We start from the raw sequence: 57,671 nt of genomic DNA on the forward strand, positions 1-57,671 counted from the left end.
TTGAGAGGACTCCATAAATGTAATCATTTTTTTACCTTTTTCAAGATAAATATGTGATAAAATGGTTTTAAACTATTTACTTAGGAGGTTTCTATGTTAAAATCATCGAATCCGTTGTTTAAAAACGGTGCATTAAAGAAGGAAACTACTTCTGAACAAGCGATGTCATACGGTAGTACAATTGGAAAGTTAGCAATCATGCTTGTACTATTACTTGCAACAAGCATTTTCTCTTACCAACAATTTATAACAGGAAAAATGACAATGCCCGTAATAATTGGGGCTGCTGTTATCGGCTTTGTCTTGGTACTAATTTCTATGTTTGTTCCAAGAGTCGCACCATTTACAGCTCCAATTTATGCAGCTGTAGAAGGTATATTCCTAGGTTCTATCTCAGCAATGTACGCTTCTTTATATGATGGCATCATTTTACAAGCTGTCTTAATTACAATTAGTATCTTATTCGGAATGTTACTACTATATGGCTTCCGAATCATTCAAGCAACACCAGCGTTAACAAAGTTCTTAATGACAGCAGTAATTGGTATTGTCGTTACATACTTATTAGTGTTCATCTTGAACTTTGGATTCGGAATGAATCTTACATTCCTACATGATAGTAGCCCACTTAGCATTGGAATTAGCATCGCGGTTATTATTATCGCTTCTTTATGCTTCATTATGGACTTCGCTCAAATTGAAGAAGGTGTTCGCTTCGGAGCTCCTAAATACATGGAGTGGGTAGGCGCAATGGGCTTACTTATTACATTAGTATGGTTATACCTAGAGGTTCTTCAATTATTGTACAAATTAAAGGGAGACGATTAATCTCCTCTTATATCGCGCAAAAAGAGTACAGAGATTATTTCTGTACTCTTTTTTTATTACAAAGAAACACGTACATAAATACATATATATTTTCGTACACTATAATTAATTATGATTTTTCTAAATACCTAGTTTACTCATAGGTTTTATTATGTTATAGTTTGTATAACATTTTATAAACGACCAAGGGGGATACATCTATGAATCTTTTTCTAATCATAGTTAACATCGTAGCGATGCTTGTTCTGATGGGCATCTTATACTACATGCAGAAGAAACATGTTTCGTTCTCAAAGCGTGTATTCACAGCATTAGGGTTAGGTGTTTTATTCGGTGCCATCTTACAATTTTTCCATGCACCTAGCTCTGATATCATCAAAACATCAAATGACTGGTTCAGCTTAATTGGCTCAGGTTATGTGAAATTACTACAAATGGTTGTAATGCCACTAATCCTTGTATCAATTATCTCAGCATTTACAAAATTAAAGTTCTCGAACAATTTAGGTAAGATCAGCGGTCTTATTATCGGTATTTTAATTGCAACAACAGCTATCTCAGCTGGTATCGCTATCGCAACAAGTATCGGATTTGATTTAAAAGCAGTAGATATTCAAGCTGGCGAGGTAGAAACAGCTCGAGGTGAAGCTCTTGAAACTCGATTAAAAGATGTAGAAAGCAAGACATTACCGCAACAAGTATTAGAAGTAATACCAACAAATCCATTCCTAGATTTAACTGGTCAACGCCCAACATCAACAATTGCAGTTGTAATCTTCGCAGCCTTCATTGGTGTTGCCTTACTAGGAATCAAGCGCAAGAATCCAGAGCAAGCGGAGTTCTTTATTAAAATGGTCGATGCCTTCTATGCAATTGTAATGCGTATCGTCACATTAGTATTACGCTTAACGCCGTATGGTGTATTAGCATTAATGACAAAGATGGTTTCAAGCAGTAACATTGATTCCATTCTCAAGTTAGGTAACTTTGTATTAGCATCGTATGTTGCCTTAATTGCTGTATTTATCGTACACTTATTAATTATTGCATTAGTTGGATTAAATCCAATTACATTCGTGAAGAAAGCTTTACCAACGTTAACATTTGCCTTTACATCACGTACAAGCGCAGGTTCTATTCCATTAAACATCGATGCCCAAACGAAGAGACTTGGTGTATCAGAAGGAATTGCAAACTTCTCTGCATCATTTGGTGCTTCAATTGGTCAAAATGGTTGTGCAGGTGTATATCCAGCAATGTTAGCAGTAATGATTGCACCAACAGTTGGTATTGATCCACTGTCAGTAGAATTTATCTTTACATTAATTGCAGTTGTTGCAGTTAGCTCATTTGGTGTCGCTGGTGTTGGTGGCGGTGCAACATTTGCTGCACTTATCGTCTTATCAACAATGAACTTACCAGTTGCATTAGCAGGTCTACTTATTACAGTTGAGCCATTAATCGATATGGGTCGTACAGCAGTAAACGTAAGTGGTTCTATGACAGCTGGTGTTGTATCAAGTAAGGTATTAGGTGAGTTAGACACTGAAACATACAACGACAAAAATACAGAAGCAGTTTCTATTTAACAAAAAAAGAACGTTACTCATTAGCGAGTAACGTTCTTTTTTTGTTAAGCTCCTGAAAAGCTTTCATTGTATAAGATTACCTTCCCATATTTCTTTTCATTCTCCATATATTCATATGCCTTATTTGCATCACCAAACGAGAAGGATAGTGGATCAAGCAGTGGCTTCATTCCAGTATTATCTATTACTTCTGCTAACAACTGCAAAATACGCTGTTGCTCCTCTTTTCCTTCATGATGTAATAGTGGAATAATTGAAAAGACGACGTGTAGTGTCAATCCTTTTGCATGCATCATGCTTAAATCGTGTGTTGAACGTGTCGCTATAGACATAACTGTACCATTCACTTTTGCTGCTTGTAATGAATCATCCAGCGTTTGAGTCCCGACTGTATCTAATACAACATCAAATCCTTTTCCATCAGTATACTCCTCAACGTATTCGTCTACATGCTTTTCTCTATAAGAAAAAACATGATCTGCCCCTAATTCATAACCTATCTTTACTTTTTCTTCCGAAGAGGCTGTTGCATATACGATTGCCCCTTTATATTTAGCCAATTGGATAGCAATATGACCTACTCCACCCGTTGCACCGTGAATAAGGACCTTTTGCCCTTGTTGAATGTTAGCACGCTCAATTAGTGCTTTCCATGCTGTAATTGCAACGACAGGAAGGGCAGATGCCTCTTGGAAAGATAATGTCTTTGGCTTATGAGCAATAAGCGTTGCTTCCGCTACCATATAATCCGCTAGTGCTCCTTGTCTTCCCTTCACACCACCAGCATATCCATACACTTCATCTCCAATTGAAAAGCCTGTCACCCCTTCTCCTATGTCCACTACAACACCAGCTACATCACCATGTAAAATTGCAGGTATAGACGGACCAATTGGCACAGCACCGCTACGAATTTTTCCGTCAATAGGATTTATACTTGTTGCTGCTACACGAATTAATACATAACCTGGTAATACAACAGGCTTCTCTATTTCTATTTGCTCAAAATGCGCTCTCTTAGAAAATTCATTCAGTACGTACGCTCTCATCTCGTCCCATCCCCTTTATGTTAACTGTCATCTCATACTATTTCCATCTACCTATATGACTTATTGATACTCCAAACAGTTATCCATTTTCCGACTCCACACAGAAAAAGATTATTATGTAAAGAATTATATTGAACAGAAAGTACCTGGTTGAATATCAACCTCAAAACTCTTATCCATAAGTTATAAGAAATGACTATTCATATAAAACAGACTACTATTTTCCAGTTAATTTTGTTTCGTTCATCACTATCAACAATTCATACTTAAAAATGACTTCCGCTTTCTAGATACATATACGTTAATTGTAAATGATGACTTTTTCATTGTCTAAAATATCGATTTAAAAAAGCATGAAGATAAGTCACTTCCAATTAGGAAAGAAACTTTCTTCATGCTTTCGCTACTTTTAATTATTATCTAAACCACATTATGATCGTAACACGTACATTGCAAGAGCTTTCTGTACATCTGCAATGCTACTATCTTTCTTGAATGTCTTTGTAATTGGCGTAGAAGATCCAGATACCCAAATCTTTAACTCTGCATCTAAATCGAATGTTCCCATAGTCTCCGTACTAAAATGAACGATACTCTTGTACGGAATCGTATGGTACTCAACCTTCTTCCCAGTAATTCCTTGTTTATCAACTAGAATTAAACGCTTGTCTGTGAATACAAGCATATCGCGGATGACACGGTACGCCATATCGACTTCTTCTTTTGGTAACAAAATGTCACGTAACTCTTTCGCTACTTCACTCTTCTCGACTTGCGAAGCATTTCCTAATAACCCGTCTAAAATACCCACTCGAATCCCCCCTGATTAGTAACTTTCTTCTCTTCTATCATACTATACAACCAATTAATACTATGAAAAAAAGTAGTCGACATCCTTATCAACTACTTTTTCTTACACTATTTATTTTTTCGTGCTGCGAAGAAAATACGGTCAGATGTTTCTTCCACATCTTCATCTCCATACTCAGCACGCACACTTACAACCTCAAATCCAGCCTCTTCAAGCCACTGTATATATTGCGCTGGCTCAAATGTACGCTGAACATGAAACTCATCAAAACGATGATAATAATCGTTTTGCTCATCTTTTGTAAAGAATGTTAGTTCATGTTCTACACTGTGCTCATATTCCCCTTCGAAACAATTCCAAATGAGCGAAATCTCTTCTTCGTTCACCGTAAATGTCTCGTTAGCGAATATATCATGTATTTTATAAAGAGAATGAACATCAAATAGGAAATACCCATCTTGCTTCACATGCTCGTATACAGAAGCAAATGTACGCTTTATATCCTCTTCATCTAACACATAATTCAATGAGTCACAGAAGATTGTTACAACATCAAATGTAGCACCGATGTCTAATTGCGACATATCTTGGGCGTATAGCGGGACTTTGTCTCCCACTTTCCCTGCTGCTACGGCTAACATTTCCTCTGATAAGTCAACACCAGTGACATTGTAACCATGCTGCATGAAAAGTTGTGTAATTGTACCCGTTCCACACGCAACATCTAATACAGATGCACCTTTTGCTGGCACATATTGCTTCACATAGGACATCCACTTCTCATAAGGAACATCACTCATTAGCTCATCATACAAGTGTGCAAAACGTCCATAAGCCATTAGTCTAACTCGCTATAAACATCCTCTTGAGGTGCATCTCCCCAAAGGCGCTCTAAGTTGTAGTAGCTACGCTCTTCACGGTGGAAGATATGAACAACAACATCACCGATATCTACTAATACCCAACGAGCTTCGTCGAATCCTTCTAGACGCTTTACTTCTAACCCTACTTCTTGTGCTTTTTCTTTAACTTCGCGTGCAATTGCTTGTACTTGCTTCTCTGATCCACCTTCACAAATCATGAAGTAATCAGCAATTAAAGAAAGTCCTTGCATATTTAATACAACGATATCCTCTGCTCTCTTATCATCTGCTGCTTTTGCTGCTACTAGCATTATTTCACGTACGTTCATTTCATGTCCTCCACTTTCTGTTGTATAAACCTATTATATGTTTGAAATGTTAATGGATAAATGGCTTGATTTCTTTCTAATAAAAAGGAAATGGTATGCTTCAGTGCATACACCATCGCCTTATCTAAGCTTTCTTCCGCTAACGCTCTTGCTTCTTCTACTCCAGGGAAATTACGGCCTGGCTCAATATAGTCTGCTACGTAAATAACTTTGTCTAACATCGTCATCTCTTCATGCCCACTCGTATGATATTTAATTGCTTGAAGAATAGAAGAATCTGTAATCCCCACTTCTTTCTCTACTAAATAAGCACCGACCGGAGCATGCCATAGCTCTTTGTTATAGTGAAACAAATCACGTTCCATGTTCTGCTCCACCATAATTCTCTCCATTTCATCTACCGGCATACATTTTGCATAATCATGAAAAACAGCTGCTAATTCTGCTTTTTTCTCATCTACACCGTACTTTTTGGCTAAATGAATGGCTGTCTCCATCACACCAATCGTATGCGTATAACGCTTTTGATGCAACTTCGCCTCTACTAACTTTAACGCTTCTTCTTTATTCATACAAACCATTCTCCTCTATATAGTGTTGTATGTTTGTCGGTACTAAGTAACGAATACTTTTCCGATTCTTTATACGATCACGGATAAGGGAGGAAGATACGGAAAATTCAGGAATCTCCAATGTTATAATTGAGTAAGGCGACTTTACTGTATAACCTGGGCGTGTTACCCCAACAAATTGAACGAATTGAAGTAATTCATCCACTCTGTACCACTTAGGTAAATATTCTACCATATCTCCACCAATGATAAAGTAAAAGGTATGATGCGGATATTTCTCCCGCAACATCTTCATCGTATCATACGTATACGACACGCCTTCTCTCTCTAATTCATCTATTGCAAGAGCAAAGTCCTTATTACTTGCAATCGCCAACTCAATCATACGCAATCGATTTTCCGTCGATGTAAGCTTCTTCTCTTTCTTATGAGGAGGAACTTTATTTGGCATATACCAAATCTCATCTAAAGATAAAGCTTCCTTTACTTCATTTCCAATGAGTAAATGACCACAGTGAATTGGATCAAATGTACCACCAACTATCCCTATCTTGCCCATTCGTCACTTCCCCCTTAACGAGGTAAATTAATTTGTTTGTGTTCACGAGACTCCTTGTACAAAACAATTGTATGTCCAATTACTTGCACTAACTCTGCTCCTGTACCACGTGCTAAACTATTTGCTACATCATAACGATCTTCTTCACAGTTTTGAAGGATACTTACTTTCATTAGTTCGCGTCGCTCTAATGTATCTTCAATTTGTGTTAGCATATTATCATTTACGCCACCTTTACCTACTTGAAAAATTGGTGATAAATGATGTGCTTTTGCGCGTAAGAAGCGCTTTTGTTTTCCTGTTAACATGTATTCTTTCCTCCAAGTTGTTCTTCCACAATTTTTTTCATGCGTTCTATATTCGGCATAACGCCTGTCCATTTTTCAAAAGCTAATGCACCTTGATAAACGAACATCCCAACACCATTTTGGATAACTGCCCCTTTATCATGTGCTACCTTTAATAACTTCGTCTCTAATGGATTATATATAATATCACTTACGATGCTATCTCGTCTTAATCCATCTAACGAGATAGGTATATCATCAGTATAAGGATGCATTCCAACCGTTGTCGTATTAATTATAATATCATATTTGTCAATTTGTTGCTCTGCTTCTACAATCGTTAAGGCATGTGATAATTGTTGCTCTGCACAATCCGTAATCAAATCTGCTGCTCGTTGCACAGTTCGGTTCGCAATATCTATATGCTTAACACCGAGGGAAGCAAGTGTAAAGAAAATGGCACGACACGCACCACCCGCCCCGACGATGAGTATACGTTTCTTCTTCAAATCCCCACTTATTTCTTGCAAGGCACGGACATACCCAATACCATCCGTATTATAGCCAATTAACTTTCCATCCAGATGAACGATCGTATTAACAGCACCTATTGATTTGGCAATACTATCCACTTCATCAAGATAATCCATCACGTGTACTTTATGTGGGGTTGTAACGTTAAATCCACCTATTTGTAGTGCTTTCATCCCTTTAATAGCATCTTCTAAATCACGTGGATGCACTTGAAACGCCGTATAATATCCATCGATTTCATGGTGAGAAAATGCGTTATTATGCATGACAGGTGACATAGAATGACCAATTGGATACCCGATGACTCCATAGATTTTCTTCATCCTGCTTCTCTCTCCCTATTAAATAAGTGAACGACGAAGTGTAACGTTAACTCCTTTTGGTACATATGCAGCTACTTTCGCACCTGATTCGTTTACCGTTACCCACCCTAAACCAGAGAATACGATATCTGTTTTACTCTCTTTAATCATAAACTCGTGGCGTACAAGCTCTGGGAATTCTTTCAGCTCATCTCCTGATGGTGGTTGCAATAACTCACCCAGATGATTTGCGTATAATTCGTCCGCTTTCTCTAACTTCGTACGATGAATCTTTAAGTTAGAAGAGAAGTGGCAAATTAACGAGCGACGTCCACCGCTAATATAATCTAGACGTGCTAGTCCACCAAAGAATAATGTTTGCTCTTCATTTAATTGATACACCATTGGCTTAACTTCTTTTGTTGGCGTAATAATTTTCAAACTATGCTTATCTACATAGTGTGCCATTTGGTGATGATTAATGATACCTGGTGTATCATAAAGCGAAGATTGTTCATCAAGGGGAATATCAATTAAATCCAATGTTGTACCCGGGAAATGTGACGTTGTAATAATATTTTCTTCAATATCACTAAATTGTTTAATCATTCGATTAATAAATGTAGACTTTCCTACATTCGTACATCCTACAATGTACACATCTTTGCCTTCTCGATGCTTTTCAATACTAGCAGCTAATTCTTCAATCCCAATTCCTTTTGCTGCACTAATTAAATGAATGTCTGTAGCATGTAAACCCCAACGTTTAGCCGTGCCTCGCATCCAATCCGTCAACTTACGCTGTTTCACCGACTTCGGAATTAAGTCTGCTTTGTTTCCAACAAGAAGCACTTTATTCTTCCCAATGAAACGATGGATACCTGGTAACCAGCTACCGCTAAAGTCAAAAATATCAACAATCTTTACTACTAACGCGTCGGTACTACCGATACCATTTAAGATGCGAAGAAAATCATCATCTGTTAATGAAACATCTTGAATTTCATTATAATGCTTTAAACGGAAGCAACGCTGGCATATTACTTGTTCTTTTTCTAATGATGACGCAGGTGCATACCCTAATTCATTATTATCTGTTGTTTGAATAACAACACCGCACCCAATACATTTTACTGCTTCATTCAACTTCTATTCCTCCCAATGTATAAGTCCTCTCGTTTTTAACTTCTTTAAAATACGACGTTCAATTATTCGATTAAACTTCGTCATAAGACCATCTGTTTTTGCTACAGGAACGACTAAAATCGTATGTAAACCTAGACGATTCCCACCAAGCACATCTGTTAGCACTTGATCTCCAATCATGACTACTTCGTCTGCACGTAAATGCATCATGTAAAGAGCACGTTTAAATGCTTTATTCATTGGCTTTCTCGCACTATGGACAAATGGAATATTTAATGGATCTGAGAAATCTTTCACACGCTTTTCATTATTATTCGAAACAACAGTAACGTTAATGCCATATCTCTTCATCTCTGTAAACCACTCGATAAGCTTAGGCGTAGCATTTGGACGGTCCCATTCAATTAACGTATTATCTAAGTCAGTAATAATACCTTTAATTCCTCGTTCCTTTAATTTCGTAGGCGTAATTTCATATATATCTTTCACATATTCATTTGGTAAAAAACGTTTTAGCATCTTAACACCTCAATTAAATTAAACAATAATTGTCAATACTCTTCTATAAGTAACGTTTCTCTTATAAAAATGACAAAAATTTTACGACAAAATCAGCGTTTATCCATTCTGTGGATAAGTTTATACACAATATAACCCTCTTATTCCCAGTCAATCCCAACTGTTCTTTCTTTTTATTCCACAACTTATCCACTGTCTAATGTGGATAGATAGGAGTTTGTATAAATAGAAAAAATTTGGTTAAATAAATTTAAGCTAATCGTAAATATAGGAGGTGCAATGCCATCTAGGCGATACGTATGAATAACATATCTGATGAATTACTTATTGATTCATATTACAAAGCGATTGACTTAGACTTACACCCTGATTTTATTTTTCTTATGGAAAGCGAAATTATCCGCCGTTCTCTTCAAAACAAATTAAACCCTTCAAAATGCACTATTCAAAAAACTACTCTTCAAGTACATCTCGAAACACAACCAGTCTAATCGAATTATTCACACGACAAAAAAGCTAGGAGGGGATCCACTCACCCTCCTACATTTTCTATTTCACTTCAATTTCGATACTAACTTACCGATTTTTTGTCCCATAAATAAATCTTGCTTATAGTGAATCGCTGGATCAATCTCAAATGAACCCTTCTCGAACAGTAAAACAATCGTTGAACCAAATGAGAAGTACCCTACTTCATCCCCTCTCATGAAGGCTTGGCTTTCATTTGTCACATGAATCGTGTTAACAAACATTGCACCTACTTTTACAACCGCTACATGTTGCCCATTATGTACCAACTCTGATACAACTCGGTAATTCTTAGATAATGGTGACTTTCCATATTTTAAGCCTAGTTCATTTACTGGCGCAGATTTCGTTCCTAACTCAAAGCGCTCTACTACTTCTCCATCAATTGGACTGTGAATACGGTGATAGTGGCTTGGGCTTAAATAAAGGACAAAATATTGTCCACCTTCATATTTATGAGTACGTTCCTCTTTCCCTAACATATCAATGATAGAGTAGTGCTTGCCCTTTACTGTAAACTGCTTATCTTCATTAATAATACCGAAGTCTTCCACAACACAGTCTACGGGACTCACTACTGTATCGGATTCTATATCCACTGTACGTACTCCCTCTTTTAAACGACGAGTGAAGAAATCATGTAAGGAATGGTACTCCTTCATATCCTTTTCCATTTCATCTAGACGAATATTATATGTCTTCGCATATGTTGGAATAAGAACTTTACTCATTTTAGACGTCGCAAATTTTCGTAGTAAATAAGAAATAAAACGACGATTTGGTAATTCCAACAACACTTTTAAAAACTTTTCTTTTAACATGTTAACCCTCCTACATATTATACCATACTATACTATATCTTAATGTGCCGTTAAAATACAGAATAAATTACATATAGTCAACATTTTCTTCTTTACGACATTCTTCATAATAGCCAAGCTTCCTTCTAAACATAAAAAAATCAAAAAAATGATTCGTTATCCAAAGGTACCGGCTACATAAATTTCAACTAAAAACTTTTGGTATAAGTCATCCTTCCCATTTCCCATAATAAAACCAAAAAACATCCTTATGTTACGATGATAAACAAAAAATACAAAGAATATCCATCTGGACAAACACACGCATCCAACTTCATTCATACATATAGTAGAAATGGTATTTCTTTGGAGGTGGAGTAATGCCAGGACTAATTACCGCGCTTGGTTTTCTCTTAAAGGAACTGTTTCTTTTCGTTTCTTTTGTCAAAAACAACGCTTTTCCACAACCGCTTGAACCTAGTGAGGAACATAAGTATTTAGAATTAATGGCACAAGGAGATGCTCGGGCTAGGAATCTCTTAATTGAGCATAATTTACGCCTTGTTGCACATATCGTTAAGAAATTCGAGAATACCGGCGAAGATGCAGAAGACTTAATTTCGATTGGCACAATCGGTTTAATTAAAGCTATCGAAAGTTATTCTGTGGAGAAAGGAACAAAATTAGCTACATATGCCGCCCGCTGTATCGAGAATGAAATATTGATGCATTTGCGAGCCCTCAAAAAAACAAAAAAAGATGTTTCCCTTCATGATCCAATTGGTCAAGATAAAGAAGGAAATGAAATTAGCTTAATTGATATTCTAAAGTCTGAGTCAGAAGATGTAATTGAAACAATTCAACTAAGTATGGAACTAGAAAAAATCCGTGAATATATCGGTATCCTTGATGACAGAGAAAAAGAAGTAATTATTAGCCGCTTCGGTCTTGATTTAGAAAAGGAAAAAACACAACGTGAAATCGCCAAAAAGCTTGGTATTTCAAGAAGTTACGTATCACGTATCGAAAAACGAGCATTAATGAAAATGTTCCACGAATTTGTTCGTAATGAGAAAGAAAAGAAAAAGAAATAAGCGGCCTTATGCATGGCCGCTTATTTGCGTCTTAATGACATTGCATAATCATCCATGAATCTTCAAATCGTTGATTCTTTAATGAATCTTTCGGAATACAGAAATATAGCATCCCTACATCTCCCCACATATCCAGGAACTCTTCATCGCTATCGATTTGAAATAATAATTCCCAATCATTCTTACTCACATTATTTTCCGCATAACATTCACTTTCTTCAAACACCGGATTCTGTACTGCTTGTGGATGACCAAACAATTGATGAAGCGGAATATGCTCACCTTGTATCTCTTCTAATACTTTATAGTACTTGTCATAATCACCTTCATCTTCAAAGTAAATATCATTTTCTAAGCATACTACCTTTTCAAATGTTAACAGTGATTCTGGATACGCATATGCTCCTTCTTCTTGAACAATATGTAATTCCTTTACTTCCTCTATATATACCACCCTCCATCCATTACGCTCTTCAAATTCTCCCCAAGGGCTCTCTAAATACTTATCTACGTCTGGTGGTGAACAATAATAAAAGAAATATAACATGCCACTTCGAGGTAAATCCTGATGAATAAATGGAATATCGCTCAAATTCAACTGTGCTAATAACGTCAAAGGTTGTTCTTTATAAACAGGGACACTCATTCCAACTGGTAAATGTGGATATCCTCCAAATTTAGAACTACCGATACTTGGCTGCTCTGAACAGGTCGGCATACAGCGTACACATTCATACAACGATTCTAGAATATTATCTTGTTCATGCTCCAACTCATATTCTTTCATTAGTTGACGTACTTTTTCTTTCATCTCCATATCTTCACTCCCCCTTTATTTCTTATAGAATAGCAAAAAATTAGAACAAAATGGTAATAGAATCTCTGCAAAAAAATAAGATCCTTCTCCTATGAAAAGGATCACAGACTATTTAAGAAAGTGCTTGTTCTAAATCTTCTATCAAATCCCTACTATCTTCTATCCCTACCGAAATACGAATAAGCGTGTCTGTAATACCAAGCTCTTGTCTACGCTCAAACGGAATAGAGGCATGTGTCATCTTCGAAGGGACAGAAATTAAACTTTCCACTGCTCCCAGGCTCTCTGCTAGCACAAAGTAACGGACAGATTGCATTATTTTATCAACTAACGATTCACTTTCTACTTCAAATGAAACCATTCCTCCAAAACCACTCGCTTGTTGCTTTGCTAAATGATGCTGGGGATGAGTTGAAATACCTGGATAATATACTTTCTTTACTTTTGGATGACTTTCCAAAAAGTGCACAATTGCTTTTGTATTCTCCTCATGTGCATTCATTCGCACTCCTAACGTACGAATACCACGTTGTAATAACCAACTATCTTGAGGTCCTAATACTCCCCCTGTACTATTCTGGATGAAATGAAGCTGTTCAGCTAACTCCTTTGACGCAGCGACCACAATCCCCGCCACAACATCACTATGCCCTCCTAAATACTTCGTTGCACTATGTACAACGATATCCGCCCCTAGTAAGAGCGGTTGCTGGAAATACGGCGTTAAAAATGTATTATCTACAATTGTAAGTAGATTATTTTCCTTCGCAAATGCTGTAACTTCTTTTATACCTGTCACTTTCAGCAATGGATTCGTTGGTGTTTCAAGGTAAATAGCCTTTGTCTGATTCGTTACCACTCGTTCAATCTCTCGCAAAGAAGTTGTATCAACAAACGAAGATGCAATATGAAAACGATTCAATACACGTTTCATCACACGATATGTACCTCCGTACACATCATCTGTAAAAATCAAATGGTCACCTGGTTTAAATAACATCATGATTGCTGTAATTGCCGCCATACCAGAAGAAAATGCAAATCCAGCTTCTCCCTCTTCTAACTCCTTCATCAACTCCTCTAACGCAAACCTAGTCGGGTTTTTCGTTCGTGAATATTCATATCCTTTATGCACACCAACCGACTCTTGTTTGTACGTACTTGTTTGATAAATAGGCGTGGACACCGCTCCCGTTAATACATCCCCAACGATACCGCCATGAATAAGCTTCGTCCGTTTTCTCATCAACCGTTCACCCTCTGTAAATATTTTTGCTTAAATATCGTTCGCTTCCATCAGGAAAAATTGTGACAATATACGTTCCTGGCTTCGCATTTTGCGCTTCCATTAAACTAGCATGAAGTACAGCACCAGAAGAACTTCCTACTAGTAACCCTTCTTTTTTCGCTACTTCGCTCACTATACGAAAAGAATCCTTATCTTTTACTGTATGAATGCCATCAAAATAACCTACATCCATGAAAGACGGAAGAAACTCCATCCCAATTCCTTCTACCTCATGCGGATGGATAGTCCCCCCATTCAAAATAGATCCTTCCGGCTCAACAATTACTGTTTTTATGATGGGATTTTGGTGTTTCAAATATTTTGCTGTTCCCATAAACGTTCCACCCGTACCCGCACCAGCGACAAATACATCAATTCTCCCTTCTAACGCTTCCCATAGTTCTGGACCTAACGTTTCATAATATGTCTCTGGATTGCTCTCATTTGCAAATTGTTGCGGGCTATACGAATCAGGAATTTCATAGACTAACTCCTGAGCTTTTTTGATAGCACCTAGTATCCCTTCTTCTGTAGGTGTATTCACAACAATAGCACCTAACGCCTTCATTAGCACTTGCTTTTCTATGCTAAATTTCTCAGGCACAACAAATACCACTTGAATATCATAAGGGATAGCTGCTAGTGCTAGACCTATTCCTGTATTCCCTGCCGTTGGTTCAATAATTGTTCCACCTTCTTTAAGCAATCCTTTCTTGAATGCATCTTCAATTAATTTCTTTCCTAGTCGATCTTTCACACTCCCACCAGGATTGAAATATTCAAGCTTCGCAAATAAGCGAACACCGCTCGGTAACGAAAAGCGCGTAAGCTCAACCAACGGTGTATGACCAATTAACTCATGAACACTTTTGTATACCTTCACGACAATCCTCCTTCACAAGCGTTCCTGTATTTAATGTATGTCGAAGTTATAGGAAAAGAGCCTATTCCATGAAAAAAGGAATAAAGACCATCCTTATTCCTTGTAACATCAACAAAAAACCGTGTAGATTTATCTACACGGTCTGTTATCTTATAATTCATTTAACATTTCTAAAATAAAGTTAGAAGAATGTAACGCTGCCTTGCTTAGGAATTGATCAAAGCTAATGTTCGATTCTTTTCCTGCGATATCTGATAATGCACGGATGATAACGAATGGCACCTCATATTGGTGACATACTTGCGCAACTGCTGCTGCTTCCATTTCTACTGCATAAATATCGCCTAATTGTGAGCGAACATACTCTACACGAGTTGGATCACTCATAAATGAATCACCCGTTGCAATTAATCCTTTTACAACTTGTACAGCTTCTTCTTTTGATGCACACTTCTCTGCAATCGCTACAAGTTCAGCATTTGCTTCAAACGCTGCTGGCATTCCAGGTACTTGACCGTACTCATAGTTGAATGCTGTTACATCTACGTCATGATGACGAACTTCAGATGAAATAACAACGTCACCTACATTTAATGAATGATGGAATCCACCTGCTGAACCAGTATTGATTACACGTTCTGGTTTGTAGCGCTCCATTAAAATTGTTGTAGACATAGCCGCATTTACTTTACCAATGCCTGACTTTAATAGAATAATTTCATGCCCAGCAATTGTTCCTTTTGAAAATTCACAACCCGCTACAACCTCTACTTCACGGTTTTCTAATTTATCACGTAAAATTTCTACTTCTTGTTCCATCGCACCGATAATTGCTATTCTCATACTCATCCCTCTTTCTTCTTCCACATAGTAGCTACTTGTTCATATCCGAACAATAATAACGCTACTAGTAGATAATTCATAATAACTTTCTCTTACACTTCTATCTTTTCAAGCAATGTGCAAGTAATCACCATTTTATCATTTTTGTTCTACAAATAGCTACACAATTTCTCTGTTATGCTTCATCCAGTTCATCTTTTCACATAAAGAAGTAATATGCGCAACGTGATGTTTTCCATGCCAAGCATACAATGCTAATACCATATCTAAATTCAACTTAATTTTCATTTCTGGATTATAAAATGTTTTTGAAAACTCCGTCTGCGGTAATGATTTTAATACTGTTGACCACCTTTCATGAAGCCCTTCAAGTATGCATATTGAACTTTGAATAGAACCTTCCATAGAATCTGACAACAATGCCCATTGCTTTTCATTATACGTTTTAATTGTTGGGTGTTCCTCCGTCAAAGCCAACTTAAAGCGTGTGTATGCATTCATATGACTATCTGCTATATGATGAACAACTTGTCGCACCGTCCATCCCCCATCTCGATAAGGTGTATCTAGCTGCTCATCTGTTAAACTATGCACTGCATTTTTTAATATCGTTGGTAAACTTTCTATTTCTTCTATCCATGTTTCTCTCAGTTCCTCTGTTACATCTTGTGTAAACAAAAACTTCCCTATCGGATAACGCTCATCTTTCATTTCCATTCCCCCATTGTCAAATGTGCATCTATCTATTACCCTAAAGATACATTCTCTCTCTATACATGATTTACCTGCTACCGTTATATAGAAAGGAGCTTTTATGTATGCAGTTCTCATTAGATATTATAGAAGACAAAGTAGAGTTTTTCGAAGCAACTAACTTACAAATAATTGAAAAGATGATTAGTGAAAAAATCGATCAAAACCGAGCTATCTTCCTACAAGTACATCACGTATCTCACCAAATGTATGTAGATCCTGCAACTAACTATAAATGTTACAGTGCAGTCGTACATTTTAAGGCAAAAAAATAAAGGAGCGATTAACCGCTCCTTTTTCATATTAAGAAGAACATAACTATCCATTATTTCAACTGTTCTACTAATGTTGGCATCCAACCTTCATTTGTTACCCATTCTAATTTTACACGGTACATATACTTTCGGTCTTTCGTTCCAATAACCGCATTTACTTTATTTGCTCCACCACCATTACTAATACGCTGAGCAAATATATCCGAAACTGTTAATTCGGTTGCATATGCAGCTACTTGAAGCATTTCTTTCCAATCAGCAGATTTTGAGTCAAACTTCGTCACATGCGGCTCTGATTGTTCTGTACCTACTGGTTTCCAAGATGGATTTGTATATGCTTCCACGACATTCGGATCTGTGATATCTGTTACCATCACTTTACCATTTACTGGTTCAGCTTTCTCCTCTGTCTTTGTTTCTTCTTTCTTCTCTTCCTCTTCTTTCGCGGGCTCTTTCTCTACACTTTCAGATACTTTTGGTTGTTCTGCTGGCTTTGTTGGCTTAGCTGTATCTTTCGATCCTCCTGTCGCAAAGAATACGCTCCATGTGATACAAATAATCAAAACAATTACAACAACAATTAATGTATTTAAAACAGTATTAGCTCTTCGCTTTTTCTCACGCATTTCAAATCGTGGTCCTGTAATTTTGTTTTTCCCCACACTACTTCCCACCTTACTACTTCTATGTTATCTCTTATTTTAACAAAAATATACGCTATCGAAAAGTGCGTTTACTCCCTTACTTGTTGATCGTATTTATATAACTCCTGAACATAATCATGAAAAATACGAATTGGATTATTCCCAGTACTTGCAGAAGATAACTCGACAACGACTAGTGCATAACGTGGGTTCTCATATGGAAAATATCCTGCAATCCATTTATTCACACTTTGATTACTACCATCTTTTACTATCTCAGCTGTTCCGGTTTTCCCAGCTACTTTATACGGTAATTTATTTAATGATTCGGCTGTCCCACCTTTTTCTGTTACTTTCTTCATTAATTGTTGCAATATTTTAACTGTCGATTGTTGTAATCCATCTCCACCTAAATGATGCTCTTCAAAGTGATAAAAGCTCATGCTATTTTTATATAAAATATCACTTACAACTTTTATTTCTTTCCGTTCCCCTCCCCTTGCGATTGTTGCCATCATATTTGCAATTGCCAGGGGAGTATACTGTACATCCTTTTGTCCAATTGCCGTTTGTGCTACTGCCTTTTGGATATGCTTCTCTTTTTCCTCATGCCAAATGACATTCGTGTCCTCTTCTTCTAATGGTCGAAAATCATCATAATGAAATACCCTTCCGTGCCATCCCACTCTCTCTTCCATTCCTAACTTCTTCGCATATTCCTCCATCATATTTTTATCACGTTTAATTAACTCATTCCCTAATGTAGCAAATGTATAATTACAACTTTTTGCAAAACTATCTTCAAATGATAACTCCCCAAGCGCACGGCTCCCTTTCTCCCCATATACATCTAAATCACAATTAAACGTACGCGTAGATGTGTAACGCCCCTTTTCTAAAGCAGCTGCTGCAATAACAGTCTTGAAGACTGAGCCTGGAAACTGCCTTGTTAACATATAATTTGTTATCGTTTCTTTGTAATTATTACGATCGAGCGTTGGTTTACTAGCTAAAGCAAGTACTTCATTCGTCTTCACATCAACTAACACCATCCCGCCTTTTTGAATGTTGTATTTCGTTAATAACGCTTCTCCTATCATCTGTATTTGTTTATGAATTGTTGTCTTAACCATAACAGGATAAAAAGGATTCCCAGGCTCTACATATTTCACCTTTGTTCCAAATAAAGAATCACCTTTTCGATCAACGTGGTAGAGTAGTTTCTTCTCTCCATCACTTAATAAAAATTCATCAAATGAATATTGTAAACCAGAGATTCCTGTTAACGTATTAAAGGAGATATTCCCATTCTGCATTCTCTCTTTATATTTACGTTCTAGAAGATCGCTATTCTTACCAACTAACCCTAACAAATGCTCCGCTGCTACCCCAGATATATCTTTTTTCTTTGAAACTGCAATAACACCAGGAATCCTCAAAGCATTTACTTGTTTCATTCCTTCTTCTGTCAACTCTATACCATCGTCAATAACAACTTCTTTTGTTCGTTCTACATGTTCCGTAAGTGTTTTTGAACTCACTCCTACTATCTTTGCAACCTGCTCTACCGGCCAATCTATCTTTCGTAAAAATGGAAATAAGAGAAGGACCGGCTGATATTCTTCTGATAAATGCTCGTTATGACGATCAACTAATCCACCTCTCCCATCATGAATGGCATATATATGCGCTCGTTGAGAAATACTTCGCTCTAACAAATTAATATTACGACTTGTAAAAGATTCTGTTGAAGCAAGTTGCACTTGCATAAGCCTAATCAACAATATACAAAGTCCTATTCCGATACATGTCGCAACAATAAATACTCGTTTCTTCATCAACATACACCTCACTGTTAGTGTGAGCGTTATACCTTGTTTTTATTTCCAAATTATAATTCTTTATCTTTTTCAGAAAGTACACAGCAAGTTCACACCGAATACACTTTACAAGCGTATTCTATAAACAAGAAAGGGCTCCAAGTGCTGGGAGTACTCACCTTTCCCTTCAATCAAACCTCTCTAATATAAAGAAAGAGTGGTGGGCTAACGCCTACCACTCTTTTTTTCGTCTACAAGAAAATCCACAGAGCATACGAACACCCTGTGGATTTTCTCATTATTATTTTACTGCAGTTATACGAACAAACATATCTCCACCTGGTGTAGAAACTGTTACTTCGTCGCCAATTGTTTTGCCTATTAAGCTACGTGCAATTGGTGAATCATTTGAAATCTTACCTTCGAATGGATCTGCTTCTGCTGAACCTACGATTGTGTAAGTTTCTTCTTCTCCGTCTGGTAACTCTGTAAATGTTACTGATTTACCTAGAGAAACAACCGAAGAATTCTCATTATCTTCTGTAATAATTTGCGCGTTACGAATCATGTTTTCTAATGTTGTAATACGACCTTCCACGAAAGCTTGCTCATCTTTCGCTGCATCGTACTCTGAGTTCTCCGATAAGTCACCGAAGCTACGAGCGATCTTAATACGCTCTACGACTTCTTTACGACGAACCGTTTTTAATTGTTCTAATTCATTCTCTAATTTTTCTTTTCCTTCTTTTGTCATAGGATACTTCTTTTCAGTAGCCATGTTTTTCACTCCTTTTAATATCCACCATTTCTCTTTATGTAGGTAACATTTTTAAGTTTTTTCTTTTTCTATCTTGAATACAAATCATCCTCAAGTAGAAGAAATATATCTCCCTTCTACTTGAGGTCTAAGTTCTCGTTATTTACATTGTATTCCATAATAAAAGAAAAATGTAATTACTATTATTTACTTATCCTATTACAAAATTACCTTTTGTTCAAGGATTGTTTGGATTTTTGTGATGATTAAATCGATTGCTACGTGGTTTTGTCCACCTTCTGGGATAATAATATCTGCATAACGTTTAGAAGGCTCGATGAATTCATTATGCATCGGACGTACGACATTGCAATACTGTTCAATCACAGATTCAATTGTACGGCCGCGCTCGTTAATGTCACGTACCATGCGACGTAAAATACGAATATCTGCATCTGTATCAACAAATAATTTAATATCCATTAAATCGCGTAGTCTCTCATCCTCTAGTACAAGAATCCCCTCTAAGATAATAACATCTTTCGGTTCTACTTTCACCGTTTCCAACGAGCGTGTATGAAGCTTATAATCATAGATTGGCTTCTCAATTTCTTTGTACTCAAGAAGTTGATTAATATGCTCCATTAATAATCCATTATCAAATGCCATCGGATGATCGTAATTTGTATTTAATCTTTCTTCAAATGGCAAATGACTTTGATCTTTGTAATAAAAATCTTGTTGAAGCATTAATACAGAACGATCTTTGAAAAACTCAATGATTGCATTTGTTACACTCGTTTTGCCAGAACCTGATCCGCCAGCAATACCAATTACGATGGGTCTATTCCCCATATATTATCCCTCTTTCTTTACATTATGCGTTTTCTCATCATGTTATATGGAAATACTTCTTTGTCCACTTTAATCTTCACAATTTGTAGTGGATGACGTGCTGCATCTAACTCGTTTCCATCTTCATCCCAAATTGTACCTACCGTTTGAGAGAAATTATCCATTTCTGGTCCAAAGAATTCGATTGAATCTCCTGGTTTGAAATGATTGCGTTGCTCCAGTGTCACAATACCAGTTTCTTGATCATAACCAAGAACAAGACCAGCGAAGTCCCAGTCTGTCTTCTTGCTATGTGTACCGAATAATTGCTCATTATACCCCGGAACACCTTCATAGAAAGCTGGAGCTGCTTCACGATTTTCACATTTCGCTAGCTCATCTAACCATTCTTGTTTCATCACGAAGTTCTCTGGGTCTGCACAGTACGCATCAATTACTTTACGGTAAACCGTTACAACTGTTGCAATATAGTGAATTGATTTCATACGACCTTCAACTTTTAAACTGTCTACACCAATTTCAATCATTTTTGGAATCGATGATAATAAGTTTAAGTCTTTTGCACTCATCGCAAACGGTGCATCTTCTTCGCCGTATAATTTCATTTCTACCGCACCTTGTACTTGTGATTCTGTTTGAATTAAATTATAATCCCAACGACAAGATTGGCAACAACCTCCACGGTTACTGTCACGTGCAGTCATATGGTTACTTAACGTACAACGTCCAGAATAAGCAATACACATTGCACCGTGAACAAATGCCTCGATTTCGATATCTACTTTTTCTTTCATTTCTTTAATCTCTTCATGGCTTGTTTCACGTGCAAGTACAACACGATGTAATCCTTCTTTTTTCCAGTACTCCACTGCTTTCCAGTTTGAAAGAGATTGTTGTGTACTTAAATGAATCTCAACCTTTGGTGCTACTCTGCGACATGTTTCAATGATATATGGGTCCGCAACGATAATACCTGTTACGCCTGCATCCTCAAGGCCTTTTAAATATTCTTCTAAGCCATGCATATTCTCATTATGTGCATAAATATTTGTCGTTACATAAATTTTTGCACCATATTTATTTGCAAATGCAACACCTTCTGCCATATCTTCTAATGTGAAGTTACCTGCATTTGAGCGTAAGCCGAACTCTTGTCCACCGATAAATACAGCATCTGCACCGTAACGAACAGCAATTTTTAACTTCTCTAAATTACCTGCCGGCGCTAATAATTCGGGCTTCTTAACAATTACTCGTTTCCCCTCAACTACACGAGAGATTTCTTTTGTGGCTGTCATAGTTATTTCCTCCTTTCATCCATTAATAAACTGTTTCTTTATAGAAAAAGCCTGTATCCAACGGACGATTTACTGGTTGAAGTTCTTCAATCTCTTTATATAAATCATCTTTCACGTCATCGTATGCATCTACATCTTCTATACAAAGATCGATTGCTTGACGATATTTCTTCGTTACTTCTACGATATATTCCGTTGACTTTAGTACACCGTCGATTTTGAATGAATCAATTCCAGCTTCAATCATTTCTTGTAAGTCATCAATGATACAAATGTCATTTGGACTCATAATATGCGTACCATTCTCATCCTCATAAATAGGATATTTGGCGTCACGCTCTGGATCATAAAGGAATAGGTTCCCATCAGAACTAGCCGATACTTCCATATCCTTTTCACGATATTTGTAGTAATTTCCTACTAATAAACGTTTTGATTGGAACATACATGTCATACCATGAACTTGAACTTCTACCTCACCTTTAACATGCTCTTTCATTTCAACAATTGACTCCATATTCAGTTCACGAGCAAGTACGGCACGTTTTGCGCCCCTCTCAATCCAATAATTGCATGTGAACCAGTTAGTAGCAGTAGTTTCTGTATTCCAGTGCAATTGCATCTGCGGTGCTACTTCACGTACAATCATTAAGACTGCTGGATCACCGAATACGATTGCATCTGCATGTAATGACGATACATACTTTACATACTCTTCGATTGCTTCTACCTTTTCATTATGGAAAATAGCATTCATCGCTACGTAAACCTTCATATTATGTGCATGAGCAAGCTCAACCGCTTCCTTCAATGCCTCCTGCTTAAACTCCCCTGCTAAGCGAAGCCCAAATCGCTCTTCACCGATTATAATAGCTGTTGCCCCAGCCTCCGCTAAAAGCGGGATATCGGATACTTTCGTTGGTGTTACTAATAGTTCAGGTTTCTTCATCTGCCATCACCCCTTCTTTTTACTTACCGTCACTCCATCTCCAATAGGGAAAATTGTCGTATCATACTTCGGATGGTTGCTTAACCACTCATTATAGTCTTTAATTTTATTCACTAAACAGCGACGTCGCTTATTTTCAATATATTGTACAATTTCTCCATGAAATAGTACGTTATCGCTAATAATTACACCGTTATCGTTCAATAATGGTTCGTACAATTCAAAGAAACGCTTATACTGTCCCTTCGCTGCATCTATAAAAATAACATCAAATGTACCGTGCTTTTGCACTTCTTCAAATGATAAAAGTGCGTCTCCTTCAATAAGTGTAATTTGATGCGTTAAACCAGCTTTCGCAATATATTCTTTTGCCTTTTCAATACGTGGTACATTACGCTCAATTGTCACTACTTCACATTGTGACAAAGATTGTACCATACGAATACTTGAATACCCAATCGCTGCGCCCAGCTCTAAGATTTTCTTCGGCTGAATTAAGCGAAGAAATTGAAGCATGTGTTCCATCCCTAACAAATCCATGATTGGAACATGCTGCTCACGTGCATAGTCCTCCATCTCCATTAGAAGAGGATGACGCTCTTTCACCAATGCTAATAAGTAATCCTGTATTGCTTGTTGATCCATTGCGGCCTCCAACATAACTTGTTCAATATCGTATTTAAACCCGATATATTTTAACACAAATAAATAAAGAAAGAAAGGTGAAAAAATTCCAAACAATCCTTTTTCATCCTTCTTCTCTACATACAAAAGGGGAACGATTCTATTCGCTCCCCTTATACATTACTAATCCGTTTACCTAAATAACATAAATAGATTATTGGACGTTATCAATATGTTGACGTTTCAATTCTTTATGTTCTTCAAACGTTTCTGCAAAGTATACTTTTCCGTCTTTTTTTGCAGCTAAGAAGTATAAATAATTCGTTTCTGCTGGTTCTAACGCTGCCTTAATTGACTCTTCTCCAGCATTTGCAATTGGACCTACTGGTAATCCTTTAATGTAATACGTATTGTACGGAGATTGTACTTCTAAATGTTCATACAGAACGCGTGATTTATGTTCACCTAACGCATACAATACTGTCGGATCTGTTTGTAGTTTCATTCCTTTTTCAAGTCGGTTATAGAAAACACTCGCAATTTGTTTACGATCCGCTTGTTGCGTTGCTTCTTCTTCAATTAAAGATGACATTGTTACTAACGTATGCACATCCATATTTTTCGCTTTCATTTGCTCTTCATACTTAGCAAGTACTTCTTCTGTTTTCTTTAACATCGGCTTAATAATTTGATCAAGTGTTGGTTTTTCTTCTATATATTCATACTTCGCTGGGAATAAGTACCCTTCTAGCGGATGCTTAATGTTCTTATCAAGTATTTTATCCGTTAAGATTGTCGGGAATTCTTTTTGGAGTTGTTTGACATACTCTTTATCGTCTAACTTAGCTAGTATTTCTTTTTCCTTCAGACCAAACTTCTCTGCAATTAATTGTGCAATTTGTTCTAGTTGCTGACCTTCTGGGATAGTAAGTTCAAAATTAGCGGTCTGCTTAACATTTGTGCCATTTAATTCTCCCACGATTTCTTCTAGAGTCATGGACTTACTTAGCTCAACTGTTCCTGCTTTGAAATCTGCACTATTCTTTAGTTTCACATAATATTTAAAGATTTTCGCACTATGTATGAAGCCTTCTTTTTCTAACTTTTCTCCAATAGTAGTAGTACCTTCTCCTGATTTAACTTTAAAGTCTATCATTTCTGTTGCGTCCGCATTCACTGGCTTCAATGAATTATTAATATACAAAAATGCAGAAATTCCGACTACTAATAAAAGGCCGATAATGACACTTGTAATCATAAAGACGATTTTGCGCACTGTTTTCGCCTCTTTTTGTCTATCTACTCCAACATTTTTCTGTTTCATTCATGGTCCCCCTTTTCTTTCTGTTTTACATTATACAACAAAAAACGACGACCACTCACTTTTTTCTTTCCTTTTCGTTTTAGTGTACGGTAAAACGCCTATTTATACACATAGAAAAAAGCTTGAGTTCCCCCAAGCTTTCCTCATTTCTTACTCTTCTTCTGTTAAGAATGTGTTTAATACTTCTTCAATCATTTCCCACTCTTCTTCTGTTTCAACTGGGAATAAATCTCCATCTTCGCCTTCTTCGTTCGCTTCGAAGCTAGATGCGTGATAGATTGGATCTCCATCTTCATCAAACTCACCGATTGGAGAGTAGATTACGTATGATTTACCTGTATCATCTGATTCGAATGTGAAAAGGATTTGGCAAAGATGCTCGTTACCTTCTTCATCAATAATTGTGATTTGTTGTTCTCCGTGTGTCATGTTCATTCACCTCAAATTAGTTTTTGCTATCAAGATAGCCTTGCAAAATAACGACTGCCGCCATTTTGTCAATTACTTGCTTGCGCTTCTTACGGCTAACATCTGCTGAAATTAGTAACCTTTCTGCCGCCATCGTTGATAGACGTTCATCCCACATAATAACTGGAAGGCCGAATTGTTCTTTCACCACTTCTGCATAATGTTGACACGCTTCTCCGCGCGGTCCAATAGAGCCATTCATGTTTTTAGGTAGACCAATAACAAACGACTCTACTTCATACATCTTAACCAATTCTCGTAATCGGTCAAGTCCTAACTCATTTTTTTCTTCATTAATTTTTATTGTTTCGATCCCTTGTGCAGTCCAGCCCATTTCATCACTTACGGCTACACCGACAGTTTTCGTCCCAACATCTAAACCTAATACACGCATATTTATTCCTCGCGATGATGTTTTAAATACGATTTCACTAATTCTTCAATTAGCTCATCTCGTTCTAACTTACGGATAATATTTCTAGCATCATTATGACGTGGGATGTATGCTGGATCCCCTGATAATAAATATCCAACTATTTGATTAATCGGATTATATCCTTTCTCTTGAAGTGCATCATAAACAGTACATAATACTTCGTTAGCCTGGATATTTTGCGTCTCTTCTTGAAAACTGAACTTCATTGTGTTATCGAATGAGCTCATCTTACGCACCTCACTTTATAGGGATATAAGCGCCCCATCTTACCCCTAGTATTTCCAACTAAGAAGAAAATGAAAAGCGCTTATTCAATCTATCTCCCTACATTTTACAACATCTTGTCCTTATTTTGAAACAGAATTCATATATTCTTCGACAACTGCTAATGCTGCACCAACTTGCTCAGGGTCTTTACCACCTGCTTGAGCCATGTCTGGGCGGCCTCCACCGCCTCCACCGCAACGTGTTGCTACTTCTTTAATTAATTTACCGGCATGGTATCCTTCAGAAATTAAATCTTTCGTTACACCTGCAAGTAAGTTAACCTTACCTTCATTCACAGACGCCAGAACGATAACCCCTGAACCTAATTTGTTCTTTAAGTCATCCATCATTGTACGCAGGTTGTTCATATCTGCTACATTTACTTGTGCAGCTAACATTTTCACACCATTTACTTCACGTACGTTATCTGTTAAATTACCAGCTTCAATATTGCTTAACTTCGCAGCTAACGATTCGTTTTCTTTTTGTGCTTGTTTTAATTCAGCAAACAAGCCGTCTACACGAGTAAGGATATCTTTCGGATTCGTCTTTAACATTTTCGCTGCGTCTTTTAATAACGTAACTTGGTCGTTCATTAGTTCATATGCACCTTTACCTGTTACCGCTTCGATACGACGAGTTCCTGCTCCAATACCAGATTCAGACATAATGCGGAATACGCCGATAGAAGATGTATTATCTACATGGCAACCACCGCAAAGCTCTAATGAATACCCTCCAACTTGAACGACACGTACCACATCACCGTACTTCTCACCGAATAATGCCATCGCGCCCATCGCTTTCGCTTCATCGATTGCTTTCTCTGAAATTGCAACTGGAATACTTGCCCAAATCTTCTCATTCACAATACGCTCGATTTTCTCGATTTCTTCTTGTGTTACCGATCCGAAATGTGAGAAGTCAAAGCGTAAACGTTCACTCGTTACTAATGAACCAGCTTGGTTTACGTGTGTACCTAACACATCTTTTAATGCTTGGTGTAAAATGTGTGTTGCTGTATGGTTTTTCACTACGCCTGCACGATTTACAACATCGATTGCCGCTGTTACTGTATCACCTTTTTTCAGTGTACCTTCCATCACAACAACACGGTGTAAATGTTGGCCGTTCGGTGCTTTTTGCACACCTTTCACTTCTACTGTTACACTAGCAGTAGTCATCTTACCAGTATCTGCGATTTGCCCACCACTTTCCGCATAGAATGGTGTTACATCTAACATCACTTGTGCTTCTTCACCAGCTTGTACTTCCTCTACTACTTCACCATTCTTCACGATTGCGATAACATTACCTTCTACAGAAGCCTCTGTGTATCCTACAAACTTGCTTGCATCTTTGATGTTTCCTAATACACCCGTTTGTACTTGCATAGAATCAACGTCTACACGAGCAGCACGTGCACGCTCACGTTGTTTCTCCATCTCCACTTCAAAACCATCACGATCAATCTTCATACCAGCTTCTTCTGCATACTCTTCTGTTAACTCAACTGGGAATCCATATGTGTCATATAAGCGGAATACGTCCACACCATTAACTGTGTCGCTTCCTTTTTCTTTCGCTTCTGCGATTACTTCTGCTAAAATTGCTTCCCCATCATGTAATGTTTCATGGAAACGCTCTTCTTCATTTTTCATCACACGTGCAATGAATTCTGCTTTTTCTTTTACTTCTGGATAGTAATCTACCATCACTTCTCCAACAACATCTACTAATTCAAACATGAATGGACGGTTGATGTTTAATTTCTTCGCATAACGTACTGCACGACGTAATAAACGACGTAATACATATCCACGGCCTTCGTTTGATGGTAATGCTCCGTCACCTACTGCGAAAGCTACTGTACGAACATGGTCAGCAATTACTTTGAATGCTGTATCTTGCTCTAAGTCACCGCTGCGGTATTTCACACCAGAAATTTGCTCTGTCGCATTGATAATTGGCATAAATAAATCGCTATCAAAGTTTGTATCAACACCTTGAATAACACACGCCATACGCTCTAGACCCATTCCAGTATCAATGTTTTTGCTTGGAAGTTCTGGATACTCACTACGTTCTAATCCTTCTTTTGAATTGAATTGTGAGAATACAATGTTCCAAATTTCAATGTAGCGATCATTCTCTAAGTCTTCTTCTAATAAACGAATACCAATATTTTCAGGATCATATTTCGTTCCACGGTCTAAGAAAATTTCTGTACAAGGTCCGCATGGGCCTTCTCCGATTTCCCAAAAGTTACCTTCTAATAAAATTAAATGTGATGGATCGATACCTAATTTTACCCATAAGTCATACGTTTCTTTATCTTCTGGATATACAGTAATATATAAATCTTCTTTGTTAAAACCAAACCATTTTGGTGACGTTAACAATTCCCATCCCCATGCAACAGCTTCTTCACGGAAATAATCACCGATTGAGAAGTTACCTAACATTTCGAAGAATGTATGGTGACGAGCTGTTTTTCCTACGTTCTCGATATCGTTTGTACGAATTGATTTCTGCGCATTTGTAATACGTAGATTTGTAGGAATAATACTTCCATCAAAATATTTTTTCAGTGCCGCAACACCACTATTAATCCATAATAATGTTGGATCTTCCACAGGAACTAACGAAGAACTAGGTTCTACAACATGTCCCTTTTCTTTAAAAAAGTCTAAATACATTTGGCGAACTTGTGCACCAGTTAACTTTTTCATCTTGTTTCCTCCTAGATATCATCTAATAATATAAGAGCGTATATACGCTAACATCTACAAACATACCGCTATCAACTCATGAAGTATCATCAATGGGATAAAAAAGAACACAAAAAAGTCCCGCCCCTAAAACAGGGACGAGACTTGACTCGCGTTACCACCCTGATTATGAATGATAAACGTATAAATTATACGCTATTACTTCATCATTCATCACCTTCATTAAGCTATAACGGGCTGACCCGGCAAGTTTTACCTGCTCTCTGGAGTAGCATTCTGTTATCCTTCATATAAAGTTTCTTTCAGCCTACGGAAACTTCTCTCTTCTACATGGTCTATAACATACTCGTTCCTTCGTCAATTTTGCATCATAATTATAGAAGCATTTTATCAAATGAACATAACACTGTCAATTATGACTATCCTTCCTACTCCGACTGTTTCCGGAACCCTTTCGTCTGTATATAAATAACTTTTATAATCGCTAAACAAGGAATAGCTAGAATCATCCCTACTATCCCACCAATTTCCCCACCGACAATTAAAGCTAGCATAATAAGAACTGGGTGCATATGAATCGATTTTCCAACGATATATGGACCTAAAATATTACTCTCCACAAATTGAAGAATAACAATCACAATAATTACGGTAATAATCATATTAGTAGATACGGTTGATGCGATAAGAATAGCAGGGACCGCACCGATAATTGGCCCGAAATACGGAATAATATCCGTCACGCCGATAATAATTCCCAGTAACAACGGATACGGAATACCAACAATCCAAAATGCTAAAAATGAACAACCAGCTAACACAAGACACACAAATAATTGTCCTCGTATATATCCTCCAATAATACGATTAACTTCTTGAATCAATTCCTTACTCTCATCATGCCACTTTCTTGGTACAATTCTCCAAAACAAGGCACCTATTTCATTGTAATCTTTCAAGAAATAGAACACGATAAATGGAATAATAATGAGAAGAATAAGGTAATTGACCATCTTCTTCGCAATACTAACCATAATATCAATGAGTCCTTGTAGCCACTTCTCAATATCCACGATGACCGCATCGATTTTCTGATGCAGCACTACAGGCATTCCTTCTGTTTTCGCCTGTATGCTCGCTACCGAATCTTCATACATCTTCGCAAACATCGGATAATTCTCATTCATCTCATTGAGCTGAGCTAAAATAGTTGGGAATCCTTTATAAATACCAAGGCCAATCCCACCAAAGAATAAAACATAAATAGCCAAAATAGCTATTGTTTTTGGCATCCCTCGTTTATGTAATCCCTCCACAAGAGGATGTAATAAGAAGGCAATTAAATAGGCAATTAAAAACGGGCCAACAATGACCTTTACCACATTCAGTACAGGTAACCAAAATGGTTTTAACTTCAAAAAAACGAACAAACATAAAAAAATTAACAACAATAAACCTAGGCGATAAATCCAAATAATCTTCAAGTTATTCCACATACATTTTTCTCCTTTACCCGAAGAGATACGTTTATCTTCTTCTTCGAAAGGAAAATGTATGCCCTTTTATACAAAAAAGAAGCTAATAAGCGCTCATATTAACGCTCACTAGCTTCCCTATTCAACAAAGTGCTTCCGCTTGCCCTGGCACTAATTCAATTTCAAACCCTAAGTCTTCTAACATCTTATGATCTGCTGTGCTCTCTTGTCCTTCCGTTGTTAAATAATCACCAACAAAGATTGAATTTGCTGCGTATAATCCTAGTGGTTGCAAACTACGAAGATTTACTTCACGCCCACCAGAAATGCGAATTTCTTTCGTCGGGTTAATGTATCTGAACAACGCTAACACTTTTAAGCAGTAACGTGGGTTCAACTCATCCGTCCCTTCAAGTGGCGTACCTGCAATTGCATGCAAGAAATTCACCGGAATGGAGTCTGCATCAATTGCTTTTAATGAACGTGCGACATTAATTACATCTTTTTTTGTTTCTTTCATTCCAACAATAACCCCTGAACACGGTGATATCCCTGCATCCTTTACAACCTCCAACGTACTAACTCTGTTATCGTACGTATGTGAAGTTGTAATCGATGGATGGTGTTCTTTTGATGTATTTAAATTATGATTGTAACGGTCTACTCCAGCGCTTTTCAAGCGTACTGCTTGTTCAGGTTTCAAAATACCTAAACACGCGCATACCTTTAATCCATACTTCTCCTTAATCTCTTCTACGGCTTCAACAACAACATCTACATCACGTGGTGAAGGTCCACGCCCACTCGCTACAATACAATATGTACCGACTTTCAAGTTATAAGCCTTCTCTGCTCCTTTTAACAAATCTTCTTTCGTCATAAAAGAATACTTTTGAATTGGTGCAGTTGAAATAGCTGATTGTGAACAATATCCACAGTTCTCCGGACAAAGACCACTTTTTGCATTCATAATCATATTTAACTTTACTTTTTTACCGTAGTAATGCTTCCTAATTTGAAATGCACCGTGCAATAGTTGTAGTAAATCATCATCCGGACAATTTAATACTGACATCGCCTCTTCATCTGTTAGTTCCCATCCGTTTAATACCCGACCTGCTAGCGTCATCCAATACGTCATTATTTTTCCCCCTCTAGCTTTTATGACCAATTTCCTTTTTCTCTAATTCACCCTCTATATCTCAACTATTCTTCTAAATCTCTATTTAAACAAATCAATGACTTATTCCTGCTTACACTATCTTTCATATCTGTTACTATGTATGTAACAAAAGATAATATATCCCAGCTAATTATCAAGCATTAACTACCTTCTTATACTTAAATAAACGATATAAACGAACAGCTACTACAGACGCCCCTATTCCAATCAATATATCTGCAACAATACTTGTAAAGAAACCCATCACTAATACTTTCCATAACGAAGTCGGTTGATCAATCCACATGTTCAACGAAATATACAAGTAAATAACTCCACATAAATACACACAAACTAAGCCACTCATATTCGCAATAAAAAAGGTTTTGATAGATGGATTTTTCTTACGTTCTACTAGTTTACCAATCACATAGGCTGCACTAATAAACCCTAATAAATATCCAAAAGTCGGTTGAAAAATATAGGTTAATCCGCCGCCACTTACAAAGACAGGAAAGCCAACTAACCCTGTTCCAACATACACTATTTGACTTAATGCTCCTTGCCTACTCCCAAGTAAACATCCCGCTAGAAAAACAAACATCACTTGTAATGTAAACGGAACGATTGGTGTAGGGATTTTAATAAACGCCCCAATTGCTGTTAAAGATGCAAACATTGCAACTAAAACAAGCGAAAAAACAGGCTGGTTGTTCTTCTTCACCCGCTCACCTTCCTACAAAAAAATACAATTTATATGTACTAAACTAGCACATGAAAAATATTTATGTCAACCGGATTTTAATAAAGGTTTACAAATAGATCGTGCGTTCACATAAAAGTCATACATATCGTTATACACTCTCTTCATTTTTTGTTACACTGATAGTGAATTAGTTGTCTAGTTAACTAACCTAACAACTTAAGCGCTTTCAACATTCTTACTAACGTATAGAAAAAGGGGGATTTAGTTATGATTAGATTAATTATTAATGCAGATGATTTCGGGTACTCAAGTGGCATTAATTACGGGATTATTGACGCTCATATAAACGGCATCGTTAACTCTGCCACAATGATGATGAATATGCCCGGTACTACTCATGCAATTTCATTAGCAAAACAATACCCTACACTAGGAATTGGTGTTCATTTAGTACTAGATTGTGAGAAACCACTTCGTACAGACGTACCTTCCCTTGTGAAAGAAGATGGTTTCTTCAAACATCGTAATGATATTATTAACAATCCTTCCATCAATTTAGAAGATGTTGAAAAGGAGTGGCGTACACAAATTGATGCATGCTATGCTGCAGGAATAACACCAACACACCTTGATAGTCACCATCATATTCACGGAGCACCTAATCTTATGCCAGTAATAGAGAAACTAGCGCATGCATACAATTTACCAATTCGAGTGGCTTCTAAAGAAAAAAGTACGGCTATCCCATTTAGCGAATACTTCTTTTACGATTTTTATGCAGACGGTGTAACAATCGATTACTTTGACAAGTTAGCAACGAAAGTTCCCGACGGTTCAAGTGTAGAAATAATGGTCCATCCTGGTTACTTAGACCACCATATACTAGCGGGTTCTTCCTATACGACAGAACGAGTAGAAGAACATCGTGTGCTAACAACGTGCAAGCTACCAGATATTTTTGAACTCGTTTCATTCAAGAAATAAAGAAACACGACATCTGTACTACAAATCAGATGTCGTGTTTTTTTATTTGTATTATAATCCGAATAATTTTTTCCCTAATACGTGATCAAGCGGAATGGCTCCAATATGTCTACTATCTTTACTATTGTTACGGTTATCCCCCATTACAAAGACATGGTTTTCTGGAACCGTGTATGTAGTGTTCTCCATCGGTATATTCATCACTTCTTTAATATACGGCTCTTGTAACTCTTCACCATTTCGATACACTTTATTATTCTTAAGCTCTAATGTATCCCCTGGCTTTCCAATTACCCTCTTGACATACATAAAGGCTTCATTCTTCCCCGTAATCAAATAAACAAGTGGATTCTCAAGAAAATCGTCTTTCATCGAACGCGGTCTATCCACACGACTGTCAATTACGACAATATCTCCGTAATCCGGCATCGCTTTAAACGTATGAGAAAGTTTCGAAATAACCATTCGCTCTTGATCGTGTAATGTCGGGTCCATTGAGTGACCGTCTACTTTATACATTTGAAGTAAAAACATATTAATTAAAACCGTTAATACAAAAACCATGAGCAACGACAGTGCCCATTTCCCAAGTTGTATCAATATCTTCACTATTCGTGCAACTCCTTTTCGTCATTCAGCGCTACTATCCTATGCTTCATTCTAATGAAGCATAGGATAAATTTCAATACAATTGGAAAATATCTTCTATTCCTACTTCATTACATATGAACATTAGGTGGTGTCTTCCTTGTTCGTAAAGGCGGTAGTTGCCCCGTCCTAACTAGATTCCAATTATTCTTTAAAAAGGGAACTAACCAAATGCAACTAACGAATGTTAGTCCAATTCCCCATAATAGCGTCGAGGTAGATTGAATATCGGCTAGTGTAGTATCTGAGACACCCATACCATTTACCATCGCTACTTCAGCTATTACGGCAGTAAAATTATTTATCATATGTATCATAATTGGCACAAACAAACTTTTTGTTTTCAAATAGAAAATCGAACAAACTCCCCCGAACATTGCCGCCCCAATAATATCATAATGAAGCACCCCAAATAAAGTAGAAGAAATAATAATTGCCTTTGTAATTCCCCATTTATAAGACAAGCGATTCAACAAAAAACCACGAAATACTAATTCTTCTATAATTGGAGCTAGAATAACCGCCGCGATAAACTGATATATCTTCATATACAGTTGTTCTTCACCAGATACTAACGGCATGTTCCAGTTCTCAACAGCATAATCTGGCGCGATATAAGACAATCCATACGACTGTAAGTTAACAACACCAAGAGCCAATATAATTAGCATTACTACAGAAAGAACAATATCTTTCATTGGTATATTCAAAGGTTTATCAAAAAAACTAGTGAACTCTAACCTTGCTTGCGTACATGCACGTAATAACCAAATAACCAGTACAAAATAAAAAGCAACATCAAGTAACATCGCTACTAAATCAGGTGGTTCCTCTCCACCGGCGGCTAACGTAGTGAAAATCATAACAAACACAGAGGTAACTATATATAAAAAAATTATCCAAATAAACTCTCGTATTCTAATGTGTTCAAATTGTGTATTCATTTACTTCCCCTTTTCTGTTTTATAATTAGTGGATAAAAAATAAGCTAAGACTGTGAGTAACGTATAGGAAGCAATACTATATCCCTTACATGTTAATAGGAGGTGTCTTTCTTGTTCGTAAAACAAGTAACTCGCCATTCTTGATATACCTCCAATTATTCTTTAAAAATGGGATTAACCATAATAAACCGAGTGCTGTTAACACAGCCCCTACCCCTACAATAAAAAGCGATTGAAAGTCTGCCACTGTCACATCAGATGTGATTGGTACCTTTTCCGCTATTACTGCAAACATAAAAGCAAGAAAATTATTTAACATATGAGCTAAAATTGGTACGAGTAAGTTCTTTGTTTTTATATACAAAATCGCACATACAAGAGCGAAGGTAATCGAACCGAATAAATTAAAATGGAACAAACCAAATAAAACAGAAGAAATAATAACTGCCTTCACCATCCCAAATTTATAAGATAGACGATGCAACAAAAAACCACGGAATATAACTTCTTCTACTATAGGAGCTAAAATCACTATTAATAGAAAATCAAATAGCATCATAAAAGGATGTTCCTTGTTTTCAAAATTCTCTCCCTCTAAGCTGGCCATGACATAATCAGGTAACAAATATGCTAGTCCATATGCCTGTAACAACACAACTCCTGCTGAAAACAACATTAACATAACGACTATGATGAACATATTCGTAACTTGCCATTTAACGGGATATGTAAAGAAGCTTCTAAATTCGATATTTGATTTTTGGCAAGATATAAACAACCAAACAAACGGAACGATATAGGCACCTAGGTCAAAAATAATATCAAATGTACTTTCTCCCCCCATCACTGTCGCTCCACTAACACTAATTACCCCCAAAATCATAAAAGATACAAAAAGCGTCAAAAGAAAATAACGTATTTTAATTCTCTCAAATTGGTTGTACATCTCTGCTCTCCTTATTTATACAATCGATGAGTGAAATAAGCAGCCACTCCAAGCAATAGGTAGCGAGTATGTTCATCCAGGTGCGAATGCAGCAAAATAACTGGTGTATCCGCTTCCCTAAAACGCTTGCTCCACCCAAGTGGCACCCAACCTCGATTAAATTCAACTAGTTGTTCGCCATTTTCATTGATGATTCGATAATGATAAAGGTTATCTTCTATATTAACTTCTGCAATTTCTTCCTGTTCTCTATTGAACAAACTACCACTAATTCTAGCAAGACGAAATGTATCCTTTTCACGATAAGCACCAATTACTCCTTCTTTGTTATACACGTAAAGAGTAGAATATTTTCCGAATGACCGCTTGTAATGAGCTATTACTTCACCTTCTGCATTATGTAAGGTCCAGTGCTTCTTCCAAAGCTCTTTCATAAATCTTGGATATAACCAAGCAAGCCAGTAATTCCGCTTACTTCTTATTTCTCCTACAAGTAAACCACCAGGATCCAAAAGTAATAAATGAGCATCTGCGGCCGGAAGTTGTAATAATATACATTCTTGAACGGACTTAATATCTGTCACTCGCCCAATCTTCTCTACCTTCACTTCTGTCCCTCGCTTGAAATTGAGCCAAGAAGTGCTAAAAAAAAAGAGACTAAATACAACAAGCGGGATGAACAGCTCCCACTTTCGTTTCACTCCCATTCCAATCAACATAACAATACCAAGTATACATACACACGCTACTGTAAATTGAACAAATGCATGCCTTCGATAATATTGCTTTATATTCATTATCCACCAACCATTACCTTTTCTTCCTATTAATGTACCACCTCTAAAACTATTCGACAACACCTATGACTTTCCTTCTATAACCCAAACAAAAATGGTGGGTGCCACACTGTGACACCCACCATTCATTATTTATACTTCTTTTGCTACTGTCTTTGTTACAGTACCATATTGGCGCTTGAAGAACAGCGTTAATACAGCTACTGTTCCAGCCATTGCTAATGCAATAAAAATGAACAATAGTTGTGCATTCTCCCACATGAAACTAAAGTCGCCACTTGAAATAACTGCTTTCAATCCAGCTACTGAATATGTCATTGGTAACCATGCATTAAATGCTTGTAACCATTCTGGAATTAACTCCAGTGGGAACGTACCCGCACTCGTAGTTAATTGTAGAATTAAAATGATAATCGCAACGAATCGTCCAGTATCTCCGAGCGCCGTAACAAGGAATTGAACAAGCGTTAAGAACGCTAAGCTTGTTATGATGCTGAATAAGATGAATAACGGTACACTCTGTACTTCGATACCTAATACAAATAGTAAGATAGCTACCGAAATAAGCGCTTGTGCGATACCAACAAATAAAAGAACACCGAACTTACTAATGAACCAACTGAAACCAGAAGTTGGTGTACCTGCACTCTCACGTAATGGGAATACAATTGAGATAAGTAATGCACCAACGAATAATCCTAATGATAAGAAGTAAGGAGCAAATCCTGTTCCGTAGTTAGGAACTGGTGTGTACTTCTCTTCTTTCACATCTACCGGACTTGCTAACATTTCATATTTCTTCTGATCACCTTGTACTTCTCCAGACTTCTCAGCACCTTCTGCTAATCCTGTTGATAGCTTAGAAGTACCGTCTTTTGCCGTAGCTAATCCGTCCGTTACTTGTGTTGAGCCGTCTGCGACTTTAATTGAACCATCTGCTAATTTGGTTGAACCATCTGCTAACCTGATTGAACCATCTGCTAATTTAGTTGAACCATCCGCTAATCTAATTGAACCATCTGCTAATTCTATCGAACCATCTTTCAATTGTCCAACACCCGCAACAAGTTGTGGTGTTTGGCTAGCCATACCTTTTAGACCGTTTGATAAATCCGTAGAACCTTTCTTCAACTTGCCAATACCCTCTAACAGGCTTACTTGTTTTTGTTCAATTTCTTTTAGAGCACCTGCTACTTGCTTAGGAATATCCTGTCCAACTACTTGTTCAGCACCCTCGTTTAGCCCCTTACTAAGACCTGCTAACTTCTTAATTTCTATTATATATTCCTGCTTCTCTGCTGCTGGAATATTTGCCCGAGAAATTTTTTGTTCTAACGAATCGATACTCAAATCCAACGTATTTAATCCAGCATAAAGTTTATTAATCCCTTTAGTTAGTTCCTCTATTTCAGCTTTTTTACTTTCTATCTTTTTATTTGATTCACTTTTCCCTTCTATCACTTCCTTTTCTAACTTAGCTAACCCTTGCGCTAACTGATTAGCACCTGGAGCTAATTTTCGTTGTACCCCATCGTTCAACTGAGCCGTTTTTGAATGAAGCTCTACTAAGCCATCTTTCACCTGTCCTGCTCCATCTTTTAACTGTGTCGCACCATCTTTTAACTCCGTTACACCGTCTTTCAACTCTATTGCACCATTTTTTAATTCTGTTGCACCATCTCTTACCTGTACTGCACCATCTGTTACTTGGCCACTTCCATCTTGTAACTTCATGACACCTTCATCTAAGTCTTTCGAACCGTCAGCTGCTTTTTGAATTCCATCACCAGCTTCTGCAATCTTATCAAAAATTTCTTCCGCATACGTTTCGGTCACTGTCTTTGATAATTTCTCTTTAATCTTTAGTATAGCTGTACTTCCGATTTGAGAAGATAAGAAGTTATAGCTTTCGTTCGGAATATATTCTAGCTCTAAATGCTGCGGTGTATTATCTTTCAATGTTGTAGCATTTTGAGAGAAGTTTTTCGGGATTTTAATCATCATATAATACTTCTCATGTTCTAAACCTTTTTGGGCTGTATCAAGATCGACGAAATCCCACTTAAATCCTTCTTCCTCTTCTTTCAGCTTCTCGACCAATTCATCTCCAATATGTAAATCTTTACTGTCGAGAGTTGCTCCTTCATCCATGTTCACGACTGCAACAGGTAATTGATCTAATCGCTCATACGGATCCCAGAAAGCACCTAAAAACATTCCACTATATAGGACAGGAACCATTAAGACCGCAATAATTGGAACTAATAATTTTCTGTTGCGGCATATTGCTAGAAACTCATTACCTAACAACTTTAATCCTTTCATTACTTTTATCCCTCCGTTAGTAACATATGACCATTTTTATCATCTGGTCATTTTAGACGATACTAAATGACCGATTTGTAAATACGGTCATTGTTACTGAATGTTACCATGCGAGCCAGTAAAATACAAGTGTTTTATTTTTTATTTATCTACAAAAAATGCGTTACATACCTAACTAGGTACGTAACGCATTTATGAGCAATTAATTAAAGGATTTCTTCCACTTCATTGGGAGCCTATTTTTCGTATCTTTCATGTATGAAAAAGACGATTGCATCCCTTTATTCAGCTTTTTCCAATTATTCGAGGATATCATTCGATTCATCTTTACATATCGAAATGCATAAAATCCTGCGATGATTGCTGCAATGTAAGCGATAAACTTCATTATTCTCTCACCTACTCACATACTAATTGTTCGTTCTTCTTCACCAAACAAATCATCCAATGAACTTAATGACCCATCTTCTTCTACTTGGTGTGTATAAATAACGCCTTTTGCAATCGTCATTTCGATATAACAATTCCAGCAATAATATTGATTCACACCAATTTTGCCAACGTCTTTACTCTGACAGTTTGGACACTTTAACAATGCATTCATCTCCTTACGTTGAAGTAGCTCCTGACATTGATTGTGTCCAAGCAGTAGAAAAATATACATAACTTATGATAAAACGATTGATACGGCATACAGTTATTAGGCATACAAGCTATTTGCTTGTTACCTTTATTGTGTGCATTCTACATGAAATCATAAGGAGAAATATCTTCCAAGTCATCATCGAGATCAAATGCTAATCCGTCCGGTTCACCTCTTAGCTTTTCCGCCAGCGTTGTTTGTCGCTTATCATCTAATCGCTGTATCCCTTGTTCAAGTGCTTCGTATTCACCACATAGAATAAGCGATTTCTTCCCTCGGGTAATTGCTGTATAGAGTAAGTTACGACGTAACATACGATAATACCCTTTCACGACAGGTACAATGACAATCGGAAATTCACTTCCTTGTGACTTATGAATGGAACAACAATACGCATGTGTTAATTGATTGAAATCACCTTTCAAATACATAACTTCTACATCATCAAATGCAACAACCATCATATCTTGTCCTTCTGCATTTTCTTTTGCATAGAAGATAGAAACAATCTCCCCAATATCTCCGTTATATACGCCATCTTCTGGTCGATTTACTAGTTGTAATACTTTATCTTTCACCCGATAAGACGCATCTCCGAAAACAATTTCACGTGATTTTTCTTTTTTAGGATTAAAGACTTCTTGTAACGACTTATTCAATGTATCAATTCCAGCATTCCCACGATACATTGGCGCCAACACTTGAATATCACGAGACGTATAACCACGTTGTTGTGCACGTTCACAAATGTTTTTCACAATATCAACAACTTGATTACTACTACAAGGAAAATACGTACGATCGCTTTGTTTCTCATATATATCTCGCGGTAACTTACCTTCTTTCATACAATGAGCAAGCTGAATAATTGTTGATCCTTCTGCTTGTCGATAAATCTCTGTCAATTGGACAGTTGGAATTTGCTGTGAATTTAACATATCCTTTAACACCTGCCCTGGTCCAACAGATGGTAATTGATCTTCGTCTCCAACAATAATTACTTGCATATCAGAAGGTAAGGATTTAAATAAATGATTTGCTAACCAAATATCTACCATTGAAAACTCGTCTACAATTAATAACTTACCGTTAATACGATTCTCTTCATCATGCTGGAAGACCCCTTCTCTCGTCCAGCCAAGTAAACGATGAATAGTCGAAGCTGGCAATCCAGTTGCCTCACTCATCCTCTTAGCAGCACGACCAGTTGGTGCTGCTAACAAAATAGGAAATGCTTTTCCTTCTTTGTAGTCTTTCGGATTTAACGAATGACCATTTAACATTGCATACATTTCAACAATACCCTTAATAACGGTCGTTTTCCCTGTACCTGGTCCACCAGTCAAAATCATCATTCCGGATTGCAAAGCCGTTTGAATTGCTTCTCGCTGCTTAGGTGCATATTGAACACCATGTTTTTCTTCTATTTCTCCTAACTTCAAAAGAAATTCCGATTCAGGATGCTCTTGTATGTCTTCATTAGCGGATAACATACGCTGAATCGATGCAACAAACCCTTTTTCCGCATAATAAAGAGACGACAAATAGATTTTCCCCTCTTCTTGCACTAAATGTTTCTTTTCAAATAGATACATAATTTCCTGAGAAATATCGTCTACTACCACTTGATTATCACGGTTATTCAATAGTGCTAACGCTTGTTCAATAAGTTGCTCTTCTGAAATATATACATGACCATCTTGAAGCGACACTTTTTCTAACGTATACAAACATCCTGCTCGAATACGATCAGGATGTTTGCCAGAAATTCCGAATGCTTTCCCAATTTCATCCGCTCGACCAAAACCAATTCCTTCGACATCTACGATTAGTTGATATGGATTTTTCTTAATAATTTCTAATGTTTCTTCTCGATACGTTTGATAAATCTTAATTGCCGTTGCCGTACCAATATTATATTGACCGAGAAATCCCATTACTTTCTCTAATCCTTGATGCTCCATAATTGTATTATAGAGTTCTTTTGCTTTGTCCTTTTTGATACCTGGAATACGCTCTAATGCATCTGGGTCATCCATAATTTTCGAAATAGCTTGTTCTCCAAGGACGTCCACAATTTTTTCTGCTGTTTTCTTTCCAATTCCTTTGAATAAATCACTTGATAAATACAGAATAATCCCATTTCTCGTCTGTGGTAGCTCTTTCTTAAATTTATGAACTTGATATTGCAATCCATAGCGTGGATGCTCCTTGAAAGTACCGAAAAACGTATATACTTCTTCCTCTTGAATAAACGGGAAGTTTCCCGTAATAGCTACTTCCTTTTCATCCGTATTTTCCGTCGTTTCCAAAATTCTCGCACGCGCCACAGAATATAGCGTTTCTTCATTATGGAAAATGGTCGTAATGATTTTCCCTTTTATAAATTTTTCTTCTTCCTCAAATAAATCAATGGAATGCTGCACCGCTAGTAAGTCCCTCCTCTCTTACACTAATAAAGATACTTTCTAGTTACGCTCACTTTGTACAACTCGAATTCCGTTACCAGCTAATAAATGATCCGGTTGAATCTCTATCGCTTTTTCAAACATACGAAGTGCGTCATCATACTCTTCCTTCAATGCGTGTGCTACCCCTAAATTATAGTAAGCATCTGCATGCTCTGCGTCTTTTTCTATTACGCGTTTAAATATCTTTGTTGCCTCTTCCATATGTTGCAACCTTGCTAACGTTAATCCGTATTGGAACCATGCCTCAATATCTTCTTCATTTAATTCCACTGCACGTTGAAGATGTGGTAGCGCTAATAAATCATTTCCTGTGTATACGTGTGTTAAACCGAGCATGAAATACACGTCACTTTCTTGTAAACCATGCTGTAACGCTTGTTCGAACGAATATCTTGCTTCTTCATACTTTTCTGTATCTATGTATACATTTCCTAATGCGTAATGTGCGGTAGCTAGCGATTCGTTTAATTCAATTGCTTTTTTATAGAATGAAATTGCTCGCTCTGTATCACCAACTGCTTGCAATACATTCCCAAAGTTAACATATGCTAATTCATTCGTCGGATTTCGCTCAATTTCTTCATAGAAACATTTCGCAGCCTCTTCTAGTTTGCCTTCCTGTAATAGTTGAATACCTTGCTCCATTTTATCCATCTATGTTCACCTCTACGTTTTCTCTATTTATTCATGCGTCATTCATGACACATAGCTACTTCCCTTTATGTAAAGTATTTCATTTCCTATTATAACACGAGATACATTATGACATCGTATCCACCTTTCTTTTCCTATTATATATAGTAGTAGGATTCATCTGCGAAGCAAAGCTTATTTTATTACCTTTTATACACAATTTATGGTAAAATTATTTTTGTTTCATTGCAGTATGAAAGGGGTTTGTATGAAAAAACTTGTATACAATATTCTTCCTCTTAGCTTGTTAGTAATCCTACCATTACTCGGTATGGTATATAACAAGCTAAATAATGCAGATCGTGGCGTGTACAGCGTGATGACTGATTTAGATACATTAATTCCATTTATCAAAATATTTGTAATCCCGTATGTCATATGGTTTCCTTATATTTTACTTTGCTTTATTTTTTATTGTTTTAAGGAACGAGGAACTTATTATACAGCGCTTATTAGCTTTATCATCGGGCAGATGGTATGCTTCGTCATTTACTATTTCTTTCAAACAATTACACCTAGACCCGAAGTCATAGGAACCGATTACTTAAGTAGAATGGTCCAATACATTTATCAAAGCGATAATCCATATAATTGCTTCCCGAGCATTCACGTATTTACGACTTACTTAATGATGAAAGCAATGAATGATAGTAATATAAAGCATTTCTTCTTAACATGTTGTATTAATGTGATTGGAACGTTCATTATTCTATCAACCATTTTCATTAAACAACATGCAGTATTAGATGCTGTGTTTGGTATTCTACTCGCTAGCATTACATATACAATTGTTACTCAAGTTGGGCGCAGCTGGGTTTCTCGTCATGCCATTTACCAAAGAGTTCGCATACCAAAACGATTAACAAAAAAAGAAATGGAATTATAAAAAAAAACGGATGGGGTTCAATCTAGAGCCCCATCCGTTTTTTTATGATATATCCTTCGACACTTCGGCTAGACGATCTGATGATGTAGCGATTTGATCCACTGCTTCATAGAAATCACCAATGACATCACCTAGTCTGGCTAAATCTTTATTAATATGATTATTTTGCTCTTTCAGCTGGTGCATAGACGTAAGAATTTCATTAAAGAAATTACTCGTTTCATCGGTTTCTCTTACGCCTTTTCCAACTAATTCATTCGTACCTGTTATCGAGTCCGCAATACGATATACTTGTTGATTAATCCCATCAATTAAACCAGATACTTCTTGTACAGCCTTCTTTGTACTCTCAGCTAACTTCCTTACTTCACCTGCTACAACAGCAAAACCTTTTCCTTGTTCACCAGCACGAGCTGCTTCAATTGCAGCATTAAGAGCTAATAAGTTCGTTTGTTCAGCTATAGAGGTCACAAGTACCGCAATTTCCTTAATCTTCGTCGCTGTGTCTCGTAAATCTGTCATCTCTACTTCTACACTTGACATACTTCGTTGTGTTTTGTGCATCATTTGTTGCAAAGAATTTAATTTGTCATTGCCTTCACTCGATTTCATTTCTGTCGTTTCAGCAATAACTAAGCCTGCTTTTGTTAATTCTACCATCCCCGTAGCTTGCGCCGAAATCTCTTGTAACGAACAGCTTGCCTCTTCACTAATTATCGCCAATTCATCTATACTTTTACTCACTTGTTGACGTAAGAAATCTTTCTTCCTCGCTTCTTCTTCCCGTTGCCTTTCTTGCTCCTGCTCATATGCTTCTAATACAAGTTGTTGCTCTAAGCTAACCAATTTTGTAATAGCTGTGATTAACTGATGATATTCTTCTTTTGAATATGTATAACGATTAACAAGCATAATAAATGATTTTAATAAATTTTGAAGCGCACACATATACCATGTTCGCCCTAAACCAATCTTTACATGTACATGCGCAATGACACTTCTTTTCTGAATGAATTTTCCGTCAATTATACCAACAAACATTTCCTGCACATGGCGAGAAAGTGTCCCCTTTAATTTTTCAATACTACTGTATGTCTCAATAATTTGCATTAATGTAGGCTCATGTTCTAACTCCCGATAAAATGTTTCTGTTATTTCATCTACATGTTTTTGTACATATGGCTGAAATATGCGAATAATAGCTAGATCTTCACGTGTTAGGCCGATCATCTGAACTTGTTTCTCTATATTCGGATTTGCTGATAAATCCATACCGACCATTCGTTTACTCTCTTCTATCCCCACCAAGATTTTATCCTGCCGCTTTTCCTTTTGTCTTCCCCACATTGATGTATACCCCTTCCGTCTAACCAATAGTTGTTACAATCGTCATTTAGTATTTCAAAAAAGTACCAATTATCATTATACATAAAAGAAAAGTTTTATACCATTTTTTTCAAAAATATACCTACAATCATTCTTATGACCTATATAAAAAAGACACCTCATCAAAAATGAGGTGTCCATGCCTTTTATCCTAAATATGTTTTCTTCTCTCCATTTTGGTACACTTCATCAATTGTACCCCCACCTAAACAATCTGTTCCATCATAGAATACAACAGCTTGTCCTGGTGTTAATGCACGGATTGGCTCGTCACATACGATACGCGCTATACCGTCTTCTTGCATATGCACAGTTACCGCATTATCTTCTTGACGATAACGGAATTTCGCTGTGCATGAAAATGTTTTTTCTTTCGGCTTATCAGAAGTCCAACTAATCTTCGTTGCATACACTTCATCACCGTATAGTAACTCATTATGGAATCCTTGTTCAACAAATAACACATTCTTCTTTAAATCTTTGCCGACAACAAACCACGGATCGCCGTTCCCACCAATACCTAAGCCGTGACGCTGACCAATTGTATAATACATCAATCCGTCATGCTTACCTTTCACAACACCATCCATCGTTTGCATCTTACCTGGTTGTGCTGGTAAGTAGTTGCTTAAAAATTGTTTGAAGTTACGCTCACCAATGAAACAAATACCTGTTGAGTCTTTTTTCTTCGCTGTTGCTAAACCAGAGCGTTCTGCAATTTCACGAATTTCTTTCTTCGTATATTGTCCTAATGGGAACATTACTTTAGATAATTGCTCTTGTCCCAACTGATTTAAGAAATACGTCTGATCTTTGTTATCATCGATACCGCGAAGCATCTTATACTCGTCATCACGGTATTCCACACCTGCGTAATGACCTGTCGCTAAATAATCTGCGCCAAGTGTCAATGCATGGTCAAGGAACGCTTTGAACTTAATCTCCTTGTTACACATTACATCTGGATTAGGAGTACGTCCCGCCTTATATTCCTCTAGGAAGTACGTAAATACTTTATCCCAATATTGTTTCTCAAAGTTTACTGCATAATACGGAATGCCAATTTGATTACATACTGCAATTACATCATTAAAATCTTCCGTCGCTGTACATACGCCATTTTCATCTGTATCATCCCAGTTTTTCATGAAAATACCGATTACATCGTACCCTTGTTCTTTTAATAATAACGCCGCAACAGATGAATCTACTCCACCCGACATTCCAACAACAACACGCGTTTCATGTGGTTGCTTGTTGTTCATGGAAATCACCTCTATCTATTTGTAAGTCTGTGTATAATTTTTGCTATTTCTTGTCCTAGCTGTTCCATCTGCTCTACTGTATTACCATAACCAAAACTAAAACGAATAGAGGATTGTAACTTCTCCGATCCTTTTCCGAACATAGCTACAAGTACATGTGATGGATCAATCGTTCCTGCCGTACATGCCGAACCACTTGAAGCTGCGATACCAGCTAAATCAAGGTTAACAAGGAAGGATTCAATCGAAATACCTTCAAAGCTAATATTCAAAATATGCGGTAACGAATTACTAGAACCATTAAGAGAATATGCAATATTTTCTCTTTCAAATGTCGATAGTAACACTTTTTTATACGTATCGTAAAGGTCTATTTTTTGTATACGATCCCTCTCTGATAACGAAATCGCATGTGCTAATCCAACTATACTCGGAACATTTTCCGTTCCAGCACGACGTTTTCGTTCTTGCTCTCCACCAAATACGCGTGGTGAGAGCTGTACAGATTCACGTGCGTATAAGAATCCCACACCTTTTGGACCATTAATTTTGTGACTAGACATTGCCAATAAATCAATTCCCAACTCATTCACATCTATATCGACAAGACCAAATGCTTGGACAGCATCTGTGTGGAAATACGCTTGGTGGTTTTTCAGCAGTTTACCGATTTCTTCAATCGGCTGAACAGTTCCAACCTCATTATTACCGAACATCACACTTACCAGAATCGTATCATCACGTAACGCATCCTTCAGTTCATCAAGAGAAATGCATCCTTGTTCATCCACCGAAAGATACGTAACTGAATACCCTTCCTTCTCTAATTCTTTGCATGTATGAAGAACCGCATGGTGCTCAATTTTCGTTGTAATAATATGCCTACCACATTCCTTATTTGCAAAAGCAACACCTTGAATAGCTAAGTTATCCGCTTCAGTACCACCACTTGTAAAAATAATTTCTTGCGGTTTCGCTCCGATGCCAGCTGCACATACTTTTCTCGCTTCATCGATTACATGACGTGCTTGTCTACCGAATGAATGAATACTCGATGGATTACCAAATAGTTCTGTCATATAAGGAATCATACGTTCTACAACTTCAGGGTGAGTAGGAGCTGTTGCTGCATGATCAACATAAATTCGTTCCATAATATTACCTCCTTCCCACAGTCTAAGCACATTTATTAAATATAAAACATATAACCGTGGTCATGATCTTCTGAATGATTTGCTAAATCTTCTAATGTTGTACTATCTAACACTTCTTTCACCGCATCTCGTACACGTAGCCATAATTCTCGCTTCGCTGGTTCTTCTTCATCTAAGAATTCAACCACGCTAATCGGCCCTTCCAATGTTCGAATTACATCACCTGCTGTAATATTCGTAGGCTCATCAGCTAACATATATCCTCCGTATGCACCACGAATACTCTTGACTAATCGTGCATTACGCAGTGGTGAAACAATTTGTTCTAAATAATGCTCTGACAAATTGTTTCCTTGTGCAATTGATTTTAGAGAAACAGGTCCTTCTCCGTACTTTTTCGCTAATTCAATCATAATTGTTAATCCGTATCTACCTTTTGTTGAAATTTTCATCTTTCTTCACCTCAAATCACTTATTTTATATGTACACACTATACTCCGTTCTAATTAAAACAGACATCCAACAGAAGAACCTACCCATAGGTAGATGTCTTTTCTATGATGAAACATTACATAAAAAACGTACCTTTAACTTTATTATTATACCATAATAAGACGAAAAACCGAATATCATTCGATTTTTCCCCATCTATCCGTAAAAAGATTTGTAGTTGCTTCTTCTATTTATTTCTCGTAAGCTAAAAGAAAAAAGTTAGGAGCCATTCGTATGAATCAACCACTCGCCTATCGTATGCGCCCAACCACTATTCACGACGTCATCGGACAAGAACATTTAGTTGGCGACGGAAAAATCATTCGACGGATGGTAGATGCAAAACATTTACAATCCATGATTTTGTATGGGCCACCAGGTGTCGGAAAAACATCGATTGCACGAGCAATAGCAGGAAGCACAGGGACTGCTTTCCGTATGTTAAATGCCGTCATGAATAACAAGAAGGACATGGAAATTGTTGTTGCAGAAGCCAAAATGTCTAGAAAGCTAATCTTAATTCTTGATGAAGTGCATAGACTAGATAAAGCAAAACAGGACTATTTACTCCCATTTTTAGAAAACGGGCTTATTACCCTTATCGGTGCAACGACAAGTAATCCATATCACGCAATTAACTCTGCGATACGTAGCCGTTGTCAAATATTCGAATTACATAGCCTAGATCCAGAAGATATTGAGATAGGTCTAAAACGTGCTATCACTGTAGAAGAAGAGAGACTAGAAAACGGAAAAATCATTGTTGAAGATACTGCTCTTAGCCATTTTTCAATAGCTTGTAACGGCGATATTCGTTCTGCCTACAACGCATTGGAACTTGCCATGTTATCGACACCTATTAATGAACAAGCAGAGATTATCATTACATTACCAATTGCCGAGGAATGCTTACAGAAGAAAAGCTTTTCACACGACAAAGATGGTGATTCTCACTACGATGTTCTATCTGCCTTCCAAAAGTCTATTCGAGGTAGCGATGTAGATGCATCCTTGCACTACCTTGCTAGACTTATTGAGGCAGGCGATTTAACAAGCATCGCTAGGCGCCTACTCGTTATTGCATATGAGGATATAGGCCTAGCAAATTTACAAGCAGGTCCACGAGCTTTGGCTGCCATTGAAGTTGCAGAGCGAATCGGTTTCCCAGAAGCCAGAATTCCTTTAGCTAATATCGTCATCGAACTGTGTCTTTCTCCCAAATCTAACTCAGCATACAAAGCAATTAATGAAGCCTTGAGCGACATTAGAAAAGGCAGTCTTGGGGATATCCCTTCGCACATTCGGGATGCCCATTACAGAGGAGCAGAAGAATTAGGACGTGGTATTGGTTATTTGTATCCACATGATTATCCAAACGGCTGGGTGAAACAACAATACTTACCTGACCGCCTAAAATCAAAACACTATTATGAACCGAAAGAAACAAATAAAACAGAGCAATTATTTGCCTCTATTTACAAAAAGTTAAAAAATAACTGAAAACCCTTACTTTTATCCTTTCATATGCCGTATAATAATCTTATCATATCTATATGTATAGTTGTGTGATTAACAGCTACAGGGGGAACGCGTATGTCATATTGCTCAATGACAAAAACAATTAAGCAAGCCAATTTAAATGTAGAATCAGTGAAAGAAGAATTACTTTCCGAGTTAAGCAAAGAGCTAACATGCAGCGTATTATCAAGCGATGCAACTAGCCTTAAAGTACTTATTAAGCCAATTACCAAGTCAAAGCGATATATGAAGTTAGTTGGCGAATTCACGATTACCCAAACGGACGATGAAACGGCTGTAAAGTTTTTCGGTCAATACAAGATGACACCAAAAGGATTAGGTTCTATGTTATTCGGCATATTCGTCCTTCCATTAGCTGGAGCTGGGATCTTTGTACTCGCCGCTATCTTCAAAAAAAATAACACATGTATGCAAGAGATACACGCTGCACTAAAGAAATCAATGATAGGATTTTATGACGAGGAAACAAGCGAAATAAAAGTAGAGGACTCCCTTCCACAAAGCATCTAAGCACAAAAAAAGGTATTCAGTTTAAACTGAATACCTTTTCTATTTATCAGCAGTAGGTTTGCATAAAATGGTTATAAAATAACAAGCATATTTCGTATATGCTCTCCTGATGAAAGCCCTACCTCTCTTTCATCCTTGCGGCTCCACCGGCCGCGCCAGTTGCTTGAATCGAACCAACAAAACAACTAGTAATATATTCTCAATTGTATATAAACACTTTTACCTTCTTTGTGCCTCTAATCCTAAAATGAATTATTCGTCACTCTTTCTCATCATTGTCAACGTTGCTGGTATCATACCCGATCGTTTTCAATGTATGCTACATGTTAAATAAGCATGGATTACTTAACCCTCAATATGAATAACTCACTCTGGGTTCTCATGTATCTAGTTGAAATGAGCGGTTCTCTGTCATTTCGTCACCATTAAGACGGGACAGTTAATTATAATATCACACTTATATTTATTATGCAACTACGTTCCCTGCATAAATTCAATTTCTTCTAAAAATGCTTCTAAATCTTCTTTATATCGGTCTGGTTCATCTTCGAATAACTTAATATGTTTTGGGTTCTCATACTCGATAAACTTTATTTGCTTGCTGTCTTTGTATTGCTCATACATTTGTTGACTACTTGAAATGGGTATCGCTGTATCTCCTTTAGAATGAAGAAGTAGAATTGGCACATCAATATACTGCATAGAAAGAACTGGAGATACATCCTCCATCTCATGCCCAACCATCTTTGGCACAATCGAAAGAATAATTGGTGTAAACGGGTAACTCGGTAATCCGGACCAATGAGGAAGATTCTCCTCTAAATAATCTTCTAGCTCATGAAAACTCGAATCTGCAATAACAAATGCAATATCATCACTTTCTGAACCTGCTAGTAAAGATGTTGCTGCTCCTTGCGATACTCCGTATAAGCCAATCTCAGCGCTTGGATATTCCGCACGAATATACTGAATAGCACTTAATAAATCATGCTTTTCCATTGCACCAATCGTTGTCGTATCTCCATCAGATTCTCCACTATTTCGATAATCAAATGTTAGAACATTAATCCCATTATTTAAAAAAAACTGATAGAACTCTAACGTTTTTTCTTTCCAAATTGCTCGATTCCCACCATAACCGTGAGAAACAATAACCCATTTATCACTAGGCTGTTTCGTCTTCATTGACCAACCTCTTAGCTGTACATCATCGTTTATATTTTTGAAAGAAATGCTTTCATATGGAATCCCAGCATCTGCCGGTGAAATATTCACTTCTTTTCTATCAGGATGTACGAGTGAAGAGCCAATATAATAACTTACCCCCACAACTCCTACCAGTCCTATTACACATATACTAACAATAATACGTATCCATTTTCGTTTCCTAATAGGTTTCTGTAGCTCTTGGTGGATTTGCATCTTCTTCATCTCCTTTATTTACAACACCTTGCTTATCATGTAAACTGATTATAACATCAAATTATATAACCTGGTACTAATTTTTAACCAAAAAATATACTGACATCATAACGTAACAATAATTTAACGATATACTAAAACAATCACCTGTATAGACAAGGTATAATGAAAGTATTAACTTATAATATACATAAACAGACAAAATAATGAAAGAAAAAGGCTAGTGATTGTCACTAACCTCTCTACTTACACACATTCTAATTCGTTATCTAATTCACTTTCGTCAACGTTTCTAGTATGTTTCGTATGTGCCCATACTGTATTTTTACGTTTAAACAGTCCTACGATCGTTACTGGAATCCATGTTAGACCGAAGATGAATGATACAACTAACCAATGGATTTTGCTGATTTTCTTCTCTAAGTAAATCGCAATAATTGGTAATAATAAGTTACTTGCAATAAAGATAACATAAATTACCGGATGAATCGAATCAAAACTCTTTACAATCGCTTCTTTTAATGATTCGGCACTTCCAGCTGTTAAAAATGTAACTGCAGTCATTAACATAAAGAAGCCTACTAATACATAGTTAAGTGGACCAAGTAAGTACATTGCCGAATCGAACGGAACAAGACTACGCGTACGCACAGCTTGTTTAATTAATGGCCATGCATAACGAATTGCACAATCAAAATGACCAGCCATCCAACGAACACGTTGACGCATACTTGCAACTAAACCAAGCGGCTTTTCATCAAACGTAACAGCGTCATGAGCCCACGACACGCGTTTGCCCGTTTCTAAAATGTAACGTTGTGTAAACTCTAAATCCTCGGTTAAAGATGTTGCTCTCCAGCCAATTTCTTTTAGCACTTTCGTTGTTACCATTAATCCTGTACCACCTAGTTGTGAACTTAGACCTAAGTTATCACGTCCTAATTGATACATACGGTTTGTGGACCAATATACGAAAGCATAAGATTTAGTTACCCATGTATCAGCTGGATTTTTAGAATCCAAGTATCCTTGTACAACCTCATAACCATCTTCTAATTTCGCATTCATTACATTTAAGAAATCTCGAGATGCCATGTTATCCGCATCGAATACAACAACTGCATCATATGCCTTACCATACTTCTCCATATCCCATAATTTCCCAAACATCCACTCTAATCCGAATCCTTTACCACGTAATGTATCGTCAAAACGCTCCATCGCATTTCCACCATTGCGGCGAACCACTTCAGCTGTTTTGTCCGTACAGTTATCACAGATAACATATACATCGTATAATTCTTTTGGATAATTTTGTTTCTTTAAATTTCGAACAATTCCACCAACTACCGCTTCTTCATTATGAGCAGCAACTAATACCGCAAAGCGATTCTTTGGTTTAACTAATTCTGTCTTTTTCCATTTACGTAAACCTACGTATCCTAAGACACCATTATATATTGCCGTGAATAACATAAACGCTTGAACAGCCATTAATAATGTTTTTCCGAGGACAATAAACGACCACGTAACATCGTTTGAGATAATATAAGTTACACCAAAAATGGCGGCTAATATTACCAACAATCCTAGAAAAAATTTCCTCATTTCTTATTTCCTCCCCAATAATTGAGTTGAAATCATATACACAAGTGAAACAACATTCGAAAATGATGCACATACTATGCCAATTCTTCTTTTCCCTCGTTCTAAAAAGTCGTACTTACATGTGCATATTCTTCTTTAATCTACTAAACCGTTTCTTTTCTAGATGATAAACACACTACCACGCAATTCTACATGAAAGTGTATCTATTCGTCAATGACCATTATCACATAATAGCATAATAAATTCCTTTTTCAAGGTAAAAATAAAAGATAAGCCATCGAATTTCTCCACTAGTGAACATGTTATTATAATACTTTACTATTTAAAATGTCCATATACAATAAATCATATTCTTCTATGTATTTTTTCCCACAAGGGATGTAATGGACCTTTCATCCCTTTTCCCAGTAAGAAACCCACCTTCATATTTAAGAAATCATTGAACATTAGGCGGGATAATCTACATATGTGAATCTGTCATCATTTTTCATTATTACCTCTTCCTAATAGAGGTAAACATTACTAAAATCATTTTGCTATAAATTCAAACTTATTCTCCATACTATACAATATACTTTTTCTTTTTGCATCACTATTTTTCCTGCAAATTGTAAAACTTAATATGTCAAGCTACCTGCAATAACGAGACCTACCGCAATTGAAATAGAAAATAAAGATAAGCCAACTGCAACATTTCCTTCTTCCACCTTTTTTGCTAAGTTTGTCTTTGGTGTAAAAATATACTCGATTACTACGTACACAACAATTTGTGTCACGATTCCAATACATCCCCAAATGAGGGCGTCTTTCACATCTAAACTATTGCTAAAAGCACTATAAATAACGATTGCTAACCCAAGTACTTTTCCATATAACTTCAGAGCTACCGCAACATTTCCTTCGTTAATAAGCTTCACTTCTGAAAATTTAGTTGTCAAACTGAATAAGATAGCTCCAATTAATAATAATATCCCGCCAACAGAAACATAAATCGCGAAGTCAGTGAAATTTTGTATGTACTCCATTTTTCTTCTCCCCTTACTTATAAATAACCATTATAGTTAATTAAACAACAATTTGGCAATCTTTTCAATTTTTCCTGCTGTTTTTATATTTTCCATCTAGATTTTATCACGTTCGTCCATTCATTGTTATGTCATTTCCTATATGAATATACATACAGAACGAGAGAATATCTCTCATTTCTATAGGCTATCTACCTTCTACAAATCATATACACGAACTATATATCTTCTTTTTAGATATGGTAGAGGTGCATGAAAACTCTACCGTGACACGCCAACCTCGCTTACAAATACGCATTGTATCATTGATACGTCCACTATGTACACGAATAAAAACAAAAGTTGAAGGATACAGAATATGACCATTAAATCCCCCACTACAAACATAACACCAACAGATCAAAAATAAGCGCACGCATTGGTCTATGTGATGAACACTTGAGCACTCACCTATCTTCTCTATCCATCTCTTCTGTACGCATTCGCTCAGCATACATATATAACAAAACACCAGCCCAAATTATTTTGCGCTGGTGTTTTTCAAGCTCATCTTACTTTCATCGTTACACAAAGTGACGAAAAAAGTTCCCTTTTATCATCGTGTCTTTGTAATTCCAATACCAGTGAAACCTAAAATCACTGTGATAACTGGACATAACAAGCAGAAGAATGCAAATGGCAAGTATTCCATTGTCGGAACTCCTAACGTCGCAGTTAGAAACACTCCACTTACTCCCCACGGAACAAGAGGATTTATTACCGTTCCAGCGTCTTCTAATACGCGTGACAGATTCTTCGGATGTAAGTCTAATTCTTGGAACTTCTCTGCGTATGCTTTTCCTGTCAAAATAATCGACAAGTATTGCTCCCCTAATATGAAATTAATTCCCATTGCCGTACATGCTGTTGAAAGAACTAATTTCCCTGTCGTATTCACTAAGCTTGAAATAGCATGTACAAGTTGAGCAATAATTCCTAATTCAATCAACAGACCTCCCATTCCAAGCGAAAGGAGAATAAGGGATACCGACCACATCATACTTTGAATACCACCACGTGTTAACAGTGCATCCACATCAGCTACACCTGTTTGTGATTTAACACCATCTTGCATAATAGATACTAGCTGTTGCATTGTCGTTTCTGGCTGGAATACAAAGATTAAGATTACTCCTGATAAAATCCCTACAAGTAGTGTTGGAATAGCAGGGATTTTTCGCCATGCAAAAACAAATAATAATAGCGGTCCAATTAATGTAATTGGTGAAATAATTGAATACTCACGTAGAGTATCTTGGAACAAGGTCAATTCAACCGTCGTTTCACTCGATACATTCATTCCAACGATAAAGAATAAAATAAACGAAATAACGAAAGCTGGAATCGTTGTCCACATCATATTTTTAATATGTTCAAACATATCTGCCCCAGCAACTGCTGGTGAAAGGTTCGTCGTATCTGATAACGGGGACATCTTATCTCCAAAGAAAGCTCCTGAAATAATCGCTCCAGCTACAATTGCTAAATCATACCCTAATGCACCGCCCATTCCAATAAATGCGATACCAACCGTCGCTGCTGTCGTAAACGCACTACCTATACTTGTTCCAACAATAGCACAGACAACAAATACTGTTACTAAGAAAAAGTCTCGCGAGACAAATTCAAATCCATATACAATCATCGTTGGAATTGTTCCACTTGCTACCCAAACACCAATTAGCACACCGATTAAAATAAAAATAAAAATCGGGACAATACCAGAGGAAATCCCCTCTCTCATTCCTTTATCCATTACAGACCATGAAACACGCTTAACAAATCCAAACCCTAACGTCACCATAAATGCAAATAAAATCGGAATATGTGGCGGTGCTTTTAGTCCAATAATAAAGTACCCAATCATTCCTAAAATAAAGACAAGTAATACTACCGATTCTACTTTTGATGCAATATGTTTCTTCTCCATTTTTTCTCCTCCTCTAGATCCACTTATCTACCTTACGTTTCCTTCATCACGCCAATATCGCGCTAGTCCCCCAGCATCTTGATATATCTTTACCATTATTTATTCCCTCTCTTTTTATACATTTTCATCTCTTCTCTGTATCATTCGTCAAAATAAAAAGTCGTCCCTGCTTTATTCAGCAGGGACGACAATAATCGCGGTACCACCCTAATTATAGACACACTTCGCACGTATCTATCTCTTCTTTTCATAACGGTTTTCCCGTCTTTCACTACTTGTTCTCACGTTCGCAAAAGATGCTCAAGGACGTAATTCATGATTTACCTTTGTACTGATTCGCACCTACCATCAGCTCTCTGTTACAGGGAAATAATCACTACTTCTTCCTATCTTCGCTTTCCTCTATTCAATTATATGGTACAGGGAAAATAAAAAAACGCCCCTGCTATACTAGCAGGGACGACAATATCGCGGTACCACCCTAATTATAGACACACTTCGCACGTATCTATCTCTTCTTTTCATAACGGTTTTCCCGTCTTTCACTACTTGTTCTCACGTTCGCAAAAGATGCTCAAGGACGTAATTCATGATCTACCTTTGTACTGGTTCACACCTACCACCAGCTCTCTGTTACAGGGAAATAGTCACTACTTCTTCCTATCTTCGCTTTCCTCTATTCAATTTACATATATATTTTTCATTTATTTGGTTAACGGCCGTCTTCCTTAAAACACGAGACAAATAAAAAACGCCCCTGCTTATTCAGCAGGGACGATTATATGTATCGCGGTACCACCCTAATTATAGACGCACTTTATTCGCATCTATCTCTTCTTTTCATAACGGCTCTTCACCGTCTTTCACTACTGATCACTTATTAAGGACGTTCGCAAAAGATGCTCAAGGACGTAATTCATGATCTACCTTTGTACTGGTTTACACCTACCACCAGCTCTCTGTTACAGGGAAATAGTCACTACTTCTTCCTATCTTCGCTTATCTATTTTGTTGATGTATTATTTTTACCATAGACTTTTCTTTTTGTCAAAGAGAATTTTGCAAAAACATTTCTCTTTTCACATGGAAGAAAATAGAATACAATAAATGGTGCATCACAATTTTATAGGCAAGTAACTAGGGGTGTCCTTATATGTAGGACTGAGAGAGAGGTACAATTCGCTTCTTAACCCTTCGGACCTGATCTGGTTGGTACCAGCGTGGGGAAGTTATTCACACTTTCAAACAGAGGCAAGTATACCTTGCTTAAACCAGGTCTTTTTTATGGCCTGGTTTTTTGTTGTTCACGCGAATATGCGCTAGATCTCCATTCTTTCAAAACAAAAGGAGAGATTAATGTCATGTCAGAACAAGTAAAAGAAATTATTAAAAGTTTTCCAAACAGTAAAAAAGTATACGTAACAGGATCTCGTGAAGATATTCGTGTACCAATGCGCGAAATCTCCCAAAGCAACACTGTTACTAGCTTCAGCACAGAAGCAAATTCACCTATTCGTGTATACGATACGAGCGGCCCTTACACAGATACTTCATACGAAGCAGACTTAACACGTGGGCTTCCATCATTACGCTCAACATGGATTCGAGAACGAGTAGACGTTGAAGAATATACAGGAAGAGCAGTTAAGCCAGAAGATAACGGATATCGCACAGACCGCCGGACACATATGCCATTTCTACAACATAAACCATTACGTGCAAAAGAAGGGAAAAACGTTACACAACTTCACTATGCACGTAACGGTATCATTACACC

Annotated in this window: 58 protein-coding genes, 1 riboswitch and 4 other annotated features (1 of these 63 cut by a window edge); of the genes, 10 read left to right on the plus strand and 48 right to left on the minus strand. The window is 37.0% G+C overall.

Going from position 1 to position 57,671, the window contains the following annotated elements; genetic code table 11:
• The first annotated feature begins 93 nt into the window (after positions 1 to 93).
• Together IEV41_RS12750 and IEV41_RS12755 are read left to right on the plus strand one after the other, a co-directional pair.
• Complete coding sequence (locus IEV41_RS12750) at positions 94 to 828, plus strand: Bax inhibitor-1/YccA family protein (RefSeq protein ID WP_188388895.1); 735 nt, start codon at positions 94 to 96, stop codon at positions 826 to 828.
• A gap of 200 nt (positions 829 to 1,028) precedes the next feature.
• Complete coding sequence (locus IEV41_RS12755) at positions 1,029 to 2,417, plus strand: L-cystine transporter (protein WP_188388896.1); 1,389 nt, start codon at positions 1,029 to 1,031, stop codon at positions 2,415 to 2,417.
• Positions 2,418 to 2,461: 44 nt separating this feature from the next.
• On the opposite strand, the gene IEV41_RS12760 is transcribed toward IEV41_RS12755, so the two are convergent.
• The 10 genes from IEV41_RS12760 to IEV41_RS12805 all read right to left on the minus strand — a co-directional run bounded on the left by IEV41_RS12760 (position 2,462) and on the right by IEV41_RS12805 (position 9,388).
• Positions 2,462 to 3,466 carry a zinc-dependent alcohol dehydrogenase family protein gene (locus IEV41_RS12760; protein WP_188388897.1) on the minus strand — a complete coding sequence of 335 codons (1,005 nt, stop codon included), beginning with the start codon at positions 3,464 to 3,466 and terminating at the stop codon, positions 2,462 to 2,464.
• 430 nt (positions 3,467 to 3,896) lie between these two features.
• On the minus strand, positions 3,897 to 4,277 hold the full coding sequence (locus IEV41_RS12765; RefSeq protein ID WP_188388898.1) for a PH domain-containing protein: 381 nt from the start codon (positions 4,275 to 4,277) through the stop codon (positions 3,897 to 3,899).
• Between the two features lie 107 nt (positions 4,278 to 4,384).
• Entirely contained in the window at positions 4,385 to 5,116 is a 732-nt protein-coding gene (locus IEV41_RS12770; protein WP_188388899.1) for a class I SAM-dependent DNA methyltransferase, read from the minus strand.
• Positions 5,116 to 5,469: a ribosome silencing factor gene (gene rsfS, locus IEV41_RS12775; RefSeq protein WP_188388900.1), complete on the minus strand. Its 354-nt coding sequence runs from the start codon at positions 5,467 to 5,469 to the stop codon at positions 5,116 to 5,118. Before rsfS ends, IEV41_RS12770 begins: the two co-directional genes overlap by 1 nt.
• A complete protein-coding gene (yqeK, locus tag IEV41_RS12780; RefSeq protein WP_188388901.1) occupies positions 5,466 to 6,041 on the minus strand; it encodes a bis(5'-nucleosyl)-tetraphosphatase (symmetrical) YqeK in 576 nt (191 codons plus the stop codon). The genes rsfS and yqeK overlap by 4 nt, the downstream gene beginning before the upstream one ends.
• Entirely contained in the window at positions 6,034 to 6,600 is a 567-nt protein-coding gene (locus IEV41_RS12785) for a nicotinate-nucleotide adenylyltransferase (protein ID WP_188388902.1), read from the minus strand. The genes yqeK and IEV41_RS12785 overlap by 8 nt, the downstream gene beginning before the upstream one ends.
• Before the next feature lie 14 nt (positions 6,601 to 6,614).
• Entirely contained in the window at positions 6,615 to 6,908 is a 294-nt protein-coding gene (yhbY, locus tag IEV41_RS12790) for a ribosome assembly RNA-binding protein YhbY (protein ID WP_188388903.1), read from the minus strand.
• Positions 6,902 to 7,744, minus strand: coding sequence for a shikimate dehydrogenase (gene aroE, locus IEV41_RS12795; protein WP_188388904.1), 843 nt, complete (start codon positions 7,742 to 7,744; stop codon positions 6,902 to 6,904). Before aroE ends, yhbY begins: the two co-directional genes overlap by 7 nt.
• Before the next feature lie 18 nt (positions 7,745 to 7,762).
• Entirely contained in the window at positions 7,763 to 8,869 is a 1,107-nt protein-coding gene (gene yqeH / locus IEV41_RS12800; protein WP_188388905.1) for a ribosome biogenesis GTPase YqeH, read from the minus strand.
• Positions 8,870 to 8,872: 3 nt separating this feature from the next.
• Positions 8,873 to 9,388: a YqeG family HAD IIIA-type phosphatase gene (locus IEV41_RS12805; protein WP_188388906.1), complete on the minus strand. Its 516-nt coding sequence runs from the start codon at positions 9,386 to 9,388 to the stop codon at positions 8,873 to 8,875.
• Between the two features lie 299 nt (positions 9,389 to 9,687).
• Here IEV41_RS12805 and IEV41_RS12810 point away from each other — a divergent pair, with 299 nt between their 5' ends.
• A complete protein-coding gene (locus tag IEV41_RS12810) occupies positions 9,688 to 9,879 on the plus strand; it encodes a sporulation histidine kinase inhibitor Sda (protein WP_188388907.1) in 192 nt (63 codons plus the stop codon).
• 63 nt (positions 9,880 to 9,942) lie between these two features.
• Here the strand turns inward: IEV41_RS12810 and IEV41_RS12815 are convergent, their stop codons facing one another.
• Positions 9,943 to 10,737 carry a phosphatidylserine decarboxylase gene (locus tag IEV41_RS12815; RefSeq protein WP_188388908.1) on the minus strand — a complete coding sequence of 265 codons (795 nt, stop codon included), beginning with the start codon at positions 10,735 to 10,737 and terminating at the stop codon, positions 9,943 to 9,945.
• 359 nt (positions 10,738 to 11,096) lie between these two features.
• Between IEV41_RS12815 and sigK the strand changes: the two genes are divergently transcribed.
• Positions 11,097 to 11,810 (plus strand): RNA polymerase sporulation sigma factor SigK, encoded by a 714-nt coding sequence (sigK, locus tag IEV41_RS12820; protein ID WP_188388909.1) that lies wholly within the window; start codon positions 11,097 to 11,099, stop codon positions 11,808 to 11,810.
• Positions 11,811 to 11,841: 31 nt separating this feature from the next.
• Here the strand turns inward: sigK and IEV41_RS12825 are convergent, their stop codons facing one another.
• The 5 genes from IEV41_RS12825 to IEV41_RS12845 all read right to left on the minus strand — a co-directional run bounded on the left by IEV41_RS12825 (position 11,842) and on the right by IEV41_RS12845 (position 16,352).
• Positions 11,842 to 12,627 carry a YwqG family protein gene (locus IEV41_RS12825; RefSeq protein ID WP_188388910.1) on the minus strand — a complete coding sequence of 262 codons (786 nt, stop codon included), beginning with the start codon at positions 12,625 to 12,627 and terminating at the stop codon, positions 11,842 to 11,844.
• 112 nt (positions 12,628 to 12,739) lie between these two features.
• Positions 12,740 to 13,873: a bifunctional cystathionine gamma-lyase/homocysteine desulfhydrase gene (locus tag IEV41_RS12830; protein ID WP_188388911.1), complete on the minus strand. Its 1,134-nt coding sequence runs from the start codon at positions 13,871 to 13,873 to the stop codon at positions 12,740 to 12,742.
• A 7-nt stretch (positions 13,874 to 13,880) separates the two neighbouring features.
• On the minus strand, positions 13,881 to 14,798 hold the full coding sequence (locus tag IEV41_RS12835) for a PLP-dependent cysteine synthase family protein (protein WP_188388912.1): 918 nt from the start codon (positions 14,796 to 14,798) through the stop codon (positions 13,881 to 13,883).
• A 150-nt stretch (positions 14,799 to 14,948) separates the two neighbouring features.
• Positions 14,949 to 15,641, minus strand: coding sequence for a 5'-methylthioadenosine/S-adenosylhomocysteine nucleosidase (gene mtnN, locus IEV41_RS12840; RefSeq protein ID WP_188388913.1), 693 nt, complete (start codon positions 15,639 to 15,641; stop codon positions 14,949 to 14,951).
• Positions 15,642 to 15,800: 159 nt separating this feature from the next.
• Positions 15,801 to 16,352 carry a YfiT family bacillithiol transferase gene (locus tag IEV41_RS12845; RefSeq protein ID WP_188388914.1) on the minus strand — a complete coding sequence of 184 codons (552 nt, stop codon included), beginning with the start codon at positions 16,350 to 16,352 and terminating at the stop codon, positions 15,801 to 15,803.
• 107 nt (positions 16,353 to 16,459) lie between these two features.
• Here IEV41_RS12845 and IEV41_RS12850 point away from each other — a divergent pair, with 107 nt between their 5' ends.
• Positions 16,460 to 16,669 (plus strand): DUF2536 family protein, encoded by a 210-nt coding sequence (locus IEV41_RS12850; RefSeq protein ID WP_188388915.1) that lies wholly within the window; start codon positions 16,460 to 16,462, stop codon positions 16,667 to 16,669.
• Positions 16,670 to 16,719: 50 nt separating this feature from the next.
• On the opposite strand, the gene IEV41_RS12855 is transcribed toward IEV41_RS12850, so the two are convergent.
• The 15 genes from IEV41_RS12855 to IEV41_RS12925 all read right to left on the minus strand — a co-directional run bounded on the left by IEV41_RS12855 (position 16,720) and on the right by IEV41_RS12925 (position 32,204).
• Entirely contained in the window at positions 16,720 to 17,331 is a 612-nt protein-coding gene (locus IEV41_RS12855; RefSeq protein ID WP_188388916.1) for a YrrS family protein, read from the minus strand.
• Positions 17,332 to 17,402: 71 nt separating this feature from the next.
• Entirely contained in the window at positions 17,403 to 19,151 is a 1,749-nt protein-coding gene (locus IEV41_RS12860; protein ID WP_229722235.1) for a peptidoglycan D,D-transpeptidase FtsI family protein, read from the minus strand.
• A 283-nt stretch (positions 19,152 to 19,434) separates the two neighbouring features.
• Positions 19,435 to 19,911 carry a transcription elongation factor GreA gene (gene greA / locus IEV41_RS12865; protein WP_188388918.1) on the minus strand — a complete coding sequence of 159 codons (477 nt, stop codon included), beginning with the start codon at positions 19,909 to 19,911 and terminating at the stop codon, positions 19,435 to 19,437.
• A gap of 198 nt (positions 19,912 to 20,109) precedes the next feature.
• Entirely contained in the window at positions 20,110 to 20,745 is a 636-nt protein-coding gene (udk, locus tag IEV41_RS12870) for a uridine kinase (protein WP_188388919.1), read from the minus strand.
• Positions 20,746 to 20,762: 17 nt separating this feature from the next.
• The gene (locus IEV41_RS12875) at positions 20,763 to 22,043 is read right to left on the minus strand and encodes a peptidase U32 family protein (protein ID WP_188388920.1); all 1,281 of its coding nucleotides are present in this window, start codon (positions 22,041 to 22,043) and stop codon (positions 20,763 to 20,765) included.
• Between the two features lie 22 nt (positions 22,044 to 22,065).
• Positions 22,066 to 22,992: a peptidase U32 family protein gene (locus IEV41_RS12880; protein ID WP_188388921.1), complete on the minus strand. Its 927-nt coding sequence runs from the start codon at positions 22,990 to 22,992 to the stop codon at positions 22,066 to 22,068.
• Between the two features lie 6 nt (positions 22,993 to 22,998).
• Complete coding sequence (locus IEV41_RS12885; protein ID WP_188389265.1) at positions 22,999 to 23,637, minus strand: O-methyltransferase; 639 nt, start codon at positions 23,635 to 23,637, stop codon at positions 22,999 to 23,001.
• Positions 23,638 to 23,830: 193 nt separating this feature from the next.
• A complete protein-coding gene (gene mltG, locus IEV41_RS12890) occupies positions 23,831 to 24,940 on the minus strand; it encodes an endolytic transglycosylase MltG (RefSeq protein ID WP_188388922.1) in 1,110 nt (369 codons plus the stop codon).
• Positions 24,941 to 25,090: 150 nt separating this feature from the next.
• Positions 25,091 to 25,369, minus strand: coding sequence for a DUF1292 domain-containing protein (locus tag IEV41_RS12895; RefSeq protein ID WP_188388923.1), 279 nt, complete (start codon positions 25,367 to 25,369; stop codon positions 25,091 to 25,093).
• A gap of 16 nt (positions 25,370 to 25,385) precedes the next feature.
• Positions 25,386 to 25,802 carry a Holliday junction resolvase RuvX gene (gene ruvX / locus IEV41_RS12900; protein ID WP_188388924.1) on the minus strand — a complete coding sequence of 139 codons (417 nt, stop codon included), beginning with the start codon at positions 25,800 to 25,802 and terminating at the stop codon, positions 25,386 to 25,388.
• A 2-nt stretch (positions 25,803 to 25,804) separates the two neighbouring features.
• Positions 25,805 to 26,071 carry an IreB family regulatory phosphoprotein gene (locus IEV41_RS12905; protein WP_188388925.1) on the minus strand — a complete coding sequence of 89 codons (267 nt, stop codon included), beginning with the start codon at positions 26,069 to 26,071 and terminating at the stop codon, positions 25,805 to 25,807.
• A gap of 120 nt (positions 26,072 to 26,191) precedes the next feature.
• Complete coding sequence (gene alaS / locus IEV41_RS12910; protein ID WP_188388926.1) at positions 26,192 to 28,843, minus strand: alanine--tRNA ligase; 2,652 nt, start codon at positions 28,841 to 28,843, stop codon at positions 26,192 to 26,194.
• A gap of 130 nt (positions 28,844 to 28,973) precedes the next feature.
• Positions 28,974 to 29,210, minus strand: a binding site (T-box leader).
• A 61-nt stretch (positions 29,211 to 29,271) separates the two neighbouring features.
• Positions 29,272 to 30,339, minus strand: coding sequence for an AI-2E family transporter (locus IEV41_RS12915; protein ID WP_188388927.1), 1,068 nt, complete (start codon positions 30,337 to 30,339; stop codon positions 29,272 to 29,274).
• 121 nt (positions 30,340 to 30,460) lie between these two features.
• Positions 30,461 to 31,459, minus strand: coding sequence for a biotin synthase BioB (gene bioB / locus IEV41_RS12920; protein WP_188388928.1), 999 nt, complete (start codon positions 31,457 to 31,459; stop codon positions 30,461 to 30,463).
• Positions 31,460 to 31,634: 175 nt separating this feature from the next.
• The gene (locus IEV41_RS12925; RefSeq protein WP_308420339.1) at positions 31,635 to 32,204 is read right to left on the minus strand and encodes a biotin transporter BioY; all 570 of its coding nucleotides are present in this window, start codon (positions 32,202 to 32,204) and stop codon (positions 31,635 to 31,637) included.
• Between the two features lie 249 nt (positions 32,205 to 32,453).
• Here IEV41_RS12925 and chbG point away from each other — a divergent pair, with 249 nt between their 5' ends.
• On the plus strand, positions 32,454 to 33,170 hold the full coding sequence (gene chbG / locus IEV41_RS12930) for a chitin disaccharide deacetylase (RefSeq protein WP_188388929.1): 717 nt from the start codon (positions 32,454 to 32,456) through the stop codon (positions 33,168 to 33,170).
• Positions 33,171 to 33,221: 51 nt separating this feature from the next.
• Here chbG and lepB read toward each other — a convergent pair whose 3' ends face one another.
• From lepB to IEV41_RS12975, 9 genes are all read right to left on the minus strand, one after another.
• Positions 33,222 to 33,782, minus strand: coding sequence for a signal peptidase I (gene lepB, locus IEV41_RS12935; RefSeq protein ID WP_188389267.1), 561 nt, complete (start codon positions 33,780 to 33,782; stop codon positions 33,222 to 33,224).
• A 107-nt stretch (positions 33,783 to 33,889) separates the two neighbouring features.
• Entirely contained in the window at positions 33,890 to 34,762 is an 873-nt protein-coding gene (locus IEV41_RS12940; RefSeq protein ID WP_188388930.1) for a CPBP family intramembrane glutamic endopeptidase, read from the minus strand.
• A gap of 85 nt (positions 34,763 to 34,847) precedes the next feature.
• The gene (locus tag IEV41_RS12945; RefSeq protein WP_188388931.1) at positions 34,848 to 35,708 is read right to left on the minus strand and encodes a CPBP family intramembrane glutamic endopeptidase; all 861 of its coding nucleotides are present in this window, start codon (positions 35,706 to 35,708) and stop codon (positions 34,848 to 34,850) included.
• Between the two features lie 11 nt (positions 35,709 to 35,719).
• Complete coding sequence (locus IEV41_RS12950) at positions 35,720 to 36,568, minus strand: hypothetical protein (RefSeq protein ID WP_188388932.1); 849 nt, start codon at positions 36,566 to 36,568, stop codon at positions 35,720 to 35,722.
• Positions 36,569 to 36,637: 69 nt separating this feature from the next.
• Positions 36,638 to 38,830 carry a YhgE/Pip domain-containing protein gene (locus IEV41_RS12955; RefSeq protein ID WP_188388933.1) on the minus strand — a complete coding sequence of 731 codons (2,193 nt, stop codon included), beginning with the start codon at positions 38,828 to 38,830 and terminating at the stop codon, positions 36,638 to 36,640.
• A gap of 202 nt (positions 38,831 to 39,032) precedes the next feature.
• Positions 39,033 to 39,218 carry a hypothetical protein gene (locus IEV41_RS12960; protein WP_188388934.1) on the minus strand — a complete coding sequence of 62 codons (186 nt, stop codon included), beginning with the start codon at positions 39,216 to 39,218 and terminating at the stop codon, positions 39,033 to 39,035.
• 15 nt (positions 39,219 to 39,233) lie between these two features.
• Positions 39,234 to 39,425, minus strand: a complete 192-nt coding sequence (locus tag IEV41_RS12965; RefSeq protein WP_188388935.1) for a YrzR-like zinc ribbon domain — start codon at positions 39,423 to 39,425, stop codon at positions 39,234 to 39,236.
• A gap of 149 nt (positions 39,426 to 39,574) precedes the next feature.
• Positions 39,575 to 41,899: an SF1B family DNA helicase RecD2 gene (gene recD2, locus IEV41_RS12970; protein WP_229722236.1), complete on the minus strand. Its 2,325-nt coding sequence runs from the start codon at positions 41,897 to 41,899 to the stop codon at positions 39,575 to 39,577.
• A gap of 42 nt (positions 41,900 to 41,941) precedes the next feature.
• Positions 41,942 to 42,598, minus strand: coding sequence for a tetratricopeptide repeat protein (locus tag IEV41_RS12975; RefSeq protein ID WP_188388936.1), 657 nt, complete (start codon positions 42,596 to 42,598; stop codon positions 41,942 to 41,944).
• 247 nt (positions 42,599 to 42,845) lie between these two features.
• On the opposite strand from IEV41_RS12975, the gene IEV41_RS12980 reads away from it, so the two are divergent.
• Positions 42,846 to 43,523, plus strand: a complete 678-nt coding sequence (locus IEV41_RS12980; protein ID WP_188388937.1) for a phosphatase PAP2 family protein — start codon at positions 42,846 to 42,848, stop codon at positions 43,521 to 43,523.
• A gap of 42 nt (positions 43,524 to 43,565) precedes the next feature.
• Here IEV41_RS12980 and IEV41_RS12985 read toward each other — a convergent pair whose 3' ends face one another.
• The 4 genes from IEV41_RS12985 to cymR all read right to left on the minus strand — a co-directional run bounded on the left by IEV41_RS12985 (position 43,566) and on the right by cymR (position 47,780).
• Complete coding sequence (locus tag IEV41_RS12985) at positions 43,566 to 44,870, minus strand: globin-coupled sensor protein (protein ID WP_229722237.1); 1,305 nt, start codon at positions 44,868 to 44,870, stop codon at positions 43,566 to 43,568.
• A gap of 185 nt (positions 44,871 to 45,055) precedes the next feature.
• On the minus strand, positions 45,056 to 46,174 hold the full coding sequence (gene mnmA, locus IEV41_RS12990) for a tRNA 2-thiouridine(34) synthase MnmA (RefSeq protein WP_188388938.1): 1,119 nt from the start codon (positions 46,172 to 46,174) through the stop codon (positions 45,056 to 45,058).
• Positions 46,175 to 46,185: 11 nt separating this feature from the next.
• On the minus strand, positions 46,186 to 47,328 hold the full coding sequence (locus tag IEV41_RS12995) for a cysteine desulfurase family protein (RefSeq protein WP_188388939.1): 1,143 nt from the start codon (positions 47,326 to 47,328) through the stop codon (positions 46,186 to 46,188).
• A 35-nt stretch (positions 47,329 to 47,363) separates the two neighbouring features.
• Positions 47,364 to 47,780 carry a cysteine metabolism transcriptional regulator CymR gene (cymR, locus tag IEV41_RS13000; protein ID WP_188388940.1) on the minus strand — a complete coding sequence of 139 codons (417 nt, stop codon included), beginning with the start codon at positions 47,778 to 47,780 and terminating at the stop codon, positions 47,364 to 47,366.
• Positions 47,781 to 48,054: 274 nt separating this feature from the next.
• On the opposite strand from cymR, the gene IEV41_RS13005 reads away from it, so the two are divergent.
• Positions 48,055 to 49,320: a replication-associated recombination protein A gene (locus IEV41_RS13005; RefSeq protein ID WP_188388941.1), complete on the plus strand. Its 1,266-nt coding sequence runs from the start codon at positions 48,055 to 48,057 to the stop codon at positions 49,318 to 49,320.
• A 93-nt stretch (positions 49,321 to 49,413) separates the two neighbouring features.
• Entirely contained in the window at positions 49,414 to 49,869 is a 456-nt protein-coding gene (locus IEV41_RS13010) for a hypothetical protein (protein ID WP_188388942.1), read from the plus strand.
• 474 nt (positions 49,870 to 50,343) lie between these two features.
• Here the strand turns inward: IEV41_RS13010 and IEV41_RS13015 are convergent, their stop codons facing one another.
• The 4 genes from IEV41_RS13015 to nhaC all read right to left on the minus strand — a co-directional run bounded on the left by IEV41_RS13015 (position 50,344) and on the right by nhaC (position 55,879).
• The gene (locus IEV41_RS13015; protein WP_188388943.1) at positions 50,344 to 51,291 is read right to left on the minus strand and encodes an alpha/beta hydrolase; all 948 of its coding nucleotides are present in this window, start codon (positions 51,289 to 51,291) and stop codon (positions 50,344 to 50,346) included.
• A 246-nt stretch (positions 51,292 to 51,537) separates the two neighbouring features.
• Complete coding sequence (locus tag IEV41_RS13020; RefSeq protein ID WP_229722238.1) at positions 51,538 to 52,899, minus strand: glycosyltransferase family 2 protein; 1,362 nt, start codon at positions 52,897 to 52,899, stop codon at positions 51,538 to 51,540.
• Between the two features lie 618 nt (positions 52,900 to 53,517).
• Positions 53,518 to 53,925, minus strand: a complete 408-nt coding sequence (locus IEV41_RS13025; protein WP_188388944.1) for a DUF350 domain-containing protein — start codon at positions 53,923 to 53,925, stop codon at positions 53,518 to 53,520.
• A gap of 595 nt (positions 53,926 to 54,520) precedes the next feature.
• Positions 54,521 to 55,879, minus strand: coding sequence for a Na+/H+ antiporter NhaC (gene nhaC, locus IEV41_RS13030; protein WP_188389271.1), 1,359 nt, complete (start codon positions 55,877 to 55,879; stop codon positions 54,521 to 54,523).
• 192 nt (positions 55,880 to 56,071) lie between these two features.
• Positions 56,072 to 56,296, minus strand: a binding site (T-box leader).
• Between the two features lie 50 nt (positions 56,297 to 56,346).
• Positions 56,347 to 56,570: a binding site (T-box leader), on the minus strand.
• A gap of 91 nt (positions 56,571 to 56,661) precedes the next feature.
• Positions 56,662 to 56,899 (minus strand) — a binding site (T-box leader).
• 124 nt (positions 56,900 to 57,023) lie between these two features.
• Positions 57,024 to 57,138: riboswitch (TPP riboswitch) on the plus strand.
• Between the two features lie 117 nt (positions 57,139 to 57,255).
• Here nhaC and thiC point away from each other — a divergent pair.
• Positions 57,256 to 57,671 carry the start of a phosphomethylpyrimidine synthase ThiC gene (thiC, locus tag IEV41_RS13035; RefSeq protein ID WP_188388945.1) on the plus strand. Its footprint extends 1,321 nt past the window's final position, so only the first 416 of its 1,737 coding nucleotides appear in the window; it begins with the start codon at positions 57,256 to 57,258; the stop codon falls past the right edge of the window.

Source organism: Priestia taiwanensis (assembly GCF_014638355.1).
Lineage (GTDB): Bacteria > Bacillota > Bacilli > Bacillales > Bacillaceae_G > Priestia_D > Priestia_D taiwanensis.

Excerpts from the sequence above, each read along its gene's own strand:
- IEV41_RS12750 (WP_188388895.1), top strand. The coding sequence starts at position 94 with ATGTTAAAATCATCGAATCCGTTGTTTAAAAACGGTGCATTAAAGAAG.
- IEV41_RS12755 (WP_188388896.1), top strand. The coding sequence starts at position 1,029 with ATGAATCTTTTTCTAATCATAGTTAACATCGTAGCGATGCTTGTTCTG.
- IEV41_RS12760 (WP_188388897.1), bottom strand. The coding sequence starts at position 3,466 with ATGAGAGCGTACGTACTGAATGAATTTTCTAAGAGAGCGCATTTTGAG.
- IEV41_RS12770 (WP_188388899.1), bottom strand. The coding sequence starts at position 5,116 with ATGGCTTATGGACGTTTTGCACACTTGTATGATGAGCTAATGAGTGAT.
- rsfS (WP_188388900.1), bottom strand. The coding sequence starts at position 5,469 with ATGAACGTACGTGAAATAATGCTAGTAGCAGCAAAAGCAGCAGATGAT.
- yqeK (WP_188388901.1), bottom strand. The coding sequence starts at position 6,041 with ATGAATAAAGAAGAAGCGTTAAAGTTAGTAGAGGCGAAGTTGCATCAA.
- IEV41_RS12785 (WP_188388902.1), bottom strand. The coding sequence starts at position 6,600 with ATGGGCAAGATAGGGATAGTTGGTGGTACATTTGATCCAATTCACTGT.
- yhbY (WP_188388903.1), bottom strand. The coding sequence starts at position 6,908 with ATGTTAACAGGAAAACAAAAGCGCTTCTTACGCGCAAAAGCACATCAT.
- aroE (WP_188388904.1), bottom strand. The coding sequence starts at position 7,744 with ATGAAGAAAATCTATGGAGTCATCGGGTATCCAATTGGTCATTCTATG.
- IEV41_RS12805 (WP_188388906.1), bottom strand. The coding sequence starts at position 9,388 with ATGCTAAAACGTTTTTTACCAAATGAATATGTGAAAGATATATATGAA.
- IEV41_RS12810 (WP_188388907.1), top strand. The coding sequence starts at position 9,688 with ATGAATAACATATCTGATGAATTACTTATTGATTCATATTACAAAGCG.
- IEV41_RS12815 (WP_188388908.1), bottom strand. The coding sequence starts at position 10,737 with ATGTTAAAAGAAAAGTTTTTAAAAGTGTTGTTGGAATTACCAAATCGT.
- sigK (WP_188388909.1), top strand. The coding sequence starts at position 11,097 with ATGCCAGGACTAATTACCGCGCTTGGTTTTCTCTTAAAGGAACTGTTT.
- IEV41_RS12825 (WP_188388910.1), bottom strand. The coding sequence starts at position 12,627 with ATGGAGATGAAAGAAAAAGTACGTCAACTAATGAAAGAATATGAGTTG.
- IEV41_RS12830 (WP_188388911.1), bottom strand. The coding sequence starts at position 13,873 with ATGAGAAAACGGACGAAGCTTATTCATGGCGGTATCGTTGGGGATGTA.
- mtnN (WP_188388913.1), bottom strand. The coding sequence starts at position 15,641 with ATGAGAATAGCAATTATCGGTGCGATGGAACAAGAAGTAGAAATTTTA.
- IEV41_RS12845 (WP_188388914.1), bottom strand. The coding sequence starts at position 16,352 with ATGAAAGATGAGCGTTATCCGATAGGGAAGTTTTTGTTTACACAAGAT.
- IEV41_RS12850 (WP_188388915.1), top strand. The coding sequence starts at position 16,460 with ATGCAGTTCTCATTAGATATTATAGAAGACAAAGTAGAGTTTTTCGAA.
- IEV41_RS12860 (WP_229722235.1), bottom strand. The coding sequence starts at position 19,151 with ATGAAGAAACGAGTATTTATTGTTGCGACATGTATCGGAATAGGACTT.
- greA (WP_188388918.1), bottom strand. The coding sequence starts at position 19,911 with ATGGCTACTGAAAAGAAGTATCCTATGACAAAAGAAGGAAAAGAAAAA.
- udk (WP_188388919.1), bottom strand. The coding sequence starts at position 20,745 with ATGGGGAATAGACCCATCGTAATTGGTATTGCTGGCGGATCAGGTTCT.
- IEV41_RS12875 (WP_188388920.1), bottom strand. The coding sequence starts at position 22,043 with ATGACAGCCACAAAAGAAATCTCTCGTGTAGTTGAGGGGAAACGAGTA.
- IEV41_RS12880 (WP_188388921.1), bottom strand. The coding sequence starts at position 22,992 with ATGAAGAAACCTGAACTATTAGTAACACCAACGAAAGTATCCGATATC.
- IEV41_RS12885 (WP_188389265.1), bottom strand. The coding sequence starts at position 23,637 with ATGGATCAACAAGCAATACAGGATTACTTATTAGCATTGGTGAAAGAG.
- mltG (WP_188388922.1), bottom strand. The coding sequence starts at position 24,940 with ATGAAACAGAAAAATGTTGGAGTAGATAGACAAAAAGAGGCGAAAACA.
- IEV41_RS12895 (WP_188388923.1), bottom strand. The coding sequence starts at position 25,369 with ATGACACACGGAGAACAACAAATCACAATTATTGATGAAGAAGGTAAC.
- ruvX (WP_188388924.1), bottom strand. The coding sequence starts at position 25,802 with ATGCGTGTATTAGGTTTAGATGTTGGGACGAAAACTGTCGGTGTAGCC.
- IEV41_RS12905 (WP_188388925.1), bottom strand. The coding sequence starts at position 26,071 with ATGAGCTCATTCGATAACACAATGAAGTTCAGTTTTCAAGAAGAGACG.
- alaS (WP_188388926.1), bottom strand. The coding sequence starts at position 28,843 with ATGAAAAAGTTAACTGGTGCACAAGTTCGCCAAATGTATTTAGACTTT.
- IEV41_RS12915 (WP_188388927.1), bottom strand. The coding sequence starts at position 30,339 with ATGTGGAATAACTTGAAGATTATTTGGATTTATCGCCTAGGTTTATTG.
- bioB (WP_188388928.1), bottom strand. The coding sequence starts at position 31,459 with ATGACGTATTGGATGACGCTAGCAGGTCGGGTATTAAACGGATGGGAA.
- chbG (WP_188388929.1), top strand. The coding sequence starts at position 32,454 with ATGATTAGATTAATTATTAATGCAGATGATTTCGGGTACTCAAGTGGC.
- IEV41_RS12940 (WP_188388930.1), bottom strand. The coding sequence starts at position 34,762 with ATGAATACACAATTTGAACACATTAGAATACGAGAGTTTATTTGGATA.
- IEV41_RS12945 (WP_188388931.1), bottom strand. The coding sequence starts at position 35,708 with ATGTACAACCAATTTGAGAGAATTAAAATACGTTATTTTCTTTTGACG.
- IEV41_RS12955 (WP_188388933.1), bottom strand. The coding sequence starts at position 38,830 with ATGAAAGGATTAAAGTTGTTAGGTAATGAGTTTCTAGCAATATGCCGC.
- IEV41_RS12960 (WP_188388934.1), bottom strand. The coding sequence starts at position 39,218 with ATGAAGTTTATCGCTTACATTGCAGCAATCATCGCAGGATTTTATGCA.
- IEV41_RS12975 (WP_188388936.1), bottom strand. The coding sequence starts at position 42,598 with ATGGATAAAATGGAGCAAGGTATTCAACTATTACAGGAAGGCAAACTA.
- IEV41_RS12980 (WP_188388937.1), top strand. The coding sequence starts at position 42,846 with ATGAAAAAACTTGTATACAATATTCTTCCTCTTAGCTTGTTAGTAATC.
- IEV41_RS12985 (WP_229722237.1), bottom strand. The coding sequence starts at position 44,870 with ATGTGGGGAAGACAAAAGGAAAAGCGGCAGGATAAAATCTTGGTGGGG.
- mnmA (WP_188388938.1), bottom strand. The coding sequence starts at position 46,174 with ATGAACAACAAGCAACCACATGAAACGCGTGTTGTTGTTGGAATGTCG.
- IEV41_RS12995 (WP_188388939.1), bottom strand. The coding sequence starts at position 47,328 with ATGGAACGAATTTATGTTGATCATGCAGCAACAGCTCCTACTCACCCT.
- cymR (WP_188388940.1), bottom strand. The coding sequence starts at position 47,780 with ATGAAAATTTCAACAAAAGGTAGATACGGATTAACAATTATGATTGAA.
- IEV41_RS13005 (WP_188388941.1), top strand. The coding sequence starts at position 48,055 with ATGAATCAACCACTCGCCTATCGTATGCGCCCAACCACTATTCACGAC.
- IEV41_RS13010 (WP_188388942.1), top strand. The coding sequence starts at position 49,414 with ATGTCATATTGCTCAATGACAAAAACAATTAAGCAAGCCAATTTAAAT.
- IEV41_RS13015 (WP_188388943.1), bottom strand. The coding sequence starts at position 51,291 with ATGCAAATCCACCAAGAGCTACAGAAACCTATTAGGAAACGAAAATGG.
- IEV41_RS13020 (WP_229722238.1), bottom strand. The coding sequence starts at position 52,899 with ATGAGGAAATTTTTTCTAGGATTGTTGGTAATATTAGCCGCCATTTTT.
- IEV41_RS13025 (WP_188388944.1), bottom strand. The coding sequence starts at position 53,925 with ATGGAGTACATACAAAATTTCACTGACTTCGCGATTTATGTTTCTGTT.